This window comes from Bartonella sp. AP4SXKL, assembly GCF_042195845.1.
Lineage (GTDB): Bacteria > Pseudomonadota > Alphaproteobacteria > Rhizobiales > Rhizobiaceae > Bartonella.
In genome coordinates, this window is the sequence record NZ_JBHIPA010000001.1 from 173,015 (window position 1) to 230,685 (window position 57,671).

General features: G+C 37.2%; 37 protein-coding genes and 1 tRNA gene (1 of these 38 cut by a window edge). 21 read left to right on the forward strand and 17 right to left on the reverse strand.

Going from position 1 to position 57,671, the window contains the following annotated elements; genetic code table 11:
* The first annotated feature begins 196 nt into the window (after positions 1-196).
* The 3 genes from ACFIMI_RS00680 (at position 197) to ACFIMI_RS00690 (ending at position 7,496) form a co-directional block, all read left to right on the forward strand.
* Positions 197-2,161, forward strand: a complete 1,965-nt coding sequence (locus ACFIMI_RS00680) for an autotransporter assembly complex family protein (RefSeq protein WP_375612799.1) — start codon at positions 197-199, stop codon at positions 2,159-2,161.
* Positions 2,161-6,819, forward strand: coding sequence for a translocation/assembly module TamB domain-containing protein (locus ACFIMI_RS00685; protein WP_375692171.1), 4,659 nt, complete (start codon positions 2,161-2,163; stop codon positions 6,817-6,819). The genes ACFIMI_RS00680 and ACFIMI_RS00685 overlap by 1 nt, the downstream gene beginning before the upstream one ends.
* Before the next feature lie 554 nt (positions 6,820-7,373).
* Complete coding sequence (locus ACFIMI_RS00690) at positions 7,374-7,496, forward strand: hypothetical protein (protein WP_375611376.1); 123 nt, start codon at positions 7,374-7,376, stop codon at positions 7,494-7,496.
* 1,565 nt (positions 7,497-9,061) lie between these two features.
* On the opposite strand, the gene ACFIMI_RS00695 is transcribed toward ACFIMI_RS00690, so the two are convergent.
* Both ACFIMI_RS00695 and infC read right to left on the reverse strand, forming a co-directional pair.
* Positions 9,062-10,828, reverse strand: a complete 1,767-nt coding sequence (locus ACFIMI_RS00695; protein WP_375620868.1) for an ABC transporter ATP-binding protein — start codon at positions 10,826-10,828, stop codon at positions 9,062-9,064.
* A 594-nt stretch (positions 10,829-11,422) separates the two neighbouring features.
* Positions 11,423-11,941 (reverse strand): translation initiation factor IF-3, encoded by a 519-nt coding sequence (gene infC, locus ACFIMI_RS00700; protein ID WP_026500140.1) that lies wholly within the window; start codon positions 11,939-11,941, stop codon positions 11,423-11,425.
* 196 nt (positions 11,942-12,137) lie between these two features.
* Here infC and ACFIMI_RS00705 point away from each other — a divergent pair, with 196 nt between their 5' ends.
* From ACFIMI_RS00705 to dapE, 3 genes are all read left to right on the forward strand, one after another.
* A complete protein-coding gene (locus tag ACFIMI_RS00705; protein ID WP_375612802.1) occupies positions 12,138-12,917 on the forward strand; it encodes an alpha/beta hydrolase in 780 nt (259 codons plus the stop codon).
* Between the two features lie 31 nt (positions 12,918-12,948).
* Positions 12,949-13,695, forward strand: a complete 747-nt coding sequence (locus tag ACFIMI_RS00710; protein ID WP_375611379.1) for a M48 family metallopeptidase — start codon at positions 12,949-12,951, stop codon at positions 13,693-13,695.
* A gap of 221 nt (positions 13,696-13,916) precedes the next feature.
* Positions 13,917-15,089: a succinyl-diaminopimelate desuccinylase gene (gene dapE, locus ACFIMI_RS00715; RefSeq protein ID WP_375611380.1), complete on the forward strand. Its 1,173-nt coding sequence runs from the start codon at positions 13,917-13,919 to the stop codon at positions 15,087-15,089.
* 1,605 nt (positions 15,090-16,694) lie between these two features.
* Here the strand turns inward: dapE and hemW are convergent.
* Both hemW and rdgB read right to left on the reverse strand, forming a co-directional pair.
* Positions 16,695-17,894 carry a radical SAM family heme chaperone HemW gene (hemW, locus tag ACFIMI_RS00720; protein WP_375675464.1) on the reverse strand — a complete coding sequence of 400 codons (1,200 nt, stop codon included), beginning with the start codon at positions 17,892-17,894 and terminating at the stop codon, positions 16,695-16,697.
* The gene (gene rdgB, locus ACFIMI_RS00725) at positions 17,891-18,538 is read right to left on the reverse strand and encodes an RdgB/HAM1 family non-canonical purine NTP pyrophosphatase (protein ID WP_375675462.1); all 648 of its coding nucleotides are present in this window, start codon (positions 18,536-18,538) and stop codon (positions 17,891-17,893) included. The genes hemW and rdgB overlap by 4 nt, the downstream gene beginning before the upstream one ends.
* A gap of 512 nt (positions 18,539-19,050) precedes the next feature.
* On the opposite strand from rdgB, the gene hrcA reads away from it, so the two are divergent.
* Entirely contained in the window at positions 19,051-20,121 is a 1,071-nt protein-coding gene (gene hrcA / locus ACFIMI_RS00730; protein ID WP_273790224.1) for a heat-inducible transcriptional repressor HrcA, read from the forward strand.
* 124 nt (positions 20,122-20,245) lie between these two features.
* A complete protein-coding gene (grpE, locus tag ACFIMI_RS00735) occupies positions 20,246-20,908 on the forward strand; it encodes a nucleotide exchange factor GrpE (protein ID WP_375611384.1) in 663 nt (220 codons plus the stop codon).
* A 106-nt stretch (positions 20,909-21,014) separates the two neighbouring features.
* On the opposite strand, the gene thpR is transcribed toward grpE, so the two are convergent.
* The 6 genes from thpR to ACFIMI_RS00765 form a co-directional block, all read right to left on the reverse strand.
* Positions 21,015-21,554 (reverse strand): RNA 2',3'-cyclic phosphodiesterase, encoded by a 540-nt coding sequence (gene thpR, locus ACFIMI_RS00740; RefSeq protein WP_375611385.1) that lies wholly within the window; start codon positions 21,552-21,554, stop codon positions 21,015-21,017.
* Positions 21,555-22,179: 625 nt separating this feature from the next.
* A complete protein-coding gene (locus tag ACFIMI_RS00745; RefSeq protein WP_012754483.1) occupies positions 22,180-22,473 on the reverse strand; it encodes an HPr family phosphocarrier protein in 294 nt (97 codons plus the stop codon).
* 17 nt (positions 22,474-22,490) lie between these two features.
* The gene (locus tag ACFIMI_RS00750) at positions 22,491-22,889 is read right to left on the reverse strand and encodes a PTS sugar transporter subunit IIA (protein WP_375611386.1); all 399 of its coding nucleotides are present in this window, start codon (positions 22,887-22,889) and stop codon (positions 22,491-22,493) included.
* 136 nt (positions 22,890-23,025) lie between these two features.
* Positions 23,026-23,490: an HPr kinase/phosphatase C-terminal domain-containing protein gene (locus ACFIMI_RS00755; RefSeq protein WP_375612806.1), complete on the reverse strand. Its 465-nt coding sequence runs from the start codon at positions 23,488-23,490 to the stop codon at positions 23,026-23,028.
* Between the two features lie 23 nt (positions 23,491-23,513).
* Complete coding sequence (locus ACFIMI_RS00760) at positions 23,514-25,298, reverse strand: stimulus-sensing domain-containing protein (protein WP_375611388.1); 1,785 nt, start codon at positions 25,296-25,298, stop codon at positions 23,514-23,516.
* Positions 25,299-25,337: 39 nt separating this feature from the next.
* Entirely contained in the window at positions 25,338-26,060 is a 723-nt protein-coding gene (locus ACFIMI_RS00765; protein WP_005774392.1) for a response regulator transcription factor, read from the reverse strand.
* A 386-nt stretch (positions 26,061-26,446) separates the two neighbouring features.
* Here ACFIMI_RS00765 and lysM point away from each other — a divergent pair, with 386 nt between their 5' ends.
* On the forward strand, positions 26,447-26,902 hold the full coding sequence (gene lysM / locus ACFIMI_RS00770; RefSeq protein ID WP_375611389.1) for a peptidoglycan-binding protein LysM: 456 nt from the start codon (positions 26,447-26,449) through the stop codon (positions 26,900-26,902).
* Between the two features lie 110 nt (positions 26,903-27,012).
* Here lysM and ACFIMI_RS00775 read toward each other — a convergent pair whose 3' ends face one another.
* Complete coding sequence (locus ACFIMI_RS00775) at positions 27,013-27,567, reverse strand: copper chaperone PCu(A)C (protein ID WP_375611390.1); 555 nt, start codon at positions 27,565-27,567, stop codon at positions 27,013-27,015.
* 959 nt (positions 27,568-28,526) lie between these two features.
* Here ACFIMI_RS00775 and dnaK point away from each other — a divergent pair.
* From dnaK to lepA, 5 genes are all read left to right on the forward strand, one after another.
* Positions 28,527-30,419: a molecular chaperone DnaK gene (gene dnaK, locus ACFIMI_RS00780; protein ID WP_273790233.1), complete on the forward strand. Its 1,893-nt coding sequence runs from the start codon at positions 28,527-28,529 to the stop codon at positions 30,417-30,419.
* Between the two features lie 158 nt (positions 30,420-30,577).
* Positions 30,578-31,720: a molecular chaperone DnaJ gene (dnaJ, locus tag ACFIMI_RS00785; RefSeq protein WP_375611466.1), complete on the forward strand. Its 1,143-nt coding sequence runs from the start codon at positions 30,578-30,580 to the stop codon at positions 31,718-31,720.
* A 1,731-nt stretch (positions 31,721-33,451) separates the two neighbouring features.
* Positions 33,452-34,357, forward strand: coding sequence for an acetylglutamate kinase (argB, locus tag ACFIMI_RS00790; RefSeq protein WP_375612884.1), 906 nt, complete (start codon positions 33,452-33,454; stop codon positions 34,355-34,357).
* Between the two features lie 32 nt (positions 34,358-34,389).
* A complete protein-coding gene (locus ACFIMI_RS00795; protein WP_273790236.1) occupies positions 34,390-35,304 on the forward strand; it encodes a DMT family transporter in 915 nt (304 codons plus the stop codon).
* Positions 35,305-36,746: 1,442 nt separating this feature from the next.
* A complete protein-coding gene (gene lepA, locus ACFIMI_RS00800; RefSeq protein ID WP_375611467.1) occupies positions 36,747-38,552 on the forward strand; it encodes a translation elongation factor 4 in 1,806 nt (601 codons plus the stop codon).
* Between the two features lie 575 nt (positions 38,553-39,127).
* On the opposite strand, the gene dapD is transcribed toward lepA, so the two are convergent.
* Positions 39,128-39,976: a 2,3,4,5-tetrahydropyridine-2,6-dicarboxylate N-succinyltransferase gene (gene dapD / locus ACFIMI_RS00805; protein ID WP_375692172.1), complete on the reverse strand. Its 849-nt coding sequence runs from the start codon at positions 39,974-39,976 to the stop codon at positions 39,128-39,130.
* Between the two features lie 106 nt (positions 39,977-40,082).
* Here dapD and ACFIMI_RS00810 point away from each other — a divergent pair, with 106 nt between their 5' ends.
* Positions 40,083-40,946, forward strand: coding sequence for an LOG family protein (locus tag ACFIMI_RS00810; protein WP_375611394.1), 864 nt, complete (start codon positions 40,083-40,085; stop codon positions 40,944-40,946).
* Between the two features lie 32 nt (positions 40,947-40,978).
* On the opposite strand, the gene truA is transcribed toward ACFIMI_RS00810, so the two are convergent.
* From truA to def, 3 genes are read right to left on the reverse strand one after another with little or no spacing between them, the layout of a single operon-like run.
* A complete protein-coding gene (gene truA / locus ACFIMI_RS00815; RefSeq protein ID WP_375612809.1) occupies positions 40,979-41,722 on the reverse strand; it encodes a tRNA pseudouridine(38-40) synthase TruA in 744 nt (247 codons plus the stop codon).
* Position 41,723: 1 nt separating this feature from the next.
* Positions 41,724-42,653, reverse strand: coding sequence for a methionyl-tRNA formyltransferase (gene fmt, locus ACFIMI_RS00820; RefSeq protein ID WP_375692173.1), 930 nt, complete (start codon positions 42,651-42,653; stop codon positions 41,724-41,726).
* Entirely contained in the window at positions 42,653-43,189 is a 537-nt protein-coding gene (gene def, locus ACFIMI_RS00825) for a peptide deformylase (protein WP_375620854.1), read from the reverse strand. The genes fmt and def overlap by 1 nt, the downstream gene beginning before the upstream one ends.
* Positions 43,190-43,279: 90 nt before the next feature.
* On the opposite strand from def, the gene ACFIMI_RS00830 reads away from it, so the two are divergent.
* Positions 43,280-44,461: a DNA recombination protein RmuC gene (locus ACFIMI_RS00830; protein ID WP_375678824.1), complete on the forward strand. Its 1,182-nt coding sequence runs from the start codon at positions 43,280-43,282 to the stop codon at positions 44,459-44,461.
* Positions 44,462-44,572: 111 nt separating this feature from the next.
* On the forward strand, positions 44,573-45,160 hold the full coding sequence (locus ACFIMI_RS00835; protein WP_375612813.1) for a hypothetical protein: 588 nt from the start codon (positions 44,573-44,575) through the stop codon (positions 45,158-45,160).
* Between the two features lie 1,619 nt (positions 45,161-46,779).
* Here ACFIMI_RS00835 and ACFIMI_RS00840 read toward each other — a convergent pair.
* A tRNA-Ala gene (locus ACFIMI_RS00840) sits at positions 46,780-46,855 on the reverse strand.
* A gap of 117 nt (positions 46,856-46,972) precedes the next feature.
* The gene (locus ACFIMI_RS00845) at positions 46,973-47,353 is read right to left on the reverse strand and encodes a TIGR02300 family protein (RefSeq protein ID WP_375611400.1); all 381 of its coding nucleotides are present in this window, start codon (positions 47,351-47,353) and stop codon (positions 46,973-46,975) included.
* A 187-nt stretch (positions 47,354-47,540) separates the two neighbouring features.
* On the opposite strand from ACFIMI_RS00845, the gene aroA reads away from it, so the two are divergent.
* The 4 genes from aroA to ACFIMI_RS00865 form a co-directional block, all read left to right on the forward strand.
* Positions 47,541-48,869 carry a 3-phosphoshikimate 1-carboxyvinyltransferase gene (gene aroA, locus ACFIMI_RS00850; RefSeq protein ID WP_375685938.1) on the forward strand — a complete coding sequence of 443 codons (1,329 nt, stop codon included), beginning with the start codon at positions 47,541-47,543 and terminating at the stop codon, positions 48,867-48,869.
* A complete protein-coding gene (cmk, locus tag ACFIMI_RS00855; RefSeq protein ID WP_375611402.1) occupies positions 48,866-49,513 on the forward strand; it encodes a (d)CMP kinase in 648 nt (215 codons plus the stop codon). The genes aroA and cmk overlap by 4 nt, the downstream gene beginning before the upstream one ends.
* 131 nt (positions 49,514-49,644) lie before the next feature.
* Positions 49,645-51,345 (forward strand): 30S ribosomal protein S1, encoded by a 1,701-nt coding sequence (gene rpsA / locus ACFIMI_RS00860; protein ID WP_375638158.1) that lies wholly within the window; start codon positions 49,645-49,647, stop codon positions 51,343-51,345.
* 226 nt (positions 51,346-51,571) lie between these two features.
* Positions 51,572-57,671, forward strand: partial view of a GH36-type glycosyl hydrolase domain-containing protein gene (locus tag ACFIMI_RS00865; protein WP_375692174.1) — the 5' portion only. 2,471 nt of this gene lie beyond the right edge of the window; only the first 6,100 of its 8,571 coding nucleotides appear in the window; the start codon lies at positions 51,572-51,574; the stop codon falls past the right edge of the window.

Here is a 57,671-nt window from a genome sequence, read left to right on the forward strand (position 1 = left end):
AGAATGAGGCTGTTCGTGTTATACAACAGTGTAGAATTTTATGAAAATATAAGGGGAGGATAACGTTATGTATCGCAGAGTGTTATTTGATGTGATAAAACGTGTAAAATGTGCAAAGTAATTATATTTACCTTTCTTATTTTTATATTATTTAAAGCGTAGTAGATGCAAAGTGTATTATAAGGTATCTGATTTTATGGTATACCAGACAAGAATTTTGTTAAAATCAGGGACTGTGCGCTGTGTATTTATAGGCTTGTGTTTTACTTTTTCTTTTCCACAGCCACTTGCTGCATTTGATTTTTTCGGCATCCCTTTTTTTGGTCAAAAGAAAACAAATTCTTCTTCACATTATACCAAAAGTACAGAGAAATTTTATAAAGTTGATGTTGTTGCACCGCCAGGTGCACCATTAGAAGGTATAAAAATAGTTAAATCTGTTTCTTCTCTTGTTGCTGATAAAGAGAAAGCATCCGCCAGTTCTTCTGGTTTGCTCGCCAAGGCGCGTTCAGATTATCGAGCAATTCTTTCTGCTCTTTATGCTGATGGACGCTATGGTGGTGTTATTAGTATTAAAATTAATGGCTTAGAAGTCGCTGATTTAAGTCCGGTAACTCAACTTCCAGCACAATCGAATATCGTTATTACAATTAATGCTGGTCCACAATATGTTTTTAGTATTGCCAATATTGATAAAGTAGCTCCGTTTGAAAAACGTAAAGCGCATAAAATGCCCACAATTGAAGAATTGGGCTATAAAGTTGGGGCTATTGCTAAATCTGAAACCATTTTGAAAGCAGAAAAATGGGCGATAGAAGGATGGCGGCAACAAGGTTATGCTAAAGCTAAAATTATGAAGAGTGAAGTCGTGGCTGATCATGCTACATTGCGTGTTGAAGGACGGATTGTTGTTGGTCCTGGACAAAAGGCTCATTATGGTCCTTTAAGTGTGCGTAATATAAGTAAGAAACCACGTGTAGATTCAGCTTATATCGCGTGGATGACCGGATTGAAACCAGGGCAGATATACGATTCTGATGCGTTAGCTAAGGCAAATGAACGTCTTGCGCGCCTTGGTGTTTTTCGTGCTATCAATATACGTGAGGCTGATACTAGTAATCTAGATGGTAGTTTACCGCTTGCACTTGTTGTACAAGAACGTAAACCGCGTCGTTTTGGTGTAGGCGGTAGCTATTCAACTTTAGATGGTGCTGGTTTTGAGACTTATTGGATGCATAACAATCTTTTTGGTCATGCAGAGACTCTTAAAATTGAAACAAAAATAAGTGGTGTTGGTAGCAATAAAAAGCAATCATATAATTTTAAAAATTTTGATTATCTTTTCGGTGGTACATTTGTAAAGCCTGGTGTACTCACGCCAGATACAGATTTCAGATCAGAATTAAAAATACAACAAGATGTTTTAGAAAATTATACGACAAAAGCCATCAAAGGAAAATTAGGTATTACGCATATTTTTAATGGTAATCTATCGGGACAGGCTGCTGTAGAAGTTTCAAATGGTTATTCACGTGATATCTATTTTGGGAGCCGTAATTTTACAACAATCGGTTTCCCTAGCGGCTTGATTTACGATAGTCGTAATAATAAGTTTAATGCAACAAAAGGTTTATATGGTGAAGTTTTCATTGAGCCTTTTTATGAGATGCGTTTTAGCAACTTTGTTGCAAAAGTAACAGCAGAAGGTCGTTCTTATTGGGCGTTGGATGAAGGGGATCGTTTTGTTGTTGCTGCGCGGGCAAAGCTTGGTACAATTCTTGGGAATGATACAGCACAAGTACCCGCAAATACGCTTTTTTTTGCTGGTGGTGGGGGCTCTGTTCGTGGTTATGCTTACCGTAATATTGGTATCAAAACAGAAAATGATGGGGTTGTTGGTGGACGGGCGCTTATTGAGGGGTCAGCAGAATTGCGTGTTTCTTTAAATGATAAAATAGGGTTTGTCAGTTTTCTTGATGGAGGTTTAGTAGGGGAAAAAGCAAATTTTGATTTTTCTCAAAAAATTAAATGGGGAGCCGGTATAGGAGGTCGTTATATGACGGGTCTTGGTCCTTTACGCGTTGATTTAGCCTTTCCTTTAAAGAGAGAGAAGGGTGACCCTCGCATTGGTTTTTATGTGGGTATAGGGCAAGCATTTTAATGAAAAAAGGTGTATGTTTATCAGCTTTCTTCTTTGTATTTTTGTTTTTTGGGGTGGGTAGTTTTGTTTTTGCGCAAAGAGGAGACATTCTTCCCTCTAGCGAAATGAAAACAGATGATCGCTCATGGTTTGTTTCTTTAATTGAACGAAAGCTTTCAGCGCCTAATCGTCAAGTTCGTTTACACAATATGCAAGGGACACTGTCTTCTCAAACATCAATTGACACTATTACTGTCAGTGATAAAAAAGGGGTTTGGCTTAAAATTACCAATGCTAAAATGGATTGGAATCGTCTAGCGTTGCTGAGAGGGCGGATGGATATTAACCAGCTTTCGGCAGAACAGGTTACATTTTTACGCAAACCGCAAGGCAATTCTTCTTTTGTTTCTTCCCTTGAGACTGGTAAATTCTCTTTACCAAAATTACCGCTTGCTCTTTCTATCAATACGCTTACAGCTCAACATGTGACATTTGAACAGAATCTTTTTGGTTTTTCTGCTGATATGTCCTTAAAAGGCAATTTCACCTTGGCTGGTGGTAATTTTGATGTCGATATAGCGGCGCATCGTTTAGATGCACCGGGTTCTTTTTCTGTTCTCACCAAGATATCTGATAGTAATCGTACAGCTCAAATTGATATTTCTGCTAACGAACCACAAAATGGTATTTTGGCGAATATTTTTAACATTGAACAACGTCCAGCATTAAGTCTCGTCGTGAAAGGTGATGGTACTTTTGATGATTTGGTTATCAAACTTTCTTTAGAGTCCGATCATCATTCTATTTTAGATGGTAATGTTATTCTTGCAAGTGTTCCAGAAGGACAGAGTTTTTCTACGAAATTAGAGGGAACACTGAGCCCTTTAATACCTGTTCAATATCGTAGTCTCTTCGAATCTGATATAACATTAAAAGCAAAGGCAAGAAGAACAAAAGAAGGTGTGACACACCTTGATCAGATGGTTATTCAGAACAAAGCAATGAATGTTATAGCCAATGCTGAAATAACCGCCGATGGATTCTTGCGACGGCTTTTTGTTGATGGCAAAATGGCTCTTGATAACGAAAAGGAGTCTATTCATTTACCTATATCAGAAGTGCCAAAACCTGCGAATACTCTTGCTTTGAACATTGACTATGGTCGCGAAGGTCAACAATCTTGGAATGGGCGGTTGGTTGTAAATCATTTAAGCAATAAAAATATTTATATTCGCGATGCAATTTTTGATATGGGAGGAGTAAGCGAAAATCTTGATAATGCAGCTTCTCGTCATGTTGGTGTTCAGGTTAAAGGGACGCTTCAAGGGGTTAAAAAGATTAAGGGAGCGTTAGTAGAAAATTTAAGCCAAGCGGTTCATGTGCATTTAGATACGGATATTGTTTCGAACAAACCAATTTTGATTCATGATCTGAGTGTTACGGCTCAGGGTTTTTCTTCTTGGTTAAAAGGGACAATGGAGAATTTTGTTTTTAAAGGCGATCTCGGTTTAAAAGCTCAAACATTAACTCCTTTGGAAGTGTTCAGTAAACAATCACTTTCTGGTAGTGCAGATATTAAAGCCAAAGGAACGATCAGTTTATTGAGTGGTATTTTTGATCTACAATTATCAGGAATGGCTGACGATATGAAAATAGGCATGCAGTCTTTTGATCGTTTATTCAAAGGAAATACTACTCTTTCAGGTGGCGCTGCTCGAAATACAATGGGCTTCACTTTACGTCATTTTAATTTGAAAAATCAATATACAAACATAGAGGCTAAAGGTTATTTTTCAGATGAAAGCGCTAAAATGGATCTATCTGCTCAAATATCTGATTTGTCCAAATTAGATCCAAAGATAAGCGGTGCGCTTACAATTCAAAGTACGGCGAGAGGGCGCAATAGCCATATAAAACTAAATACACGTGCCCATATTGATGAAGCATTAATTGTAGGGAAGAAACTTCAAAACACAACACTTAATATAGATGCATTTGTAGATAATACAGCACCAGTTACTTCTTTAACGGGGGCGGTAAAAGGTGAAGGGGTTTTTGCTAAAAAAACTTTGCATTTATCGGCCTCTTTTGAAGATTCTCATAAAATTCGAAAACTTGAAAATATCGATATTAGAGGGGGAAGTGCAAAAATAACGGGTGATCTTTCTCAACAACTTGGCGGTTTTTTGAAAGGAGCGCTGCATATTGATGCCGATGATATTTCCGTACTTTCAGCGTTATTTTTGCAGGATGGTAGTGGAAAAGTAAAAGGAGATTTTATTTTTGATGAACAAAATGGCAGACAAAAAACCAATGTGAAGGCGCATGTTAACCATTTGAATTTTTCCAAGAATAAAATAAAAAAATTGGCAATAGATGCTGACATATTCGATCCTTTTGGCATGACTCAGTTTGAAGGAGTTATCAATGCAGAACATATTCAAACACCTTTGGTAATGGTCAATCGTTTAAATGCTCACGCTGATAGGAATAATGGACAAACGGTTTTTACTGTCCAGGCGATGTTGCATGATACTCTCAATGCAAGGCTTTCTGGCCGTTTAATGGTTGAGGAACTTCCAGAAAGTATAAAACGAGAAGTGCAAATTGAAGCTGTGGACTTAAAACAACATACTTTTCATGCAACATTGCCGAAGCCATCTATAATTTCTTTTGATAAAGATGGAATGACAATCAATGAATTAGGAATTGCAATAAATGGAGGCAACATCATTTTAGCAGGAAATATTCAAGATACCCTGAATTTACAACTTACAATGAATGCGCTTCCTGCTGCTTTAGTCAATCTGTGGAAATCCGATCTTGGAGCAGCAGGGAGTGTAACAGGGCAGGTTATGATTCGTGGTCATTTAAAAAAACCTGATATAACTTACGATATAAAAGGTGAGGGACTGACAACCGTTGCTTTTCAAGATAAAAAAATTATGCCTTTTTCTCTTTCTGCTACGGGAAATACTGTAGATCAAAATCTTACTTTGAATGCAAATTTAACAGGAGAAGGAGTACAAGCACAAGCTCAGGGGCGTGTATCTCTAGAGAAAAATGCGCTTGATCTTCATATTAATTTGCAAAATTTATCTGCACGTTTGGCGAATGGTTTTATTGCAGGACAAGCGCTTGATGGGACAGTGATAGGTAAAGTTGATATTGGTGGAACAATGAAGGATCCATCTGCTCATTTTGAGCTTTCTAGTCAAAATTTAACCGCTATGACGCATAAAGGACCGATGTCAATCAATATAAATGCTCGTGGTTCTTATAAAAAATCGACATTTCATATTGAAAATATGATAGCTACTGGAGATAAAGGATTAGATCTTTCCATCCATGGGCCTGTATCTCTTAATGGTTCAGAGGCAAAATTAAACGTTAAAGGGATAATGCCTCTTGATTTTGTTAATCTCTTATTAGCTAAGCGTGGTGCACATATAACGGGTACAGCAAGAATTGATACAGCTCTTAATGGGTCATTATCAAAGCCACAATTGATAGGAAATATTTCTATAGGCGACGGTAGCTTTTTTGATTCACAAACAAATGTAGGATTAAATAATATAACAATTGAAGGCAAATTGAAAGGTGATCATATCCTTATAGAAAAAGCTTCAGCTTCTTCGTTTGAGGGGGGAGGAATTTCTGCTTCAGGTCGTATCTCTAATGGTCTAGAGACAGATTTGATATTTCATCTTGATAATGCCAATTATAATGATGGTTCTATGATTCTGGCAACATTATCAGGTGAGATGACAATGACAGGTCATTTTTTAAATAGTCTTGTTCTTGGTGGTGATATCATCGTTGAAAAAGCTGAAGTTTTTGTTCCTGATCATTTTAAAAGTGCCAAGTTTCTTGATGTTAGAAATAAGAATTTAACTAAATCGATTCAAACAACACTTGAACGTGCTGATGTTAAGAACACGAACAAAAGCAAAAGCCGTATAGTTACACAAGAATCTTCATCTGTCGTGCTATCAAACATGCGTATTACAGCACGCAATCAATTTTTTGTACGCGGAAAAGGCTTAGATGCTGAACTGGGAGGACGCATTAATTTAGCAGGTCCATTGAATGATGTGCATCCAGTTGGTGAATTTAGAATGATTCGTGGACGTTTTGATATCCTGTCGCAACGTCTTAATTTTGATCAAGGACAAGCGAGTTTTAGTGGTAATCTTAATCCTACGGTTTATTTTGTAACCAACAATAACAGTGGTGATATTCGTGTCACTGTAACTGTAAGTGGGACGGTTGATAATCTTGATATTAATTTTTCATCACAACCAAATTTGCCTCAGGATGAGATTTTGGCGCGTTTGATTTTTAATCGCTCTCTTAATGAATTATCACCATTTCAGATTGCTCAACTTGCAGCAGCAGCGGCTGATCTTGCAGGTAGTTCTAATACATCTTTGTTGAATACTTTACGAACTAAAATTGGACTTGATGATCTTGATGTTATCGTTAATGAGAAGGGGAATACAGGCTTACGTATTGGACGCTACATACACAATAATATTTATTTGGGTTTTGAAGCAGGGTCTGATGGAACGACGAAAGGGACAATTAATTTAGATATTTCGCGTCATCTCAAAGCTAAAGGTGCCATAGGAAATGAACAAAATTCTAGTATAGGTCTCTTTTATGAAAGAGATTATTAAAGATTGAATTTAAAAAAAACAATTTCTTCGTTTTTTGTCTCTCATTTCTAAATCTGAGGAAGGAGGCATAGACTAGAAATCCTATAAAAGAAGAAGCTTTTTGTTGAGGCGTGAAGAGATATATCTGAAATATTTGATTTTTGTTATGCTATTCTCTAAAGGGACAAAATCTTCACGAAAGATAGTATGTTATTTTGCTGCTATATATTTATTTTAGAGAAATACCTTACCTTGTTTTCAAGCCCATATCGTGCTGTTGCCTAAAGAATGGAGTGTGTGCAATATATTGATTTATAAAGATAATTTATTGTTATTCAACTTGAATTAGAACTTTGAATATCGTACGAATCTCTTTCGTATTGAATCAATCAAAATCATTCGGCTTGTATGCTACAAGCGGAGAATCCTGTGTGGATAAAACTATTAAGAAATAACTAAAAATGCCTCTTATGAATCATTTCGAGAGCTAAGAGCTGTCGCAACATTAGGGACTGGCAGAATAGTGTGAGTGGTGCCGGCTTGTTACTCCATAAGCGTAAAGATAGAGGGGGTTAATGGATTTATCGTTATACAATTCACGAATGTTATTGCGAATGGGCTTAGGGAAGACTTTGAGAGAGGTCTCTTTAAAACAAGTACGTGAATTTGCAACACAATGGCATTCTGTTTTTACGTGAAGGACATGATTCCATTAAAGACCGTCAAAAACGTGAGGCAAGCAGAGAATTCATAAGATATCGATTTTATTGTCAAACGCATTTAAAGCAATATTTTTTAATAATAAAAATTACCTATTATTTTAGATTTTGTTTATTGTGTCTGGAATAAGATCACTTTTCTTATAACGAATAGCTCCCCAAACAGAATACTCCAAAATATAACATTATTGTGTTGCAAGTTTATGTACTTGTTTTAAAGGAACATTTCTCAGTGTGCGCTTGAGTCTATTTCATAAGATTGCTTGTGAAATGGTATAAAGTATCTCTTATGAATGGTATAAAATCTACACTACCGTTATTAATAAAGGTATAAGTATTTACTAAAGCTATAAGCCGGCATTATCATTCTATTTTCCAGCTTCTCATGTTGCTGACAATCTTTTCACTTGAAAGTGTAGAGGTATTTTTATTGCTTATCTTAAGAGTTTTTATGCATATACCAATATCTCTTATGACGTACAACAAGCGCTTTTGATTGATTCATCATAAATATAAAGAAAATTTGCAATAAGCAAATTACATCTTATCTTTTGTTTAAGATATAAAATAACAAATTATGATTATAAATCAAAATATTAAAATGTATATTAAAAGATATTTTTGTAAAAATATTTATCAGAATTATATGTCGTATTTTTCTATTTTAGCGGTTAAAAGAAAGAGGAATGTCATTTTGCTTTTCATCTGTTTTTTTGCATATTGAAATTATAGCCTTATATAGGCACTAACGTTGTGCATTTATAAACTCTTCAAGCAGTTAAGGTATTGGAGGAATATCATTTTAGTTTCTAAATGTAGAAAAAATAGCAAAGCTTGCTTTAAAGCAAGCTACAACAGTAAAAAAGTTTTATAATAAAACCTCTCTTATTTTTTCAATGTTTTTCTTTTAAACGGAGTGTATCTATAATTTGCAACACAATTTATAATTGTTAGCTTATTCTGTTGTACCATAAAAGACCGACATTTGAGGTGTGGTGATATAAGGTATGTAAGCCTTTTTGACACAGTATTCTGAAAGCACGTGGTGAATATTTAGGGTAAGCCTTGTATAAGTGAATCACATAAGTTGTTATCAAGGGGAATGAGCTCAATAAAAATCTAGATTGTTTACAGATCAGATTGGGTAGAGTCTTTGTCCTTTAAAATTTGTGTGGAGAAAAAAATTATCAGTGCAGGGATAAACACGGATAAAGGTTGTATTAATCCAGATTCATCATCATCCGCGATAATTTTTTCAAACTTTTATGCTTTCTCTTTCAGGATTCACAACACTTATGAATGTTTCAATACTTATTTGAGGAAGGGAAGGGGTTTTTGAAATTTCATGGTTAAAGTCAATTGCATTCAACAAAATAGCGAGTAAAGTTTTCATCTAAATCCAAGAAGTTTATTTTCAATAAACCATAAATTCTTTGCCAACTTTGATTAAAGTAATGCTTTTTCGTGGTAACAAGTCTTTTTTATAAATGGAGCATTACCTTCTATCCATTTTTTATTTCAAATTTTATTTAAGGATCTAGAAATTAGGAGGTATGTTTTTTGAACTGGATATTATGAAGTTTTTTATAAAACCCATGTTCTTTTGCTAGCAATTCTTTTTGAGTACCTTGTTCAATCAGTTGTCCATTTTGTATGACCACAATTTTATGAGCACGAGCAATCGTTGAAAGGCGATGAGCAATAATGATCGTTGTGCGTCCTTTAGTAAGGTGATGAATAGCTTCATTAATTTGTGCTTCGGTGTGTGAATCGAGCGCACTTGTTGCTTCATCAAGAATCAGAATTTCACTATCGTGAATCATTGCTCTAGCGATAGCGAGTCGTTGTTTTTGCCCCCCTGAAAGATTACAGCCATTATCACCTATCTGTGTATCATAACCATTTGGCAAACTCATAATAAAGTCATGAGCATTTGCTGCTTTTGCTGCTTCGATAATTTCGTCATCACTAGCCCCTTCTTTTCCAAGCCCGATATTATATTTAACAGTTCCTTGAAAGAGAAAAGTATCCTGTCCTACATAGGCCATCAGGTTTCTCAGAGAGCGAAATGTTGTGTAGCGAATGTCTTGATCATTAATCAATATGCGTCCTTTTGTGGGGTCATAGAGGCGCATAATAAGGTTGATAAGGGTTGATTTTCCCGAACCGGATGGTCCCACCAATGCTGTCATTTTTCCGGCTTCTATTTCTAGGTTGATGTCTTTCAATATCATTTTGTTATTAGTGTATGCAAAAGAAACATGTTCGAAACGAATAGTTCCTTGCGTTTTATTCAGATCTTTAGCTTCTTTATGTTCTACAACTGTAAGGGGACAATCGAGTATTTCAAACATCGTACGGATATTGACCAAGCCAGATTCAATTTTAACACGTACATTTGCTAGTCTTTTTGCGGGTTCATAAGCTAAAAGTAAAGCAACAATAAAGGACATAAATTCACCTTGAACACCTGCGCGTTGGGTTGCAAGATAACCGGAAAAACAAATAATACCTGCAATGGCAACACCCGTGAGTGTTTCCATAATTGGATTGGTAATAGCTTCGAGTGTTGCAATACTGTTTGTTTGTTTTTCAACATCACAAATGGCTTTGTCCATCCGTTTTTTCATGACTTCTTCTAGTGAAAAGGCCTTGATGATTCGAATTCCAACAGCCGTTTCCTGTACGATTTTGATAATTTCACCAAGTGAAAGGAGCTCTTTTTCCATCAAGCTGCGAACGCGTTTTAAAGCCATTCGAACGCCTAAAAAAGCTAGTGGTCCTACGATTAAAGTAATGGAGATTAACACAAAGTTTTGAATGAACATGACAAGCAACAGACCACTAACGGAAAGCAAATCACGTACAAAAGTTGTGATAATAGTATCAATTATATTACGTACGGCTGTCGCGTTATGAGTTACACGAACAAGAAGATCAGATGAAGTGTTATTATGATAAAAAGAGACTCCTTGTTCCATAAGTCGTGCAAAAATTTTACGCTGTTGTTCAGCAATGATACTATTGCCTGCTTTGTTTAGAAAGTAAGTTTGGAAAAAAGTTGCAACTCCTTTGAGAATAAAGATAAAAGCAATGAAGCTAGAAATCAAAACAATCATAGGAAAATTTTGTGCATCAATAATCTGATTAACAACATCCCGCATAATCCATGCACTGGTTGCTGTGGTACAAGAAATGATGATCATTGAGAAGATAGCCGCACTGTACCAACGCATATGTTTACGAAAATTTTCTCGCAAAAGGCGGATAATAAGATGTTTGTCAAAAGAGGAAATTTGTTTTTTAGCCATGAAGAGCTTCTATATTCTCTCATTATTTTATGCAAGATTGAAACACTCTTAATTAAAAAGCCCCTTAATCTTTTTTACAAAAATAGCTTTTTCTTTCAAGGTTCATCACATCAATTTCACGACGGTGAGAGTGAAGAATGTAGTGCAAAGTTTCTGTGAAAGGTATAACGAAAATTCGTTGTTCATCATTATTTTTAGTTTTCAATAAAAGGTACCGGCGAGTTTCTCTATTGTATTTACCAATTTCCATATTGTGATAGTCTTTGGCACTTGAAATGGTTCACAAAAAACATTTCTGCTTTTTTAATAATTTTATGTATCATCTCCATTTGTGATGTGTAAGCAAACAATTTTGCCGCATTGCATGATAAGAGAGATTGAAATAAGAAGACCTTACAATGTTTGAGCTTTCTCATTAATATGCAAAATAACGAATTCTTCTTATAAATTGATAAAGCATTATTAAACTCTTAAAAGGATTTATACACATTTATAAAACCTTAAAAGCACCACAAAAATTCTATGTGGTGCTTCTAAATAATACTATACACATCATTTTGATGCGTTGCATGCGAATATTATTCCAATGCAAAACTATTTAGGTGCTATCACCATCATCATTTGCCGGCCTTCAAGCTTTGGCTCCAATTCGATTTTGGCAATTTCACTTGTATCTTCTTTTACACGCTGAAGAAGCTTTAATCCAAGATCTTGGTGAGCCATCTCACGACCACGAAAACGCAAAGTAATCTTTACTTTATCACCATGATCAATAAAGCGATGAACAGCCTTGAGTTTAACTCCATAATCATGGACATCAACATTTGGGCGCATCTTAATCTCTTTGATTTCGATGACTTTTTGCTTCTTACGTGTTTCAGCAGCTTTTTTTTGGGTTTGATATTTTAATTTTCCCAAATCGATGATTTTACATACAGGTGGCTCCGCATTTGGTACAATTTCAACCAAATCAAGTCCCGCATCTGCAGCCATAGCAAGAGCTTCTTGTATCGCAACAACTCCCTGATGTTGTCCCTCATCATTGATAAGCTGAACATGAGGTACCCGAATATCCTGATTTGAACGTGGTCCGTCTTTTTGGGTAGGTGTCATTTTAAACGGTTTACGAATGGTTTATGCTCCTTAAATTTTGATTCAACTACAGTTAATTTAATATACAATTATGTACCTAAAAACAACTATAATTCGTGTTATTTTCATTATTTGATTTATTACTTTTTGGAATGATTTAGATTATAAAAGTTTTTCTCTTAATTTAAAGAAATTGTTTTATAGAGGATAAAAAATCATGGATCAAAATATTCCTTGTCAGTTTTTTTCATTTGAGAACACCGCACTTGCAGTACGCTATCGCAAGGGGCGCCAATCTCCAGGTTTGGTTTGGCTTCCTGGCTATCAATCCGATATGTTAGGAAGTAAGGCAACGTTAGTTGATCAGTTTGCTCAGAAGAATGATTTGTCTTGTTTACGTTTTGATTATTCTGGACATGGAGAATCTGAAGGTGATTTTTTTCAAGGAACAATTTCGCGTTGGGTTAAGGAAAGTTTAGCGACTTTTGAAACCTATTGTGAGGGTCCACAAATTTTGATTGGTTCCTCTATGGGGGGGTGGATTGCGCTAAGGCTTGCAATGATGCTAGCACAGAAAAATAAGAAGCTTGCTGGCATGATATTGATTGCTCCAGCACCTGATTTTACACAAACATTGGTGGAACCAAAATTAGGCCCAGAAGAATGGAAGATTTTGGAGGAGAAAGGCTATATTGAACGACCTGCAGTTGATGATACAGAGCCAATGCCCTTTACAAAAACATTGATTGAAGATGGGCGCGAAAATTGTGTTATGAAAGGATGCATTGATGTTGGATGTCCAGTCCATATTCTACAAGGGATGGAAGATGAAGATATCCCCTATCAGCATACATTGACTTTACTTGATCATTTACCTCTCCATGATGTAACATTGACACTTGTTCGTGATGCGGATCATCGCTTTTCTCGTCCACAAGATTTAGATTGCCTTGAAACAGTATTGAGATCTTTTATTAATCAGATTAATGCAAAGTAAGGGGTACATTTATTGATGAAGATAAAAATATATGAGCATTTCTAAACAGCATTTTATTTTTTCTGAGCGCTCTGTACCTGTACGGGTGCGGGAAAATAAGTATGCGCGCCGTCTTACCTTACGTATTGATGCCAGAAGTCAGGAGATTTGTGTAACAACACCACCAGCAATAAATCTCTATGCGGTTGAAAATTTTATTGAAAAGCATCGATCTTGGATTGAGGCACGTCTTGCTCATGTACAAATCTCTCATAAAAATGCTTATCTCAAAGAGGGGGCGACAATTCCCTTATTGGGTGTTTCTCATACCATAAAGCATAGAGAGGGACGTGGGGTAACAGAAATCATTACAGCAGATGCGGAGCAAGGGCCTGAAATTATTGTTTATGGTCAATTAGAATATCTCCCAAGACGCATTGCTGACGTTTTGAAAAAACAAGCGGCGCTTATTATAACGCCTTTGGTGGCACATTATGCTCATCAGGTAGAGCGTAAAGTCAAATCCATTTGTTATAAAGATACGAGAAGTCGTTGGGGCTCTTGTTCAATCGATAAGCGTCTTTCTTTTTCTTGGCGCCTTATTATGGCACCAAAAGAAGTTGTTGAGTATGTTGTTGCCCATGAAGTTGCTCATCTTGTTGAAATGAATCATGGGCCAAGATTTTGGGCTCTTTGTGAAGAGCTATGTCCTGATAGTAAAACATATCGTGCTTGGTTGAAAGAAAATGCTCCTAGACTGCATGCAATTAATTTTGATTCATATAATTTAGAGGCGTAAAAAACTTTCAAATGAAGGCAATATTTAACGGAACTTTTTGTTGAGTGTTTTGTTGAGTGTGTGCTTGCTCATGTATAATGAGGAAGCCATTGAAGCTCTCAGCACGATTGTTCTCCCCTGCTTGGTTTGCTGAGTGTCTTCAATGTTTTGCTTTATCTTTTTTGTAATTCAGCGTAATAACCCTAAGTTCCGATGACTTATAAAAAATGGGAAGGTTTTTTATGTCTGTTCTTACAGATCCACTTCAGCTATTACAGGCACTTATTCGTTGTCCTTCTGTTACACCTCATGAAGCAGGGGCTTTATCAACTTTGGAACAATTTTTGAAAAAAATGGGATTTCACGTCGATCGCCCTGTTTTTACGGATAAAAATACAGATAATGTTGAAAATCTTTATGCAAAAATGGGGAGTGAAGGACCCCATCTTATGTTTGCGGGTCATACGGATGTCGTACCGCCAGGTGCATTGGAAGATTGGACTTACCCACCTTTTGAAGCTGTTATAGATCAGGGGAAATTATATGGGCGGGGTGCTGTTGATATGAAGGGTGGTATCGCTTGTTTTATTGCGGCTCTAGCGCGAGTTCTTGAGAAACGACCCATTAAAGGAAGGGTAAGCCTTTTAATTACTGGTGACGAAGAGGGGCCTGCTGTTAATGGTACGGTAAAACTTCTCAAATGGGCAGAAAAAAAAGGCGAAAAATGGACTGCGGCTCTTGTGGGAGAACCAACAAGCGTAAAGACTGTTGGTGATATTATCAAAATTGGTCGCCGCGGATCGATTTCTGGTGTCATTACCGTGAAGGGTCGTCAAGGTCATGTTGCTTTTCCAGAGAGGGCTGCCAATCCCTTGCCTTTGGCAAGTAAGCTTATTCAAGCATTGACACAAATCGTCTTAGATAAAGGGACAGAAAATTTTCAACCCAGTAATTTAGAGCTAACAAGCATCGATACCGGTAATTTAGCGGTCAATGTTATCCCAGCGCAGACAACAGTTCATTTTAATATACGCTACAATGATCTTTGGACAAAAGAAACACTGATGAAGGAAATTGAAAAGCGTCTTGCTTTGGTGCAATCAAAAAACAATGGTGATCAATATCCCTCTTATCAGCTTGAATGGATTCCAAGTTTAGGAGATGTTTTTTTGACCAAAAATGATAAACTCATTCAAACTTTATCCAATGCTATTAAAAGTGTAACAGGGAATATACCAGAATGTTCCACTTCTGGTGGTACTTCAGATGCGCGATTTATTAAGGATTATTGCCCAGTGGTTGAATTTGGCTTACCAGGGCAAACGATGCATATGGTAGATGAGTGTGTAGCCCTTGATGCAATGGAAACACTTACTACTATTTATGAGCGTTTTATTATTGAATTTTTTGCATAAAGAAAAGGTTGCTGGTTCAAAAATATCTTTATCTTGTTGTGCCATAAGATATTGCCATTTATGGTGTGGTGATACGAGACTCGTAAAACTTAATATATTAAGTAGTCTTAGAGTAAGTAATGAATATTCTTAAGTTGGGATTCTTGCCTGTAGAGTCTTTAAGTTAAGTGAATTACATAATTGAAAAGCCAAAAGAGACCTGCTTGAAGAAGCAGAACTGTTTAGACCATATTGGATTGAAAATATTCGTTCTTTAAGGTGTAGAAAGGCGGTGCAATCATATATGGAAAACAATGAATATTATATCATCATTGTGTAGTGACAGGTTGAAGCCATGAAGACACACAAAAACATGCTGCTATTGTAAAAAGTTCGTACAACATAAATGCGCTCATTCACAGCTCATGTTTTAATATGGTTTCTGAGCTCTCACAAAAGGCACTTCTTGTTCCAATTAGACTCTCTTAGAATAAAGACTATAGGAAAAGCGCTTTAAGTTTATTTTATTTCATATATTTTGCTCTGCTTTTTTTGTCCCCAAGAACTTCCGTTGCAATATCATTACGAGATAGAAGGTGAGGTTATTTAATCAGCTTTAATATTGGTTATGATAAAGGTACACAGAAATTCTTTTGTAGCATCACATTGACTTCTTTAGCCAAGGATTGTCCTAGTATTATTCTCAATTTTTTAATTAAATAACTTTAAAGGACGCGTATAGACACTTATAAGCATATACGCATACAAGTAAGATCATATGAGATTAACATCGTTTCACTCGCTAACAAAGCAATACCGATTCATATTTAGTATATTTGTCATTTGAGTGCATTATTTGTTTAGTAAAACTCATGATGTTGCTGTTACCTATAAATTAATACCGATCATACGGCCGCGTATCTCAAATAAATATTGGTTCAGTATTTTTTGCGATAACAGCTTTTACATGCCAGAATAGGATAAAAGCATTGTGTATATCTATTTTTTATAATCTCTGAAACAGACATACAAACATAACCTCATTGAGGGAAAATATAAAAGGTATAAAGGTGAAAATCAGCGTGCTTTTTTTACTTTCTTTTTTATTCGGCTTTACGGTTTTCAAAAGTAACTAGAGTAATATCTTTTTAAATAATCAGAGACTGATGCATGGCTTCATGCTTATTTCTCTGGTTCTTTAAATGGTGCCACGATTTCATAAAGAACAATACATTATCGTATTATGCATTCACATACTTGTTTTAAAGAAATTTTCTCAATGTTTGTCACATTTGTGCTACTACGGTGCTTATGAATATTGTAATATAAAATCTATAATGCCTCCCCATCTTTATGTTTATGAAAAATAAAGTTAGAGCACCATACACTTTCTAGCTCAAAATATTGCAATAGCTTTTAGCACTTAAGAGTGTTCATAAGAGGCCTTTTTACTCCTTTTTTATAGTTTTTATCCACATGCTTCTCCCTTTTTAAGGTGTAAGCAAATGGCGGTAACTAGCTTGCTATAAATAGTTTTGAAATGAGAGAATCTCACGATATTCTAATCTCACCTTTGCTGTGAAAAATGATAATTATGATTAAAATAAGTATGTTGTTATAAAAACTTTAGTTTGCGAGTTGGCTGATGATGTGATCAAGAACAATACGTCCTTTGGTTGTTGCTTTTAAGCGTTGGTTATCCACCATTTCTATCAATTCTTGGTGTTGTAAATCGATCAGTTTTTCCATTGGAATGCGTTTAGGGCTTAAGGTTTCATAGCGTATAAGTTCTAAGCCTTCGCAAAGGCGTAATCCCATAAGGAGCATTTCATTTGCCTGTTGTTCAGTGGTTAAATGTTCCGTTTCAATACAGCCATGTCCTGTTGTTTCTACCAAATTAAGCCACTGTTCGGGATGCTTTTCATTTATTGTGACATAACGTTCGCGGTTTTCAAGGTGTGATGACAATGTTTTTGAACAGAAAGAGGAATGATTCGGTGTATGCTCAATGAAACGTCCATGTGCTCCTGGACCAAAGCCTGCATATTGGTGATAACGCCAATAAAGAAGATTGTGTGCTGATTCGGCACCGGGCATTGCATGGTTTGAGATTTCATAGGCAGGAAGTCCATGTAGTGCCGTTATTTCTTGAGTAAGATGATACAGATCTGCTGCTAGCTCTGATGGGGGAAGGATAAGTCTTCCTGCATCATGAAGCCGTTTAAAGGCGGTTCCTTCTTCGATCGTCAATTGATAAAGAGAAAGATGGTCCGCTGCTAAATCAATTGCTTGTACAAGTTCAGATTTCCATTGTTCAAGGGTTTGTTCGGGGCGGGCATAAATGAGATCAAAAGATAAACGTGGAAAAATTTGCCGTGCTAAAGTAATAGCGCAAAGAGCTTGTTCCACATTATGGAGTCGGCCAAGTTTGCGCAATACTTTATCATTGAGCGCTTGTATCCCTAGAGATAAGCGATTAACACCTGCCGCACGGTATCCACGAAAGCGCTCTGCTTCCACACTGGATGGATTAGCTTCTAATGTAATTTCAACTTTATCATCGACTACCCATTTTTTTGCAAGTGCTTGCAATAGGGCATCGACAGTTTGCGGCTCCATAAGGGAAGGGGTTCCTCCACCAATAAAAATACTTGTAATATGGCGTGGGCCTATTTTGTGGTATTGCGTTTCTATTTCGCGCTTAAAGGCGGTGACAAAACGTGGTTGATCAACACCATGGATGCGAACATGCGAATTAAAGTCACAATAAGGACATTTAGCTACACAAAAGGGCCAATGAATGTAAATGCCAAAAGGTTCATTCATGAGAATGCTAAAAGGTTTTCTGCCAAAAGTTTGAAAGCACGTGCGCGATGTGAAAGAGGGGGAAGATCATTACGTTTCCAGTTGTGTTTTTGCTCTGTTGACATTTCTCCAAAGGTATTTTCATATCCATCGGGTAAAAAAATAGGATCAAAACCAAAGCCTTTATCTCCCCGTGGAGGCCAAATGAACGTTCCTTCAACGCATCCACGGAAGTAATCTGCATGAGCATCAGGCCATGCAATGCAAATGACGGATATAAAACGGCATTTCCGTTGACTTTTTTCTCGTGCTCCGACTTTTTGGAGTTCATTTTCTATTTTTTTCATAGCTTTTGGAAAATTACGTGTACCATCGGCTTGAATTGCCCAATCAGCGGTATAAACGCCTGGCGCACCCTCCAATGCATCTATCTCTAAGCCTGAATCATCAGAGAGGGCAGGAAGTCCTGTTTTTTTTGCTGCTGAAAAAGCTTTAATATAAGCATTTTCTTCAAATGTTTTTCCCGTTTCTTTTGGTTCTGGCAAGCCCAGTTTTTTTGCCGATTGTATTATTAAACCGAAAGGCGTAATTAAAGTAGTGATTTCATGCAATTTTCCGGTGTTATGTGTAGCAATGACAAGTTTTTTATCTGCTATGCTTCTCATATAGATTTCTCCAAAAATGAAAGGGGAATTATTTTTGTGCTAAAAACGGTTTAAATGCTCATACACACACATTCTGCTTAATTTCACATAATATGATTATTTTACACGTTTTATGATATTTTATTCCAATAAAATTTTTTATCTTGCACGAAGATAACCTTGCAAAGATAGGAAAGACATGTCTTTTTTATGATAGCATTTTATGGTAAACTTCCAATTTTCTGCTTGCTCTAAAGGGTGAAATTTTCTATTTACAGCGGTTTTTAATCAATCTAGATTCTCTTGACAAGTCCCTACAGCAGACCACTTTACAGATCAATTCTTAATCTTAAATATTTCTCACACACTCTAACAAAAATATTTCCTGCGTAATTTATCAAGCATCACTCTGAAAGGTAGCATTTTACAGCTCAATAGGATAATATGTTTTTATACTACTTTAGACTATTTGACCAAACCTTGGCAAAACTTATATAAGAGATGAGGATTTTAAAAGTAGTGAAACAATTGTGATGAAGCACAAAACTATTGATAATGAACTAAAATATCTTGATGAACGTTCGCGTGATATTTTTCGCCATATTGTTGAAGCTTATCTTAATGATGGTGAACCTGTAGGATCACGGAATCTTTCGCGGCTTTTACAACAGACATTATCGCCTGCGACGATTCGCAATGTGATGAGTGATCTTGAACATCTCGGTTTGATTTATGCACCACATGTTTCTGCGGGTCGAATGCCGACACAATCAGGTTTACGCTTTTTTGTTGATGCATTTATGGAAGCGGGTGATTTGCCAAACGAAGAGCGAGAAAATATTGAAATGCAAGTCAAAGAGGCTGGTCATGCACAATCGGTTGAACATTTTCTTGTTCAAGCAAGCCGAGTTCTTTCAGATCTTTCACGTGGGGCAGGGCTTGTTTTAGCAACAAAACAAGAAGGAACATTGAAACATATTGAATTTGTGCGCCTTGATAGGGAGCACGCTCTTGCCGTTTTGGTGACTCAACAAGGTGAAGTTGAAAATCGTATTGTTCATTTACCAGAAGGGGTTACCCATGCACAATTGACGGAAGCAACGAATTTTCTCAATGCCCATATTCAAGGGCGTACATTGAGTGAAGCTAAAGGGGAAATTGCCCGCTTATGTGCAGAAACAAGGGCCGCACTTGATGATTTATCACATCATCTTGTTGAAACGGGATTAGCTCTTTGGGGAGGAGAAGATGCTGATCATAAAATACACCTCATTGTTCGCGGGCGTAGCAATTTACTTGAAGATGTGAAAGCAGAAGAAGATTTAGAACGGTTACGCCATTTGTTTGATGATCTTGAAACGCGCGAGAGTATGGCACAGCTTCTCGATTTAACGGATGAAGGTTCTGGGGTTAGAATTTTTATTGGTTCAGAAAATAAGTTATTTTCTCTTTCTGGTTCTTCTTTAGTTGTAGCACCTTATCGTGATTCACAACAAAGAGTCATTGGTGCTTTAGGTGTTATTGGTCCTACACGGCTTAATTATGCAAGGATCGTGCCCATGGTTGATTATACAGCTCAACTTGTGTCACAGTTATTGCGTTAAAACGATGCAAGTAAGTATTTGTACTATAAAAGCTCATTGTATTATATACATTGCTACCCCTTGATTTTTGTCTGTAGAATTTCGATATCGAGAATAACGAATCTTATGAAGGAATAAAATTTTTATGTCTGATGAAAAAAACAAATTTACTGACGCTTCATTTGAAAATTGTGATTTAAAAAATCCAGCTGATCGTAATACACTTAAACAGGCAGCCGATGAATTTTTAAAAACACATAAAACAGAGGAACACGAAGTCGTTGAAACAGAAAGCAATGAGGTTAGTGATCTTTTAGCGTCTTTGCAGGATGAAAATAAAGAACTGAAAGATCAGCTTTTACGTCTTGTTGCAGATATGGAAAATCTTCGACGCCGTACTATGCGAGATGTGGCGGATGCAAGAGCTTATTCCATTGCTAATTTTGCACGGGATATGTTATCGGTTTCTGACAATCTCAATCGTGCTTTGGAAGCTATTCCAGAAGGTGCACGGGAGAGTGATGCTGGTTTGAAATCATTGGCAGAAGGCGTTGAAATGACTGAACGTGCCATGATGGCAGCATTAGAACGTCATGGGGTGCAAAAAATTCATCCAGAGGGGCAAAAATTTGATCCTCACTTTCATCAAGCGATGTTTGAAATTCCCAATGCTGATGTTCCAGATAATACTGTTCAACAAGTGGTTCAGGCAGGTTATATTATCGGGGAAAGGGTACTACGTCCAGCTATAGTGGGTGTAGCTAAAGGAGGAGCAAAAGAAGCTTCTGTTGAAGCTGATTCGGCTTAAAACACATCAATAATAAATCTCCAACATAAAATGCAGTATTCCCTGCAATTACACATATATGAAGTCTTTTCTTAAAGGGTTTTTAAAGGGTGTTATAAACACCCTTTTATCTTTGAAGCGCCCAACTTCCTTTTACAATATAGGGAGCCTTATTTAAGGGAGAGGCCGATAACAATAAAACAAAATGATCAACTTCAAAAGGAGGGACAAAAAAATCATCTTGAAAAGATAGATAAGAAGAAAGATCTTTAAGATTAATATCAAATATTCGTGCAAGAGTGATATGCGGAATAAACAGTCTTTCATCAGGCTTTAACTCTAATTTATTCCGAATATATTGCATCTTTTCATGTAAAAGAGTAAGCTTTTCACAAGGTTCAATGCGAACCACAAGAGAATGAGGAGCATTTTCTGAACCAAAAACTTCAAAACCTTTTATCTGTAGCGTAAAAGAAGGAAGTTCTATAGTGTTAAAGGTATGCATAATTTCATCTGCTAAGGAGCTTTCAACTTCGCCAAAAAAAGATAAGGTGACATGAAAATTTTGCGGGTTGATCCATTGCGCTTTTGGTAAGCCATTTTGCAATGATACGAGGGCTTTTGTCGTTTGTTGAGGAATCTGAAGAGCACTAAATAGACGACCCATGATATTATCTCCTTATAATGAAAGATGCTATCCCAAGCGCAATATAGATAATAAGGGCGGGGCACGTACCACAGAAAACAAGGCAATAGTATAGAAAAAGAATGTCTAAAAAATGCTTACTATAATTATGGTCGTACAAAGCTTATTCGTTTTAAGAAAATGGTTATGATATTGATAAGAATTGCGTTTTCAGGATCTGTATCACAATGATGTGCAATGGAAGATTACTTGTGTATTATAAAGGCTACAAAGTTAGCAGAAAATAAGAAAAGTTGATAGATTTTTGATGTGCGAAATTATTTTGACATTTATCTTTAGCCTAAAATAAAGCATACTTTAATACAAGGTGAAGAGTTCTCTTTTCTGTAAAAATTTAATTATATGATTAAGTCGGGGAATAGCCATAATACCAAAACTATTCAAATTGGTCAAATAATGTTAGGAAAGGAAGAAAAAAATCGAGCATAACAAAATTACTATAAGCTTTTACATTTATGATAATTATGCCAATCTATAATGGATATGAATATTGGTATAAAAGCGGGAAGAGAAATTAAAATTCAAAATAATGATCGAAAGTTCCTATTTTCTAAGAATTATCATCTTTGTTTATGATGAAAAAGCACTAGTTTTCCTCTCCAAAGTTGTTATTGATGAGCTTTTCAAGAGCATTAAGAGCATCTGTTGCTTCTGGTCCTGAAACACGAATGGTGAGGTTGCAACCGGATGAAGCCGCTAGCATCATAAGTCCCATAATTGATGATCCGCCAACAATTTTCCCGTCCTTTTCAACTTCAACAGTAACATTAAAATTGTCAACAGTTTGTACAAATTTTGCAGAAGCACGTGCATGCAACCCACGTTTATTACAGATATTGAAATGACGACTTATACATGGGAGGGTATCTTTGGAAAACATTGGTATTTTATTATCCGCTATAAAATCATACTTGGTACATTAATATATTTACGCCCTGCTTCTTGTGCTATTCTTAACGCGTCTGATAATGAAATATCAGGACATTTGCGAATAGAAATTAGTTTAATAAGCATGGGCAAATTAACACCCGCAATCATTTCAACGCGTCCTTTTTCAATAGCAGGAATAGCTATATTTGATGGTGTTCCACCGAACACATCTGTTAATATGATGACGCCATGATCCGTATCTGTATCGGTTACTGCGGCTATAATATCACCTCGGCGCTGATCTATATCGTCATCGGGATAAACGCATATTGTTGCGAACTTTTCTTGTACTCCAACAACATGTTCCACGGCATGTAAAAATTCGACAGCCAGCTCACCGTGCGTTACAAGCACGAGTCCAATCATTTACGCAAACTCCTGTTAACTAATAAGACCCAACCATAGTTGGTGGGAAAGACATTGTACAAGGCTTTATCTTGCTGCCAAGAAAAATTTGCAAAAAAAAGGCAAAAATTGTGATTTTTTTATCTTTAGAAAAAAATTAGACAGATTTTTGCCATATTTTTCTAAACAAAAATGCTTCAATAGCTTGACAAATGGCTGTACAATCGGCTTCACGAAGAGAGGGAAGTTTTAAAAGAGGAATGTGCAAATTTTCAAATTGAAAAGTTTTATTTGTGGAAAAACGTTCATATTCCGGACCGAGAAAAATAACACAATCGATAGTTGTGTGCTTTTTGAATTCTATCATATAAAGACCAACGCCACGAATCTCGATGCCGCCCTCTAAATTATCGGGAGTGTATCCGTGAAGCTTTCCATTTTCCGCACGCAACATTGTATAATCATCACTGATAAGCTTCGCTTCACGTTTTGACCACTCAGCGCGGTCAAGCAAAGAAAGGGTGATGGTTGATTTTCCTGATCCCGATGGACCTATAATTAACAGCCCCTTGCCGCCCAGTTGAAGGCAATTTGCGTGGAGTATTTCACATTTTGTTTTCATGCCTTTTACTTTGGATAAAAGATTTATTTAGCAAGCGGAAGCATAATAGTAAAACGTGCACCAGTTTTACACTTCCCAAGTGTAGGATCGATAATATTTTCGGCTGTAATTGTCCCATTATGAGCCTCGATGATTTGCCGACTAATAGAAAGGCCAAGTCCAGAGTTTTGTCCAAAAGCATCTTCATTTGGTCGATCTGTATAAAAACGTTCAAAAATGCGTTCAATATTTTCTGAACGAATACCTGGGCCATTATCTTCAATGGTTAAAATAAGGGTTGAAGCATGACTTTTCATAGTAATGCAAATTTTGCCACGATTCCGAGGAATAAAAGAACGCGCATTTTCAAGAAGATTTGAAATCACTTGTCCTAAACGAAGTTCATGTCCCAATACAAGATAAGCTTTTCCATGAGGACGTGGGACAATATTAAGGCTTATATCAATAGTTTGCGTATTACGATACACTTCCTGAACAGCATGAACAAGACTTTCCAAAAGCGGTGTCATATCAACAATCTCTGCGGTTTCTCGTGCAAGCTCTGCATCGAGTCGCGATGCATCAGAAATATCTGTAATCAACCGATCAAGGCGGCGCACATCATGTTGAATAATTTCCAGCAATTTTTCTTGTGCTTCTTCATTTTTAGCCAGAGGGAGCGTTTCAACAGCACTGCGTAGAGAGGTGAGAGGATTTTTTAATTCGTGGCTTACATCAGCAGCAAAGCGTTCAATGGCTTCAATACGCATATAAAGGGCATTGGTCATATCACGAATAGAAGTTGAAAGGTGACCAATTTCATCTTCACGCATTGAAAAATCAGGAATTTCTACACGCTGATTATTACCATTACGCACTCGATTAGCCGAGGCAGATAATTTACTTAATGGATGGGCAATCGTATGGGCCAAAAAGAGAGAAAGAACCAAAAGTACGCTACCTACAACGGCAAAAACTTTAAAGATAACCAGTCTTTCGCCTTTTACAATGTTATCAATATCGGAACCAGTGGTTGAAAGAAGAAGAGCTCCAACCACTGCGCGATAGCGTTGAACAGGAACGGCAACAGAAACAATTAATTGCCCTTGTCTGTTGCGTCTTTTAGCCGTAGCAAGAGATCCGTTTAATGCGCGGTACACTTCTGGATAAGCAATACCACTGGTTTTTGTTTGTTCTCTGTCAAGAGCAATACCTTTGCCATAAAATGCGCTTGAATACCATGAAGTAAGGCGATCCCACATGTTTTGTTCTGTTTTAAGTGGGGGTAAATCATAACTAAAAACTTCTCCACTAGAATAAAGAACGCGCGAATCAAGAAGGAGAGTAGCATCACGATCATAGATACGTGCTCTTGTCGTTTTAGGTGTAATAAGACGCCGTAAAAGAGGGGCAACTTGCTCAGGGTTAATAGGAAAATCCCAAGAATCGGTTGATTGAGGAGCGGGTGTAACGCTTTCACCAGTCTGTAACTCTAAGAGTTTTTGAGGGTCAATGAGGATAGAATTTGTATCTACTGTTGCAGAAGCAGCAATAGCCCCAGCAATAATTTTTCCTTGGGTACATAAACTTTTGATTTTTGCTTCAATTAAACCATCGCGAAATTGGTTAAGGTATAAAATGCCTGTAACTAAAACGGCAAGAGCAGCAATGTTTAATATAACAATGCGACGTGTGAGGCTGGAAAAAAGCAATTGTCTAAAGAGACGTTGTGTTCGAAGATGCAAACGAGCGAACATAAGAAATGGCGTTGAGGATGTACCATTAACGGTTGTTTTTTGTAAAGTTTCCAGTTGAGAATTGTCTGTCATCGATTTGATTGCCATTCAAATTTTTGCGACAAAGTAGTTTTATACCTCGTGGAAACGATAACCTACACCATAAAGTGTTTCAATCATTGCAAAATCATCATCCACTTGTTTAAACTTTTTACGCAGACGTTTAATGTGACTATCAATGGTGCGATCATCTACGTAGACTTGATCACTATAAGCAGCATCCATTAAAGCATCACGACTTTTTACAACTCCTGGTCTTTGTGCTAAGGTTTGCAGAATCAAAAATTCCGTAACGGTTAAAATAACAGGTTTATCTTTCCATGTACAGGTGTGGCGTTCTTGATCCATCACAAGATCTCCGCGTTTGAGAGAAGAGGTGGAAGAAGTTCCTGTAGAAAGCGGTTGGTTACGTGCATTAGAACGGCGTAAAATAGCTTTCACGCGTTCAATAAGAAGACGTTGGGAGAAAGGTTTAGTAATAAAATCATCAGCTCCCATTTTGAGACCAAATAATTCATCAATTTCATCATCTTTAGAGGTAAGAAAAATAACTGGAAGATCAGATTTTTGACGCAAACGACGCAAAAGTTCCATCCCATCCATTCGGGGCATTTTAATATCAAAAATAGCTAAGTGTGGAGGGTGAAGTGTGAGACCCTTGAGTGCAGATGCTCCATCTGTATAGCTTTCAACCCGATATCCTTCTGTCTCAAGCGCAAAAGATAAAGATGTCAAAATATTGCGATCATCATCAACAAGTACAATCGTTTGCGTGATTGTTGGTGTATCTTTCATGGTTTCTTAGACCTTTCTATTGCTGTGGTAGCAAATTACCCACACTTATTTATATGGGAGTTCATATTTTTTTTGCAAAACAAATATGATACAAATTGTAGCAAAGTAAAAAACCTTTTGTCATTACTGTAAAATCTTGTTTTGCTTTCATAATTTATAATGTTTCTACGTCTATTAAGATCCCTTCATTTGAGAGAAAATTTTCATAAAGGCTTTTTTTATCAAGGTTTATTACAAAGTTTATTATTGTATTTGTCTCATAATTGAACAGATGTAGTTTTGATTGTTGAAGTTTAGAAAATCTGCCTATGTGTTTTAAGAGCAAAGAAAAGAATGTGGCAATATATGCACAAAAATTTGTTTCTGCTACACGAAAGGAGGTCGTAATGGGATTTTTTAATTTTATTAAAACCGTAGGGGAAAAGTTAGGTATTGGGGACCATGAACCAAAAGAAAAGGATTTTAAGAGAGCATTTGATCATTTTCAACTCGGTACAGAAAAAGTCAATATTCAAGTTGAAGACGGTAAAGCTATTTTAAGCGGTGAAGTTCCAGATAGGGAAACACTTGAAAAAGCACTGCTGGTTGTTGGCAATTCACAAGGTATCTCTTCTGTAGATGTTAATCAATTAAAGGTTATAGATACAACGCCTAGAAAAACTTCTCGCTTTTATGAGGTTAAATCTGGTGATAATCTTTGGAAAATTGCTGAAGAGGTTTATGGAAAAGGGCAAGGTAATAAAAACACATTTATTTTTGAAGCCAATAAGCCAATGCTAAAATCTCCCGATAAAATTTATCCTGGACAAGTTTTACGTATTCCTGAAATTGACCATAGTTAATTCATCAAAGGGGATAATTTTTTACTGATGGCATTAAACAAAAAATAAAGAAGCGTAAAAAATTTCACGCTTCTTCATTTTATAAAGTGTGTATTTATAATAAAAGGAGCTTAGTGAACAGGAGAGGATTTAGAAGGTGATGGTACTTTCATAGCGTTTACAGAGAAATCAACATCAATGGTTCCTGCTTTCTCAAATGTTAATTTTGCGCTAATTTTATCACCTAACTTAAATGGTTGTGAAAGCCCCATGAACATAATATGATCACCGCCAGGCTTAAGCGTGATTTCGCCATTTCCCGGAATTTCAATGCCATTGTGCATTTTTTCCATTTTCATAATATCATTAACGACAGCCATAGAGTGTATCTCTGTTGTTTTTACTCCGTTTGTGGAAATAGAAACCAAACGGTCTGGGGTATTACTGTGATTAATAATGTAGAGATAACCGCTACCAACTCTTATACCTCTAGGTGTTTCGCGTGTCCAAGGATTGAGAATTTCTATGTCGCCAAGTTTATATTGCTGAGCACCTGCTGGCAAGGTTATACCAGCAAAGAGAAGAGCACACACGATATTTATGATAACCTTTTTGTATGGATATTGTGTATGTATTATATTCTTAAAGATGAGATTTGTTATTTTTTTAATAATAGATGTCATCATTGATTTACCCTCCTTCATAAGATTCACACTTTGAATATTTTTATTTTAGCAGAGCTTTTATTTAAAATAAAAGAAAGAAATGCTAAAATGAAATTGATTTGAATATAAAAATCATAGAATTCTTGAAATTTAAAAGAAGACAGTAAGATTTACAATGACAACACACCTCTTAACGCTTCCGTGTTCATCTCATAAATAGTATTTGCAAATGGTATAAAATCTATGATGCACTACTATTTTACTTAATGAAGATATAATACAGAACAATCATCAACTACTTTACCAATTTTAATATTATGACAGCTCTTGGCATTTTAAAGCGTTTATACAGAGGTATTTTTATATATTTTCAAAGTTCAAAATTATACAGTTAAGAAAAAACGCTTTAGATGAATTTAAAGCACAGATTTCAAATAGCCGCAAACAATGAGACCGTTAGAAGGAGAATTTTTGAAAGGAGATCGATAGATAATACCTTTACTGATATGAGCATTAGATATGATGACTATTTTAGTCCAAGGAAAATTTATAATATTTGTGATATAAATTATTCGCCTTTTAAAAAGCTTTTACGTGAGTATGATTTTATCAATGATGAGAAGATCAAGAGCGAGAGTGCAATCATTCTTTTATTTTTTAATTTTTATAGAAAGATATATTTTTTGAGAATTGCAAGAAAAATATATTATGCTCTCAAGTCTCTCATAAATATGGTATTTATGGGTCATTAGAGTGCCTATTTTAAAATAAATTTTTTATTTTGGAGATGTTTCTCTCATTATTCTCTTGTAGCAATAAAAGCCTGTTCTTATATACGAGGCAGCAAGGCTTGTTGCGACTTGCAGTTTATTATTATTTATATTGCTTGAAGCAATATACGGGCTTTAGGTGTTATGAGGAGCTATCTTAAAAAGATGCTTTATGAAGGTTGAGGTAGCTTGCTGAATGGAGATTATAATATGGCAAAAGTAATTGGTATTGATTTGGGGACAACGAACTCTTGTGTGGCTGTTATGGATGGCAAAAACGCAAAAGTTATTGAAAACTCAGAAGGAGCGCGAACAACACCTTCCGTTGTTGCCTTTACTGATGGGGGGGAGCGGCTTGTTGGGCAGCCTGCTAAACGGCAGGCGGTGACAAATCCTGAAGGGACAGTTTTTGCAGTTAAACGTTTGATAGGGCGCCGTTTTGATGACCCTATGGTTGAAAAAGATAAAGCGCTTGTTCCTTATAAAATTGTTAAAGGTGACAATGGTGATGCATGGGTTGAAGAGGCGGGAAAGAAATATTCTCCGTCACAAATTTCAGCTATGATTTTGCAAAAGATGAAGGAAACAGCAGAATCTTATCTTGGTGAAAAAGTTGAACAAGCCGTTATTACGGTTCCTGCTTATTTTAATGATGCGCAACGTCAAGCCACGAAAGACGCAGGTAAAATTGCTGGACTTGAAGTTTTACGGATTATTAATGAGCCAACTGCTGCTGCTTTAGCTTATGGTTTGGACAAAAAGGACGGAAAAACAATTGCTGTTTACGACCTTGGTGGTGGTACATTTGATATTTCAGTCCTTGAAATTGGAGATGGCGTTTTTGAAGTTAAGTCAACCAATGGGGATACGTTTTTAGGGGGTGAAGACTTTGACATGCGCTTGGTCGGTTATTTTGCCGATGAATTCAAAAAAGAACAAGGAATTGATCTGAAAAATGATAAACTCGCTTTACAGCGCTTAAAAGAAGCGGCAGAAAAAGCAAAAATTGAGCTTTCTTCGTCACAGCAAACAGAAATCAATTTACCATTTATCACGGCAGATCAATCAGGTCCCAAGCACTTAACAATGAAATTGACTCGGGCAAAATTTGAATCTCTCGTTGACGATTTAGTGCAGCGTACCATTGAACCTTGTAAAGCTGCGTTGAAAGATGCTGGATTAAAGGCCGGTGAGATTGACGAAGTTGTTTTAGTGGGTGGAATGACACGTATGCCCAAGATTCAGCAAGTTGTGCAGAGCTTCTTTGGTAAGGATCCACACAAAGGCGTTAATCCTGATGAAGTGGTCGCAATGGGTGCTGCCATCCAAGGAGGTGTATTGCAAGGCGATGTCAAAGATGTGTTGTTGCTAGATGTAACACCTTTATCTTTGGGTATTGAAACCTTGGGTGGGGTTTTCACACGCCTTATTGAGCGCAATACCACTATCCCGACGAAAAAATCGCAAGTTTTTTCGACAGCTGATGATAACCAGAGTGCTGTGACGATTCGTGTTTTCCAAGGTGAACGGGAAATGGCAAGTGATAATAAGTTATTGGCTCAATTTGATCTTGTTGGTATTCCTCCAGCCCCACGTGGTATACCTCAAATTGAAGTTACTTTTGATATTGATGCGAATGGTATTGTTAATGTTTCGGCCAAAGATAAGGGAACAGGTAAAGAGCATCAAATTCGTATTCAGGCATCAGGTGGTTTAAGTGATGCTGATATTGAAAAAATGGTAAAGGATGCAGAAGAGCACGCGGCTGAGGATAAAAAACGCCGTGAAGGTGTTGAAGCTAGAAATCAAGCGGAGGCTCTTATTCATTCAACTGAAAAGTCGCTCAATGAATATGGCGATAAAGTATCAGCTGAAGAAAAGGGACAGATTGAAACAGCAATATCTGATTTGAAATCTGCGCTTGAAGGCAGTGATACGGAAGAAGTAACAACAAAGATGCAAAAATTAGCAGAAGTCAGTATGAAACTTGGACAGGCTATGTACGAAGCCTCACAAGCAGCGAGCGCTGACACTGAAACAGAGGCAAAGAATGATGATGTTGTTGATGCTGATTTTGAAGAAGTTAATGATAAGAAGAAATAGTGTCAGCATATGTGTTGATTAATTGATAAACCCGGCCTTTGAAATATAAGGCTGGGCTTTATTATTTGAGATAAGTTGCAACTTTGTTGCTAAAAATATAAATTAAAAGCAATATTATCCATAAAGATGGATGACAGAAAAATTATCAGGAATACATGATGAAGGTTGACTATTATGAAATTCTTGGCGTGACTCGCGAATGTGATGATAAAAAGTTGAAATCTGCTTTTCGTAAGTTGGCAATGCAATATCATCCTGATCGCAACGCGGGGGATAAAGAGGCAGAGCGAAAATTCAAAGAAATTGGCGAAGCCTATGAAGTTCTTAAAGATCCCCAGAAGCGTGCTGCTTATGATCGATTTGGCCATGCGGCCTTTGAAAATAGCGGTGGTCAAGGGGGAGCAAATCCCTTTGGTGGTTTTGCTGCTGGTGGTGGATTTGCGGATATTTTCGAAGACTTTTTTGGTGAGATTATGGGAGGGACACACCGTAAGCGTGGTGATAGTCGCGAACGTGGCGCAGATTTGAGTTATAATATGGAAGTGACTTTAGAAGAGGCATTTTCAGGAAAAACTGCAGAAATTAATATTCCCAGTTCCGTTACGTGTGATGTTTGTGAAGGATCAGGAGCGAGAAAAGGCTCTAAGCCGCAAGTTTGTGGAACATGTCATGGATCTGGTCGTGTGCGTGCTGCACAGGGTTTCTTTTCTATTGAGCGGACATGTCCTACATGTCATGGACGTGGTGAAACTATTACGGATCCATGCCCCAAATGTCAGGGGACACGGCGTATAGAGAAAAAACGTTCATTAAGCGTAAATGTTCCAGCTGGTATTGAAGATGGAACGCGTATTCGCCTTTCTGGTGAGGGTGATGCTGGTATTCGTGGTGGCCCCAATGGTGATCTTTATATTTTCCTTTCCATTAAACCGCATGAGTTTTTTCAGCGAGAAGGAGCAGATCTTCACTGTCGCGTTCCTATTTCAATGGTAACAGCTGCTTTAGGAGGAGAGTTTGAAGTTTCCGACCTTGATGGTGTTAAAGCACGCGTTAAGATTCCAGAAGGGACACAAAATGGACGTCAATTCCGCCTTAGAGGCAAAGGTATGCCCATGTTGCGCCGTCAGCAAGCAAGGGGTGATCTTTACATCCATATCACGATTGAGACACCGCAGAAATTAACGCAAGAACAACGTGAATTGTTGCAAAAATTTGAGAAACTCTCAAATCATGAAAATTCACCGCAATCACATGGTTTTTTTTCACGTATGAAAGAATTTTTTGAAAATATTTCTGGTTAAAATTATGTGAATGTTCTCAGAATAATTAGAGAGAACTGTGGGAAAGTTATTTTCATTAAGCTTTCTATTGTCTCATTATCTTTGAAAAGCATTTTTTCTTGAAAAGAAAAGAGAGAGACAGCTAATTTAGGATAAACTCCTGCTGCTGATAGTTTTTATATTTCATGAGTTTTATGGATAAGTCTTATTTTTGAGTGTCTATGACATTTTAAAAAGGGCTTATCCATATAAGAACGCAATTGAGTGATTGATAATAAATATTGCCAGTGTCATGATAACTGCCTTTATGCATTCAGTATTTTTGGTGTTTATTTTTCACTCAAAATTTCTTTTTAAAGGCTCTATAATAAAACTATAAAATAGGTAGCGGCTTGCCAAGAAACGCTAAATAAGCTGTTAGGCAATCCATCTTTTTCAAATAAAGTATCAACTTCTTATAACCGATTTTATTTTTGGCATTTTTCATAGTTTTAATCACTGCTTCCTTTAAAATAAGGGTTATTTTGTTCGGAATAGCTTTTACATGCCTCATCTTAGCTTTTAGCAGTAATCATGTCTTTTTAGATGCGGATTTAGTTTTGTATTTCTGATGTCATAAATAGTTCTTCCAGATAATAAAAACGCTATAATCAAGTTTATTTTGTTCCAAAGAAATTGTGGAATGAGATAATGTGTGTTGAATGCTAAAGAAGACATAACAAAACACTTTTTGAGGTATTCGATGTATCTCTCTTGTGGGGAAACAGATTCGATGGAATTCACTTAATTGAATTTATTGGCATAATAAAAAGTTGGTGGGAAGATAGAGGAAGTTACCTTTAAAAAGAAAAAACAAATACAATAAAAAAATAGCACAATATGCTTAGAAAACAGCACGACATATTATTGAAATTGTTAGTGATATGGAAAGAGAAGTATACGAAATGAATCTTTTTTCATAAAATAACATAATTAAAATAATACATTAAAAGAATTAACAATTCTAAAAAACATTGAATAATTCAAGCATGTATTGCTATGCAAAAAGAAAAACTTAATGACAGATCATGAAAATGAGAAATTTTATCAAATCTTACGAAGAGAGTAATCTAAACAATTAAATGCTTTTACGAAGATGCTTTTGAAGAGCTATCACAATATATGGATAATGTTGCAAAGCCTTTTTTCGATTTTACGATATAAAAAGATAAATTATTATTATAAATCAACTTATTATGATTCTCCATAAGGAGCGTTCAGTTGACATTTCCTCATGTTTTATGATTGAGAAAAAGTCAAATTTTTAAAACCAAAGTTATAGTTTATTGAGATAAGCTATAAAGCGGTTGAGTGATTTCTTAATCTTGGGAATATGTTAATTTTATTATTATAAGAAACTTTATTTTTATCTTATAAAATCAATGGTTGTATATATTCCCATTCATTGTTAAGTATCCGTAGGGATAAATTAATGAGTTGAATGTACGGCTTAGCTTCAAAATTTTGCTTTTCAATTTTATATATAAGATCATAAAATAATGACATTTTTTTACGTCTATTTTGTTTAATTTTTCGCTGTCAATTTTTAAAGGAAGTTTTTTGTATTTCATTTTGCTATTCCTTTTTCGTAATTTAGAGGAAAATTGACGGTTTTCAGGGGAGGGGGTGGATAGAGTAAAGTTTGGTTTTATTGTTTTCACTTTTCCTAAATTTCATTAAGAGATGGTAAAAAGTGATGAGGAGGCTCTATTGATGGATGATGCTAAAAACGGTGATGTAGATGTTTTGGAAAAACAAGCAGCATTTTTATCGTCTGCTTTACCTTATATGCAAAAATATGAAAATGAAACGGTCGTGGTAAAATATGGCGGCCATGCTATGGGTGATCCTGCTTTGGGGCGAGCATTTGCGCGTGATATTGCTCTATTAAAGCAATCGGGGATTAATCCTGTTGTTGTTCATGGTGGTGGTCCTCAAATTGCTGAAATTTTAATGAAAATGGGGATTGAATCACGATTTGAAAACGGACTACGGGTAACCGATGAGCGGATCGTTGAAGTGGTTGAAATGGTTTTAGCGGGTTCCATAAATAAAGAAATTGTTGCTCTCATCAATGCTGAGGGTGAATGGGCAATAGGATTATGCGGCAAGGATGGCAATATGGTTTTTGCCGAAAAGGCTTATAAAACTGTCATTGATCCTGATTCGCATATTGAACGTGTTTTAGATTTGGGGTTTGTTGGTGAGCCTGTTGAAGTTGACCGCACATTGCTAGATCTTTTAGCATCTTCTGAAATGATACCAGTTCTTGCTCCTGTAGCTCCAGGACGCGATGGTAAAACTTATAATATCAATGCTGATATTTTTGCTGGAGCTATTGCTGGTGCATTAGAGGCTAAACGCCTTTTATTTCTCACTGATGTTCCTGGTGTTTTGGATAAACAGGGTAAACTTTTAAAAGAATTGACAGTTGCTGAAGCTGAGAAATTTATTAAAAATGGGACAATTTCAGGAGGCATGATTCCAAAAGTAGAGACTTGTATAAAAGCCCTTCAAAATGGCGTGGAAGGTGTTGTCATTTTAAATGGTAAAACTCCTCATTCTGTTTTACTAGAGCTGTTTACCGAACAGGGAGTTGGAACGCTTATTGTTTCATAAATTGTGGGGAAAATTGGAAGAGAAAGTTTTTCATGGTGAATCTAAAACAGTTTAAATATCCTTTATTAAGTAAGCCAGAATTGGCAATATTTACTGCGACAATATTGTGGGGCGTTACATTTTTAGTCATTCACATTGCGGTACGCTATAGTGGTCCTCTGTTTTTTGTTGGATTTCGTTTTATTGTTGCATCTCTTATATGTGGGGTAATTTTTTGGCGCTCTATAAAAGGTATAACTGTTTATGAAGTTTTCGCTGGGATGGCGATAGGTTTAGCCATGTTTTTTGGTTATGCTTTTCAAGCAGCTGGACTTCAAACAATTATTAGTAGTCAGTCAGCTTTTATCACAGCGCTTTATGTACCGATGGTTCCAATCTTGCAATGGATTGTTTTTAAAAAACCTCCCCGTTTAGCTTGTTGGATTGGTATTATTTTCGCTTTTATTGGGCTTGTATTTATTTCAGGACAAAAGCCGGGAAATTTTGATTTTTCAAAAGGCGAAATTTTAACTTTGTTAGGCGCTTTAGCGATTGCTGGAGAAGTCATACTCATCGGAATTTTTGCGAACAAGGTTGATAGTCGGCGTGTAACCATTATTCAGTTATTTTTTAGTGGTTTTTTTTCATTTGCTTGTATGCCTTTGATGGGTGAAAGCATCCCTGAATTTTCGTGGGTGTGGTTTAATATTGGTATAGGATTGGCATTAATGAGTGCCATCATTCAATTAGCTATGAATTGGGCACAAAAGTCTATTTCCCCTACGCGTGCGACACTCATTTACGCAGGTGAACCGGTATGGGCTGGTATTGTTGGGCGTTTGGCTGGCGAACATTTATCTCCCTTAGCTTTATTGGGCGGTTTGCTTATTCTGATTGGGATAATTGTGGCTGAATTACAACCTTCACAATGGCGTAAAAAAAATAAAGCAATTAAAAAAATTGATTAGCTATACATTTTTTTATTATGATTTTATTACATGAGATTTTTGCTTGTAGAGTTTTCATTTTTGGAGCTTTTTTAATACTAAGATGATTAAGAAGTTCTATAAATTATTCCAGCTTTTGCATGCCAAAGTGGAGAAATAGTATGCTTCTATCTGTTTGTCAGATTTCTGAACCGGGCAGACAACCTTCATTGAGCCAAAGCATGAGGTGATATAAAGGTAAAAATTAACGCTCATCTTTAAATTCGGCTTTAACAACTTTCAAAAACATCTACGGTAATGTTTTTGAATAATGAAAATTACGCACTGTCGCACGTTATTTCTTTTGTCCTTTAATAGAGTTACGCTTCTCACGCAAAATAGAACGCCCAAAGTATCCCCATAACGTTGTACATTAAAGCGTTTTTTAAAAGATAATTTTCTCAATATACATCATATTCATTGACGGTTTGCATGAAGTATAGAAAAACCACAGAGCATCATCATTTTACTTAAAATAAAAGGCACGAGCATTTTCTTTATCTGTTCTCAATATTACGATAGCTTTTGGCATTTGAAAGAGAGAGGTATTTTTACTCATTTCTTAAACGTTTTTATCCATACACTAGCTCTGTTTTATAATGGGGAGCAAAAAATTTATTGATTCATTATGAGAAGATTTAAAATGAGAGAAGCTCGCGATATTCAGAGCTTTAATTTAAATTGCAAAACAATAAACGATCATTATAAATCAATGCGTTATCCAATGAATCGAAGAGGATTTGTGTGTTTTATATTTAATGAAGGAAGGGAGGAGTTGTATAAAAAGGACATAAAAACTTTGCTCAATAAAGCCTATTTCTAAAGTTTTAAAAATTAAGAAGAAACTCCCTCGATATTCATGTTATCTTATATAAGATTGCTAAAAAAGAAGATTATTGCGTACAAATAAAAAAGCATTTCTTGCGAATTTATTGCAAGCCTAAGTGATATACACGCCCATCATATAAATATGATAATACATTGATTTATAATTATAATATAGCATTATTCACAATTGAATTAGAACCCTGAATACCGTAAAATTTTCTCACGTCAAATCATTTTCATGTTAAATCAATCCAAATCACTTGCTTACACATCACAAGTGGGTGGGGGGCATGTGGGTAAAGACTGTACAAGAAAAGCATATCTCTTATAAAATTTTTCAAGTGTAAAGGATCGTCGTAATATTGGAGGCTGGCAAAGTGTGTGATGGTGCCGGCTTACTACAGATATGAGTTATCAAATAAGATGTGAAAGGATCATTTTATCACCCTTGGATTTAATTTAGCAAACAAAAGCCTCATTTTTTAGGCTATAAAAAGTTGTGTTTTGAGAAGATTTTTAGGTTTATATTCTTTTGATAGAAGCCGGAACATAATTGGTCTTTGCGTTTTGTATTATTCTTTGCTAAATCGCCTTATATGACAATAGATCGTAATTATATTCGTAATTTTTCCATCGTGGCGCATATTGATCACGGCAAATCAACTTTAGCTGATCGTTTGATTCAAATAACAGGTGGGCTTGATACACGTGAGATGAAAGAACAAGTACTCGATTCCATGGATATTGAGCGTGAACGTGGAATTACTATTAAAGCACAGACGGTACGTTTACACTATAAGGCAAAGAATGGTGAAACCTATATTTTAAATCTTATGGATACACCAGGTCATGTGGATTTTGCTTATGAGGTTTCGCGTTCACTGGCAGCTTGTGAAGGTTCTCTGTTGGTGGTGGATGCAAGCCAAGGCGTAGAGGCGCAGACGTTAGCAAATGTTTATCAAGCCATTGATAATTCCCATGAGTTGGTTGTTGTTCTCAATAAAGTTGATCTTCCAGCAGCAGAACCTGAGCGTGTTAAAGAACAAATTGAAGATGTGATAGGCATTGATACATCTCAAGCAGTAGAAATATCAGCAAAAACAGGTTTGGGTGTTCCTGATGTTCTGGAGGCAATTGTTGCACAATTACCACCTCCACATACAGGCGATGTTGCAAATCCCTTGAAAGCAATGTTGGTTGATAGCTGGTATGACGCATATCTTGGTGTCATTGTTTTGGTACGGGTGATAGATGGTATTTTAAAAAAAGGCCAAACCATTCGTATGATGGGTACAGGTGCAAAATATCCAGTTGAGCGCGTTGGGGTTTTTACACCTAAAATGGTACAGGTTGATGAATTAGGACCAGGCGAGATTGGTTTTATCACTGCTTCTATCAAAGAGGTAGCAGATACACGGGTTGGGGATACGATTACTGAAGAGCGTCGTCCTTGTGAAAATGCTTTGCCTGGTTTTAAGCCGGCGCAACCGGTTGTCTTTTGTGGACTTTTTCCAATTGATGCTGCTGATTTTGATGATTTGCGTGCAGCCATGGGCAAATTACGCTTAAATGATGCGAGTTTTTCTTTTGAAATGGAAACGTCTGCGGCTTTGGGATTTGGTTTTCGCTGTGGTTTTTTGGGACTTCTGCATCTTGAAATTATTCAAGAGCGATTAGAGCGTGAGTTTAATTTGGATTTAATTGCGACAGCACCTTCAGTTGTTTATCGCATGAATATGAATGATGGTTCTGTTAAAGAGTTGCACAATCCAGCGGATATGCCTGATGTGGTTAAAATTTCTTCCATAGAAGAACCATGGATTCGAGCGACAATCATGACTCCTGATAATTATCTTGGTTCAATTTTAGAGCTATGCCAAGAGCGGCGTGGGGTACAGGTTGGTTTGTCCTATGTTGGAACCCGTGCTATGGTAACGTATGATTTACCACTGAATGAAGTTGTTTTTGATTTTTATGATCGGCTAAAATCGATTTCAAAGGGTTATGCTTCTTTTGATTATCAAATGACAGATTATGCAGAAGGTGATTTAGTTAAAATGTCTATTTTGGTGAATGGAGAGCCTATTGATGCATTATCGATGCTTGTTCACCGCACGATTGCAGAAAAGCGCGGGCGTTCAATGTGTGAAAAACTGAAAGATCTTATTCCTCAGCATATGTTTCAGATTCCAGTTCAAGCGGCTATTGGTGGTAAAGTTATAGCGCGCGAAACGATTCGTGCTTTGCGTAAAGATGTAACAGCGAAATGTTACGGGGGTGATGTTACGCGTAAGCGCAAACTTTTGGAAAAGCAAAAAGAAGGCAAAAAGCGGATGCGCCAATTTGGAAAAGTAGAAATTCCACAATCGGCATTTATTCAAGCGCTCAAAATGAACAAATAATGAAAAAAGGGGTATTTTCTCTCATTGATTGCGCTTTTGCTTTTGTCGATTGGTTCAGGTGTTTAAAGAACACTTTTAAATAGAATTGCGTCGTGCTTCATGTTCTTGTGTATTGCATAATGGTATCACTTTCTCACGTAAAACAGAATGCTTTAAACAAAATACATTTATGTTGCATATTGGCGTGCTCGTTTTCGTAAATCATCACTCAATACATCAAACTCCATTTCACAACGGGGGCTATGAAAAATATAACGTAAAATACACTGTGAATGATATAAAATCCATTTGGCATTACCGCTTTTACGCGTCAGAAAGGTGCAAAGCGCACCTATCATACTCTTTTTCAGCTCAAAATATTATGACAGTCCTTATCACTTGAGAGAATTCATTAAAGGTATTTCACTCTTTTCTTGAAGTGTTTCTTACCCACATACCAACTGTGTTTGTAACGAGCAAGGAAATGATAGTGATTGATTCACTATGAAAGGATTTGAAATGAGAGAATCCTTGTATTCGAGGTTATTATTCAAGTTAAAAAACGAGGAAATATTATTATGCATTAATCTTGTTGTCTAAGAACGTAAAAGATCATTAATGGATGTTTTTTCTCGTGTTTTTTGATCAACGCGTTTTACAATAACAGCACAATAAAGGTTTGGGCCTGCTTCACCATTTGGTAAAGGTTTTCCAGGGAGAGAACCTGGTACAACCACTGAATAGGCTGGTACTTCACCAATAAAAATTTCACCTGTTGTACGATCAATAATCTTTGTTGATTTTCCAATAAAGACTCCCATTCCCAAAACAGCACCTTCACGGATAATACAGCCTTCAACAATTTCAGAGCGAGCACCGATAAAGCAATGATCTTCAATGATTGTTGGATTTGCTTGCAGTGGTTCCAAAACACCTCCAATACCAACACCGCCAGAAAGATGGACATGTTTACCAATTTGTGCACAAGAACCAACGGTGGTCCATGTATCAACCATTGTGCCCTCATCGATAAAAGCACCAAGATTGACAAAGGATGGCATCAATATAACATTGGGTGCAATGTAAGCAGAATGACGTACAATGGCTCCAGGAACGGAACGGAAATCAGCACTTTTAAAATCTGCCTCTTGCCAACCAGAGAATTTTGAAGGAACTTTATCCCACCAATGTGTCCCATTGATTCCACCAGTAATAATTTGCATAGAATTAAGCCGAAAAGAGAGTAAAACCGCTTTTTTCAACCATTGATGAACATGCCATTGTCCATTTTTTTGTCGTTCTGCAACACGGATTTCACCTTTATCAAGAAGGTTCAATGCATGTTCAACACTCTCACGTATTTCGCCTTTTGTGGTAGTATCGATAGAATCGCGATCGTCAAAAGCTTGTTCGATAATAATTTCAAGTTGTGTGATATGAGTCATGACGAGAGTTCCGTTAAACAAGTTGAAAGCTTCAAGATTTATTCTCTATGAACTACGCGAAGAAATGTGTTCAGTCAATAAAACGATGAGGAAGTAGGACAGGTGTATGAAAAAAAGCTGTAAAGAAAAAAGAAAAAGGGAGCAAGAAAACTGGACGCCACTTCTCCATACGAAGGATGCTCTACAACAGATCCATAAAGTCTCTAATTCAGCACAGGTGCGTTCGTCTACTTATCGTTTAGCCTATATCGATCAAGATTTTATGATGCGTCCAGAGCTGCGTTCACAACGTATTAGTCTTGAATTTTTAAAGCCGGAAATAACCCTTAAAGAATATGATATTCAATCAACAGTTGTTTTATTTGGTGGTGCGCGTATTCCTGAACCTGGGCAAGCAGCGTGGGCTGCAAAAAATGAAATACAAAAGAAAAATTTGCATGCTATGTCACATTATTACGATGAAGCAAGAGAGTTTGCGCGTTTGTGCTCACTCTATTCTGCTACGACACAATATCGTGAATTTGTGGTTGTTACGGGGGGCGGACCAGGAATCATGGAGGCGGGAAATCGTGGTGCTTGTGATGTTGGTGCCCCAACGATTGGCTTGAATATTATTTTACCACATGAGCAAGAGCCTAATTCGTATGTGTCGCCGCATTTATGTTTCAATTTTCATTATTTGGGGATGCGCAAAATGCATTTTTTAGTACGAGCGAAAGCCCTAGCCATTTTTCCAGGAGGATTTGGGACTCTGGATGAACTGTTTGAGACATTAACTTTAGTACAGACGGGGCGTATGAAACAGGTACCGATTTTATTGTTTGGCAAAGAATTTTGGAGCAATACTGTCAATTTTGAGTATCTGTCTGCACAAGGTACAATTTCTCCTACTGATATTAATTTTGTGAAATTTGTTAATACAGCAGCAGAAGCTTTTGAAGAAATTCGTTCTTTTTATAAATTGCCTTAACGACTTTTGAGATGCTCACTCTTGAAGGATCATTAATACTCTACTTTGGTTAAATAAAGTCCTGAGGGGGGGGCAACAACACCACAACGTTTACGATCTTTAGCATGAAGAGCTGTTTCGAGATCTTGAGCTGTCCAACGTCCAATACCCACTTCCATGAGGCTTCCTGCGAATGAACGGATTTGATGATGAAGAAAAGAACGAGCTTGTGCATAAAGGAAAATTTCTTCACCTTCTCTTTGAATATCGAGACGTTCAAGGGTGCGAATAGGGCTTTTGGCTTGGCAATGTGCTGAACGGAAAGTTGTAAAATCATGTTGTCCTACAAGCTTTTGCGCAGCTTCATGCATGGCTTCAGCATGAAGAGGTTTTGGTATCCACCACACGCGTTTGGCATTTAAAGCTGGTGGAGAGCGACGATTAAGTATTTTAAAAAGATAATGGCGTTTTACAGCGGAAAATCGTGCATCAAAGTCATCAGGGACATTTTCTACATTTAAGATTGAAATCGCCTCTCCCTGTTTACGTAAAAGAGCATTGAGCGCGTCACGCACAGTATGGGAGAGCCAGTTTTTTTCAAAATCAACATGCGCAACTTGTCCCGTAGCATGTACGCCCGCATCGGTTCTTCCTGCTGTTGTTATGGTCAATTGTTGTCCACTAAAGCAAAAAATTGCTTGTTCAAGAGCTCCTTGTATCGTGTGAAGTTTTGCTTGACGCTGCCAACCAGCATAATTTGAACCATCATATTCAAGAGTGAGTTTAAAACGTGGCATCTTAAAAAACAGCAGAAATATGAGCACCTCGCAAAAAGGTTGCGCACTCAAGAATTTTACCGCCAGATCTTTGGAGAGAGGTTATTTCTATCCGTCCTTGCCCACAATGGATAATCAAAGAATCTGGTTCTATCCGTCCAATTTCAAGAGAAGGACCTGTTGTTAAGCGACTATCAAGAATTTTTACACGTTCTTCTCGTCCACCGATATTCATGTTGCACCAGCAACTAGGAGAGGGAGAGAGCGCGCGAATATGCCTATGAATAAACTCTGCAGGTTTTGTCCAATCAATGCGGGTCTCTTCTTTTCTAATTTTGGCCGCATAGGTAATGCCTTCCTCTGGTTGTGGGGTCAGTTTAAGTTGTCCTTTTTCAAGAGTTGATAAAGTCTCTACCATAAGTTCTGCGCCAATATGTGAAAGTCTGTTTGAAAGCTCAGCAGTGGTGGTGTTATCAGTAATGGGGATGGAGCGAGAAAGAGCGATAGGCCCCGTATCAAGTCCTTCATCCATTTTCATGATCATGATACCTGTTTCTTTATCACCAGCCATAATTGCTCGTTGAATAGGCGCAGCACCACGCCAACGTGGTAAGAGTGAAGCGTGGGCATTAAAACAACCAAAACGCGGTGCTTCGAGAATAGCTTTAGGTAAAAGGAGTCCATAAGCCACCACAATAGCAGCATCAACAGAAAGTGCTGCAAATTGCTCCTGTTGTTCGATTGTTTTGAGTGTTTGAGGCGTAAAGATGGGAATAGATTTCTCTTTTGCTACGGTGTGAACAGCGGAGGGGATTAATTTCAGCCCTCGACGTCCTGCTGGACGAGGGGGTTGACTATAAACAGCAACAACATCATGACCTGCATCCAATAAAGCATGTAAAATAGGAACAGAAAAATCTGGTGTTCCCATAAAACTTAATCGTAAAGCCATTACAAAACTGCTTCCTGCATGTTTTTTTCTTTTGCACGTTTTTTAAATTTTCGTATCACCATATCGCGTTTGATCTTTGAAATGTAATCAATAAAAAGGCGCCCATCTAAATGATCAATTTCATGCTGCAAGCAAGTTGCTAAGAGATCGTCTGCTTCAATTTCTGTTTGTTTTCCTTCACGGTTCTGATAGCGAACACGAAGGCGTTTAGGACGTTCAACCTCTGCAAAATAATCAGGAATAGAAAGACAACCTTCTTTGTAAATATTACGCTCATCTGAAAGCCATAAAATTTCAGGGTTGATAATAACAAGTGGTTTTTTCTGCTCATCTTCAGAATTTCCAGAGACATCTATAACCAACATACGTAGCGGTATACCAATTTGAATAGCAGCAAGACCAACGCCTTTAGCATTATACATGGTTTCCAACATGTCATCCGCAAGTTTTTGGAGAGCTGAATCGACCTGCTCAACAGGTTTGGACACTTCCCGTAAAATCGGATCAGGTAAAGTAACTAAAGATCTCATTGGCATAAGTAGAGATTAATCAATGGTTTGTTATTGGTCAATATTGAATAACGGATTCTTGCGTTTTTTTACAATAAGAGCGTTATATTACAATTTATGTTTGATTCGTTTTTTTCCATACTTGCTGGTGATTTTTTTTCTAAACTAATGCTTTTGCTTTTATTTATACTTGTCTGTTTGGCATTTTTTATGTTGATACATTCTTATCGAAAAAAAGCATTTTTGGAAAATGAAATTGCTGAACGCGCACGTGAGGCACAAATGCAGATGGCTACCTTGCTGAAAACACAAGCTGAAATGCAAGGACGAATGCAAACGATGGCGGAAATTTTTGGTCAACGGCAGGCTGAATTGAATAAATCACTCAGTGAGCAACTCAATGGGATGACAACAAGCTTAGGCCAAACACTTCAGGTACAGACCAAATCCACTTATGAAAATTTGAATCGTTTGCAAGAGCGTTTAGCAGTGATTGATGCAGCACAAAATAATATTCAATCGCTTACGGGACAAGTTGTTCAGTTGCAGTCCATTTTAAGCAATAAGCAGACGCGTGGTACTTTCGGTCAAGGGCGGATGGAAGCAATTATTGCCGATGCCTTACCAACAAACGCTTATGCTTTTCAGGCTGTTCTTTCCAATGGAAAGCGCCCAGATTGTCTCATTCATATGCCCAATAAAGCTCCTTCTCTTGTTGTTGATGCTAAATTTCCTCTGGAAGCTTGGAATGCTATGCGTAAGGCAGAATCAGCGCAAGAGCGTCAAGAGGCAGAACGCCAATTTCGTACCGATATGGAAGTTCATATTCGTGATATTGCACAAAAATATTTGATTCCTGGAGAAACCCATGACACTGCTTTCCTTTTTGTGCCATCTGAATCGATTTTCGCAACAATTTATGAGGACTTTGAGGCATTGGTACAAAAATCCAATAGAGCCCATGTGATTATTGTTTCACCATCTTTGTTGATGCTCTCTGTCCAAGTGGTACAAACCATTATGAAAGATGCGCGTATGCGTGAACAAGCGCATTTAATTCAATCAGAAGTAGCAAAATTGATGGAAGATTTTGGACGAATGGATACGCGTGTTCGCGCACTACAGAAGCACTTTCATAAAGCAGGTGAAGATATAGAGGGAATTTTGATATCGTCCTCCAAAATCATGAAACGGGCAAATCGCATTGAAACTGTCGAATTAAAAGAAAATTACTCTGAACCAACAAAAATGACAACATTGGCTCAGTCGCAAACATTGCGTTTTGCTGATGAGGAATAAAGCAAAGCAAGCTTCTTAGATATTACAAGTTAGATCATGTTCTTTATTGATTGGTAATCATTTTTTAGTATCTCTATCTTGTTTTATTTCTTAAACGAGAGGAATAGGAATATGCGACACCTTTTGTTTTTAGGGGCACTGGTGTTTTTGCTAGAGGGATGCGCAACAACCACTCCCATCCACACAAATAATGCTTGTGCTATTTTAGCACAAAAAAATGGTTTTTTTGACAATTGGGGTAAGGTGTCTCAAAGAGCGGAAATGCGCTATGGAATTCCTATGCCTATTATTCTTGCAACCATTAAGATGGAATCGAGCTTTCGTCACAATGCACGTCCTCCACGCAAAAAACTACTTGGTTTTATTCCATGGAAGCGTCGGTCGACAGCTTATGGTTATGCTCAAGCGCTTGATAGTACATGGGCAATGTATCTTCGCTCTACAGGAAAGTCTTTTGCATGGCGTACGAATTTCGCAGATGCTGCTGATTTTGTTGCTTGGTATCATAGCCAAAGTGTTCAACGCAATGGGGTGAGGTTTGATGATGCATATAGCCTTTATTTAAATTATCATATGGGGCATGGTGCTTATGCACGTAGTGGTGGGCATGTCAGTGCTGCGCTTTCACAGACAGCACAGCGCATGGCAAGGATATCGAGGCTCTATGAACAGCAATTAAAAAGATGTGGATGGCATTAGGGAAGATTTTTGAAAATCTCAATCAGGGAATTGATGGGATAAAATTATTCGAAAGCAAAATTCCACATGATATGATAAAATAGTGTCGTTTTCTGATCGTTCAATGAAATAAATTGTTATTTTTTAGAATAAACTCAAGCGACAGAAAGCTTTTGCAATACACAATATATTTGAAGATACTCTCGACATTTTTACTTCCTTTGTTAAAAAAAATTATAATAGAAACCATTTTCTATTTAGTGTTGGCATTTCGCATTGGGCTAAGTACTAGAGGTTATTGAAGAAAAATTTTAAAATATAATATCATTTTTTATTTTCATTATGCGTATTACTGGCTGATTATTATATGAATATTTTCTTTGTTAAGCGTATAAAATAGCAATTAAAACAAATGCAATTCGGGCATCATAAAAAGGGTAAAATATTCAATATAAAAAAACGAGAAATGCATTAAACGAAAAAACGTTGTTTTGTATAAAGAGGGCGCTACAGTCTTCAAAAAAACTAAGTGTATTTAGTATTGTATGAAATAAAACATAGTCGTCCATCCAGTTCATCTTAATTGAAAGAAGTTATCTTATTGTATTGTAAAAACACTCCCGTTTATAGGATGATAAGGTATATGCAACTTTATACACAATGAATATTCAGGGTAGGGAATATTCAGAGAAAGATTTGTAACGCCTATGAAGTAACAAGTCAGTCTCCAATGTTGTGATAGCTTTTGCATTTGAGAATATTTATGAGAAGCATTTTTATTCTTTTTCTTAAATGGTTTAAGCATATTGATTTATAAAGATAATATATCGTTATTCATATTAAAGTAAGAATCTCGAATGGCGTAGGGTTTTATCGTTTCAGATCTCTTGAGGTTGAATCAATAAAACCATTGGCTTGCACATAACAAGCACAATGGGTATGTGGATAAAAACTGTGAAAGAAAAGACTAAAAATGTTTTTTTATGAACATACATTCTCAAATGTAAGAATTATCCGTAACATTGGGAATTAGCACATATAATGATAGCACCACTTTGCTCTTACACCTCGACCTTGTTTATGACGTGCAAGGAAAAAAATTAATTGATTCAATATATTATTTAAGTGTTAATATACCTTAGTATTGAGCAGGTATACGCTACTCAAGGTGGATAATTTTTAATTGGCAGAACATCTGATCAGGCTAAAAATACTCGAAAAAAGTTCTGATTCGCAATAATTGAGAAGTATATTTTAATATTTTATTCTCTACTCTTTGTTTAAGTACTTCATATCTTTTAAAAAGATACCGGTAACCAACATATTATGATATTTGTGGAAATATTGTGGTAAAGGAAATTCAAATTTTGTCCTTTAAGACAAGGCGCAGGTTAAACAGCTCATTTTCTATTTCTGTGCAAAGCATAAAAAATTATCTACTTTCACGGTTGCGACAGTAAATTTTATAATCCAACAAATGATTAAAAATGTATTATAATATCATTAAGATGCAAGGAACAGGCGCTATTGGAATGATAATTAAATAGCACATAAACCTTTTAAATTGATGCACACATCTTTTATTATATGCACACATCTTTTATTATAATTGATTCCCTTGATAGAACAGTTGGTCTTTTTGGTGGAGCTAAGCGGGATCGAACCGCTGACCTCTTGCATGCCATGCAAGCGCTCTCCCAGCTGAGCTATAGCCCCTATAAAAACAAATTGTCCCAAAAAGACAGTATACAATTCCAGCTTTTCTAGAACGATCAAAATTGAAGATCAAGAAGAATTTACATTCAATAGAAAAGATGTCCTCTTTTACTTCTTTTAAGCATCGTCATCATTAGAAACACCGCCTCCGAGAATATCAGTAACGTCATCATCTTCATCGTCACCATCATGAGACAAAAATGTATCATCATCATCACCAAGATCTACATCACTATCTTCTAAATCAGGAAGATCGTCATCTTTAGAATCCACATCATCATCTTCAAGAAGCATAAAAGCAGATTTTTCAAGTGCTGTATCAAGCTCTTCAGTATCAACTTCTTCTTCATTGTTTGCTTCAGCTGCTGCAACTTCAAAGTAAGAACGCGGATAAGAAATCCCTGTATAGGGCGACACAATAGGATCGCGATTTAGATCGTAAAATTTTTTTCCTGTTTCTGGATCAACACGTTTAGTTCCAAGTTCTTGTTTTGCCATAAACCGTGCCTCTTTGATTAACTATTATTCCATTAAAAGATAAATTTTATGGTGCTTAATCGAAAAATAATACCTTTGTCAAAGATAAATACACTGTTCCACAGTGATTTTTTCATGACGTCTTTTAAAGCATGTGCTAAAGGATGCACAATTTCATAAAAGTTAGATAGAATTAAATAGAATTTCCATGCAAAAAGCAATCCCTATAACCACCTATAAATCGAGTAGTCTCTCTGGAAAAATTCAAATACCAGGAGATAAATCAATCTCTCACCGCTCTCTTATATTGGGAGGATTAGCAAGTGGTGAGACATATATTCATGGATTACTTGAAAGCGCTGATGTACTCAATACAGCTGCTGCTATGCAAGCTATGGGTGCCTGTATTATTAAAAAAGATGACTTCTGGATCATACGAGGAACAGGGAATGGTTGCCTTTTAGCTGCACAAAAACCTTTAGACTTTGGAAACGCTGGAACAGGTGCTCGTTTGGTTATGGGAATGGTTGGTCCGTATCATATGAAAACAACCTTTATTGGTGATGCTTCTCTCTCTAAACGTCCAATGGGACGTATCCTTGCTCCACTGCGTCTCATGGGGGTTGAAATTGAGGCAACGCGCGACGATCACCTTCCTTTAACGCTTTATGGTCCGAAAATGGCTAATCCGATTCGTTACCGTGTTCCAATAGCTTCCTCCCAAATTAAATCAGCAATCCTGCTTGCTGGACTCAATACCGCTGGCATTACAACTGTTATTGAACCAGTTCTGACACGAGATCATACGGAAAAAATGTTAAAAGCATTTGGTGCGCAACTTGAAATAGAAAAAGATAACGAAGGTGCGCGTTTGATTCATCTTAATGGTCAACCCCATCTTACTGGACAAACGATTCATATTCCGGGGGATCCTTCTTCTGCTGCTTTTCCAATTATCGCAGCCCTTCTTGTAGAAGACTCTGATATCACCATTGAAAATGTTTTGATAAATAACTCTCGAATAGGACTTATCGAAACATTGTGGGAAATGGGTGCTCAAATTGAATTTTTGAACCGACGTCAAACAGGTGGAGAGGATGTTGCTGATCTACGGATAAAATCATCGGTCCTTAGAGGCGTTACGGTGCCCAAAGAACGTGCTCCATCGATGATAGATGAATATCCTGCTTTGGCAGTAGCAGCAGCCTTTGCAGAAGGCAAAACAGTTATGCTAGGAATTGAAGAATTGCGTGTAAAAGAATCAGATCGATTGTCTGCTGTTGCTCAAGGATTAAAAATTAATTGCGTAGACTGTGAAGAAGGTCAAGATTTTCTTATTGTTTATGGAAAAGGTTCTGCCAAAGGTTTGGGGGGTGGGTATGTTGCCACACATCTTGATCATCGAATTGCTATGTGTTTTCTCATTTTTGGGCTTGTATCAGAAAAACCTGTTACCATTGATGATAAACGAATGATCGCTACGAGCTTTCCAGAATTTATTCCTTTTATAAAACAACTTGGGGGAAAAATCGCTTGAAGCCTTTTGTTATCGCCATTGATGGACCTGCAGCCTCAGGCAAAGGAACCTTAGCACGCAAAATTGCTGCACATTATCGCCTTCGCCATCTCGATACTGGTCTTACTTATCGTAGTGTTGCTCATACGCTTTTACAACAAAATTTAGCTCTTAATGATGAAAAAAATGCTATTATTTATGCTAAAGAACTTGATTTTAATACCTTAAATCCTTCTCTTCTTTCTTCTCATGAACTTGGTGAAGCGGCTTCAAAAATAGCAATTAATCCTGCTGTACGCAAAATTCTTGTCGAAAAACAACGCAACTTTGCTAAAGTTTTGCCCGGCTGTGTGCTTGATGGGCGTGATATCGGAACTATTGTTTGTCCTGATGCCGATATCAAGTTTTATATTCTAGCCAATGTTCAAACACGCGCCAAACGCCGCTACCAAGAGATTTTAAAAAAAGGTGTTCAAGCAAATTATCATGAAATCCTAGCTCAACTTGAACAGCGCGACAGTCGCGATATAACGCGCAAACAAAGTCCACTAAAACCAGCAAAAAACGCCCACTTGCTTGATACGTCAGAATTGAGTATAGAAGCAACATTTGAAATTGCATGCAGTTTTGTTGATCCAATCATAAAAATGCATATAATTGGATAAATTCGTTAAGGTAACTTCCAGCCTAGCGCTAACTTTTTTCCTTTATTCAAGGAAAAGGCTAGGGAGTTACTTATGTTAACACTAACCTAGCGCTCATACCTTATAATACAAGGTATATATTAGGAGTTCTTATGTCACAATACAATCCCACAACAGCGGATTTTGAAGCCCTTTTAACAGAATCTTTTCAAACTAATGATCTTAATGAAGGATCTGTTGTTAAAGGTCGTGTTATTGCAATCGAAAAAGACATGGCCATTATTGATGCTGGTCTTAAAGTCGAAGGACGTATTCCTCTCAAAGAATTTGGAGCTAAAGCAAAAGATGGTTCTTTGCAAGTTGGCGATGAAGTTGAGGTTTACATTGAACGCATTGAAAATGCGATGGGTGAAGCTGTTTTATCGCGTGAAAAAGCACGGCGCGAAGAAAGTTGGGTCCGTTTGGAGGAAAAATTCAATGCTGGTGCACGCGTTGATGGAGTGATCTTTAGCCAAGTAAAAGGTGGTTTTACAGTCGATCTTGATGGTGCCGTTGCTTTCTTGCCTCGCAGCCAAGTTGATATTCGTCCCATTCGTGATGTTTCACCCCTCATGCATAATTCACAGTCCTTTGAAATTTTGAAGATGGATCGTCGTCGTGGCAATATTGTGGTTTCACGTCGCACTGTTTTAGAAGAAAGTCGCGCTGAGCAACGTTCAGAAATCGTACAAAATCTTGAAGAAAACCAAATCGTTGAAGGTGTGGTGAAAAATATTACAGATTATGGTGCCTTTGTTGATCTTGGTGGGATTGATGGTCTCTTGCACGTTACAGATATGGCATGGCGGCGTGTTAATCACCCATCTGAAGTGCTCACAATTGGCCAAACGATTAAAGTGCAGATTATTCGCATTAATCAAGATACGCACCGTATTTCTCTTGGAATGAAACAGCTTGAAAGTGATCCTTGGGAAAGCATCAGTGTCCGGTATCCGATTGGTAAAAAAATTACGGGTGCTGTTACCAACATTACTGATTACGGTGGTTTTGTTGAAATTGAACCAGGAATCGAAGGGCTGATCCATGTTTCTGAAATGAGCTGGACAAAGAAAAATGTTCATCCTGGAAAAATTCTGTCTACATCACAAGAAGTAGAAGTGGTTGTTCTTGAGATTGATCCTTCTAAACGGCGTATTTCTCTTGGCTTAAAACAAACATTTGAAAATCCATGGGAAGCTTTTGCCAATAAATTTCCTATCAATTCGCAAATTGAAGGAGAGGTTAAAAATAAAACAGAATTTGGTCTGTTTATTGGGCTTGAAGGCGATGTTGACGGTATGGTTCATTTGTCTGATCTTGATTGGAACCGTCCTGGTGAACAAGTTATTGATACTTATAATAAAGGCGATATCGTTAAGGCTGTGGTCCTTGATGTTGACATTGAAAAAGAGCGCATTTCTCTTGGAATTAAGCAGCTTTCCAGCGATAAAGTTGGAGAAGCAGCTGCTTCTGGCGAATTGCGAAAAGGTGCAGTTGTAACATGCGAAGTGATTGCTGTTAACGACAATGACATTGGTGTGAAATTGATTGACCACAACCTTGAGACAACCATTCGGCGTGCTGATCTTGCGCGTGATCGTGATGAGCAACGTCCTGAGCGTTTCGCAATTGGGCAAAAGGTTGATGCTCGCATCACAGCATTTGATAAAAAAACACGTAAAATTTCAGTATCGATTAAAGCTTTAGAAATTGCAGAGGAAAAAGAAGCTGTTGCACAATATGGTTCTACAGATTCAGGTGCTTCTCTTGGTGATATTCTGGGTGCAGCTTTGAAAAAACAAGAACAAGATTAATCATCAATCATTAAAGTTGGTTTTATTATTAAGGTCACTCATTAGGAGTGACCTTTTTATTTTATAAAAAAATTGTCTGCTTATTTTTAAATTATTGAAACAAAAATTATAAATGCTTGCAAATAAAAACAAAAAGTTTGTTTTTTGTCTAACAACGGTTCACTATTCAGATAAAATGCTTAAAATTTAAATAAAAAACAATGTAATTGAATAACAATGGGACACTATGACGTGCATAATACCTTTCATAAAGTGCTTTTTTTCTCAAAAAGAGAAAAAAGATCATTTTATTAATACGGATTTTCCTCTTCGTGCAATTTATAAGGTACAGGAAGATCTTTATAACTTAGGGCATGATATAGCTTCTGGTAAAGAAATTTTACTCCCTGAATATGAAGGAGTAGGAGATTTTCGCAAGAGATTGAATGAAAATGCTAAACTTATTCTTCATGCCTTTCATACCAGTGATTTTGCTGCCCGAAATGATGAAACCATCGCACCATCTGCTCAATGGCTCATTGATAATCATTACACCATTGATAAAACCATACAAAAGCTACGTCGTAATCTACCCAAGTCCTTCATAAAGCAACTTCCTCTTTCTACACACAAAGCCGGAATACCACGAATTTTTGCTTTAACTTGGCTTTATATTGCGCATACCGATAGCAGCTTTTCACAAGAAACACTCACTGCTATGACCAACGGATTTCAAGAAATTTGTGCGCTCACAATTGGTGAATTGTGGGCTCTTCCTTCAGTTATGCAAATGCTGCTCATTGAAAATGTCCGTCGTCTTTCAGTACGTATCGAAAAAGCGCGACATATGCGCCATCTTGCTAGTCAAGTAGCTGATAAAATTTCTCTTGTAGAAAATAAAACAAATCTACACTCTCTTTTTACGCAGTATAAACCATTTACTGTTGATCCAACTTTTTCAGCACATTTATTCTATCGCCTGCGCAGTGCATCTGTCGATTCAACCGTAGCATTAACTTGGCTTGAAAAGCAATTGAAAAGCCAAGGCAGTAGCTTAGAGATTGCAACAGCTGATGAACATACCCGACAAGCAGCAGATGGTGTGACCATGGGAAATATTATCTGTTCTCTTAAAGCTATAGATGATGTTGATTGGACAGCATGGTTTGAAACAGTGAGTTGTGTCGATTCTATTTTGCGTAAAAATAGTGATTTTTCTGAAATTGATGCTCACTCACGCAATATTTATCGACAAGTCATTGAAAAAGTTTCTCGCTTTTCGCCTCTTAGTGAACTGGAAGTTGCACATAAAGTTGTAGAAATGGCAAATTCCACTTCTAAAGATATGCCTCATCATTCTTGTGTGGGGTGGTACCTTGTTGATGATGGTCGTGGCATATTTGAAAAGGCTTGTGGGTATATTCCGCCCTTTCTCATAAAATGGACACGCGCTTCCTGTTGCTCAAAATTGAGAGTCATCGCCGTTCCTGTCTCTTTTCTGACGCTTGCTCTTTTGCTGGTAATTTACGCCCTTTTACAGCTATCTGGCATGACACAATGGATGTCTTTTTGCTTTACTGGATTGGCGCTTTTTCCTGCTATCGATGCTGCTTTTGCTTTATTTAACACTGTTGTTTCGTGGTTTGTCCCATCAAAACAACTCATTGGTTATGAATATAAAGAAGGTATTCCAAAACATGCACGGACAATGGTTGTTGTACCTACTTTGATGACATCACGCGCTGACATTGATGAACAAGTGCGCAATCTTGAAGTGCACTATCTTTCCAATCCTAAAGGTGCCATTCATTTTGCACTCATTACAGATTGGGTGGATGCTCCATTGAGAGAAACGCAAGATGATCTTGATTTATTGCACTATGCGCAAAAGAGTATTGATAAACTCAATAGTCGTTATCATCGTGATGAACTTCCGCTTTTCTTCCTTTTACATCGCCGACGCCTTTATAATACAAGCGAAAAATGTTGGATGGGATGGGAACGAAAGCGAGGAAAACTTCATGAACTTAATCGGCTCTTAAGAGGCGATAAAAATACAAGCTTTTATCCTCCCAATCCACATCTTCCCATGGATTGCCGTTTTGTTATGACGCTGGATTGTGATACACGTCTTACTCCAGAGAGCGTCGCGAAACTTGTTGGAAAGCTTAACCATCCACTCAATTATCCCGTTTTTGATCCACAAAGTGGAAAGGTTGTAAAGGGCTATAGCATTTTACAACCACGCATTATTCCTTCTCTTACAACAGGAAAAAAAACATCAATTCTCCAACGGGTTTTTTCTATAAACCGTGGCATTGATCCTTATGTTTTTGCTGTTTCTGATACTTATCAAGATCTTTTAGGAGAAGGCACCTTTATCGGTAAAGGTCTTTATAATATTGATGCATTTGAACAAGCGCTTGATGGCAAAATTAAAGAAAATACTATTCTTAGCCATGATCTCTTAGAGGGAGGTTATGCTCGTACTGCTCTGGTAAGTAGCATAGAAGTCATTGAAGACTATCCAACCGCTTACAATATTGATGTTATGCGTTATCATCGTTGGGTCCGCGGTGATTGGCAGCTTTTGCCTTATCTTTTTCCCCACCGTCAAATAAGTTCCGTGACGCGTTGGAAAATGCAGGATAATTTACGTCGTTCTCTCACTCCACTTATGTGGTTAATCGCAGCATTTGCAGGATGGGCTTTTTTGTCTTTAAAGAGTGCAATCGTCTGGCAACTATTCTTGTTGTTTAGCTCCTTCATTTCACCCATTCTATGTGTATTAAAAACGCTTGTCTCATCCAATATAGATCATTCTTTGCGTGGACATTTTCAATTAATTTGGAACAAAATTGCTCTTACAAGCGCTGATATATTTCTTAAAACGACGTTCCTTGCTTATTCGGCGTATTTTATGACCGATGCGATTATTCGTACACTCTATCGTATGACGATTTCAAAACAGCATCTTCTTGAATGGAAAACTTCTGCCGCAACAAAATCAATACCCAATAGTTTGCGTTTCTATGTTTTTACAATGGCACCAGCATCGCTTATTGGTATTCTTACTATAGCACTCCCTCTTTTTTCTGATAGTTTTGCAAGCTTGGTTGCTTTGCCTTTTGGGATAGCATGGTTTTTTTCACCCTTCATTGCTTGGATTGTGAGTCAACCTTCAACCTTTCAAGATAGCCTTTATCTTTCTTCAAAAGATGAAAAAAAACTCCGTTCTATTGCACGGCGGACATGGCTTTATTATGCAACCTTTGTCAATGCACAAAACAACTATTTGCCTCCCGATAATTTTCAAGAAGATCCTGAACCTCTTGTTGCTCAACGTACATCGCCTACGAATATTGGGGTTTATCTCCTTTCTATTATTGCTGCACGTGATTTTGGTTGGATTGGTTTTGAAGAGACCATTACCCGTATTGAATGTACATTACGCTCTCTTGCAAAAATGGAAAAGTTCCGCGGTCATCTCTATAATTGGTATGAAACGGATACACTCAGGCCTCTTTTGCCTACTTATGTATCAACCGTTGATTCAGGAAATCTTGCCGGTCATTTGGTAACACTCTCTTCTGCCTTAAGTGAATGGGCTGAAAAACCTCATGTTTTTTTTCAAAGTGATCGAGAAGGCTTATCGGATGTTCTTGCTATTCTTGAAGAAACTGTCAGAGAAATTCCAGATCATCAACCCAGTTTACGCTCTTTACGCCAAAAAATCGAAGAAAACATCACTCGTTTTCATGATTCTATCTTCACTTTTATAGAACAAGAAAATACGATTCCTTCTCACATCATAGATCTTTCACTTGCAGCCCATGATATTGTGCACTTAGTCGGTGAACTTGACCACAAAATTCAAACGATAGAATCTGCTCGTGCGCTTTCTTGGGCTAAATGCCTTATCGACACCTGTAACGCTCATCATAATGATGCGACTGCTCATTGTGATACTGAAAAATTACGTAAAAAACTAAACAGGCTGGCTATAATGGCAAGGCAAATAGCCTTTGATATGAAATTTGACTTTTTAGAACAGCCTAAACGGCATCTCTTATCCATTGGATATCGTGTTCAAGAAAACAAACTCGATGAAAATTGTTATGACCTGCTTGCTTCAGAAGCACGTCTTGCAAGCTTTTTTGCCATCGCAAAAGGAGATATAAAACTTAAACATTGGTTTCGTCTTGGTCGACTTCTCGTACCCATAGGTGGGAAAGGTGCACTCCTATCATGGTCTGGATCAATGTTCGAATATCTTATGCCATCTCTCGTAATGCATGAACCTTTAGGATCTCTCCTAGATCAAACAAATCGATTGATTATTCGTTGTCAAATACAATATGCCCATAAACGGGAATTGCCATGGGGTATTTCAGAAGCCGCATTTAATGCTCGCGATCATTTAATGAATTACCAATACGCTCATTTTGGTATTCCAAACCTCGGACTCCAACGTGGTCTTTCACGCAATGCTGTCATTGCTCCCTATGCCAGCCTTCTAGCGGCACAATATGCTCCTGCTTGCGCTGTCGCTAATTTAAAACGACTCCGTGATCTTGGAGCTTTAGGAACATATGGTTATTATGACTCTGTTGATTTTACTCCAACACGCGTGAAAACAGGGGAAAAATACGCCATTATACGTAATTATTATGCGCACCATCATGGCATGTCTATCCTTGCTCTTAACAATGTTATTTTTCAAGGGCGAATGCGTGATCGTTTTCACCGTGATCCCGTTATTGAAGCAACACAATTGCTCTTACAAGAAAGAGCGCCTCATCTCATTCCTATTATTCATACCAAAGCTGTTAATCGTATGCGCAATAAGTCTCAAGCATTTGACGCAGCCCCTTTGCGCATTATTACAAACCCGTTACTCAAACCACGAGCAACTTTACTTTTGTCTAATGGCTTTTATTCTACCATGTTAACAGCGAACGGTTCTGGTTACAGCCGTTGGCACGATTATGCGATTACGCGCTTTATTCCTGATGCAACAGAAGATCAACAAGGTACTTTATTCTTCTTACGTGATACGCATAGTGGACGGTGGTGGTCTGTTACTGGTGAGCCAACACGTGTTATTGAAGAAGAAGCTGTCAGCATTTTTACAGATGAAAAGGCTGAATATACAAAAATGGTTGATGGTATTAAATCAACACTTGAATGTCTTATTACATCTGAAGGATGTGGCGAAGGGAGACGTATTCAACTGATGAATACGACAAATAAAGACCGACTCATTGAAGTGACTTCTTATGGTGAATTAGCGCTTGCCACGATGGATACAGACCAAGTTCATCCTGTTTTTTCCCGTATGTTTATAGAGACAGAAATTACTGAAGAAGGTAAAACAATTTTTGCCAAAAGGCGCAAACGCTCGCCTAGTGATCCTGAAATCTATGTTACCCATTTTGTTTCTAGTACAACAGATATTCTCCAAGAGACAGAAGCTGAAACAGATCGCTCTCTGTTTATTGGTCGGGGGCGATCCATTCATCGACCCGCTGCATTTGACCAAAATGCTCGTTTCAGTAACAGTCAAGGTTGTGTTCTTGACCCTGTTATGTCATTGCGATGCCGTATAAAAATTTCAGCCCATGAAAAAGCAGAACTTATTTTTTGGACTTTTGCTGCTCATACAAAAGAAGCGCTAAATAATCATATTAAACATTATCGACAACCTGATATGTTTCAAAAAGAACTTTCAATGGCATGGACGCGCTCACAAGTCGCACTGTATCAGAGCGGAACCCAGCTTAAAGAAGCTATTGTCTATCAAAAATATGCAACACCGCTTATTTATCCAGAAAGAACGTGGCGTCTTCCTTCTGAAATATTAGCAAAAACGCTAGGAAAACAGTCTAATCTTTGGCCCATGTCTATCTCAGGAGACAATCCACTCTGTCTTCTTAGATTAAATAACGAGGGAAATATAACTGTACTGCGCGAGCTCCTTAAAGCACATGAATATTGGCGTATGCGTGGACTCATTGTTGATTTGGTCATTCTTAATGAACAAACATTTTCTTATATACAAAGTACACAACGCGCTCTTGAGTGGGTCTGTGAATCTTATTATCACCACACGCAAAAAGCAGATGAACGCCAACATATTTTCATGCTTCGACGCGATCAAATGAGTGAACAGAGTTTTAAAACGCTTCTTGCATCAGCGCGTATCGTTCTTGATGCCCAAAATGGCTCTTTATCTGAACAACTTAAACGACTTGATGAGAATGATTTTAATCTCACAGTTCGTAAAAATTATCAAGAACCTTATGATCAATTAGACTTGCCAAGATATAACGAAGGACAGCAATTTA

Bases quoted from the DNA above. Each gene is read 5' to 3' on its own strand.
- ACFIMI_RS00680 (WP_375612799.1), top strand. From the start codon at position 197: ATGGTATACCAGACAAGAATTTTGTTAAAATCAGGGACTGTGCGCTGT.
- ACFIMI_RS00685 (WP_375692171.1), top strand. From the start codon at position 2,161: ATGAAAAAAGGTGTATGTTTATCAGCTTTCTTCTTTGTATTTTTGTTT.
- ACFIMI_RS00690 (WP_375611376.1), top strand. From the start codon at position 7,374: ATGGATTTATCGTTATACAATTCACGAATGTTATTGCGAATGGGCTTA.
- ACFIMI_RS00695 (WP_375620868.1), bottom strand. From the start codon at position 10,828: ATGGCTAAAAAACAAATTTCCTCTTTTGACAAACATCTTATTATCCGC.
- infC (WP_026500140.1), bottom strand. From the start codon at position 11,941: ATGACACCTACCCAAAAAGACGGACCACGTTCAAATCAGGATATTCGG.
- ACFIMI_RS00705 (WP_375612802.1), top strand. From the start codon at position 12,138: ATGGATCAAAATATTCCTTGTCAGTTTTTTTCATTTGAGAACACCGCA.
- ACFIMI_RS00710 (WP_375611379.1), top strand. From the start codon at position 12,949: ATGAGCATTTCTAAACAGCATTTTATTTTTTCTGAGCGCTCTGTACCT.
- dapE (WP_375611380.1), top strand. From the start codon at position 13,917: ATGTCTGTTCTTACAGATCCACTTCAGCTATTACAGGCACTTATTCGT.
- hemW (WP_375675464.1), bottom strand. From the start codon at position 17,894: ATGAATGAACCTTTTGGCATTTACATTCATTGGCCCTTTTGTGTAGCT.
- rdgB (WP_375675462.1), bottom strand. From the start codon at position 18,538: ATGAGAAGCATAGCAGATAAAAAACTTGTCATTGCTACACATAACACC.
- hrcA (WP_273790224.1), top strand. From the start codon at position 19,051: ATGAAGCACAAAACTATTGATAATGAACTAAAATATCTTGATGAACGT.
- grpE (WP_375611384.1), top strand. From the start codon at position 20,246: ATGTCTGATGAAAAAAACAAATTTACTGACGCTTCATTTGAAAATTGT.
- thpR (WP_375611385.1), bottom strand. From the start codon at position 21,554: ATGGGTCGTCTATTTAGTGCTCTTCAGATTCCTCAACAAACGACAAAA.
- ACFIMI_RS00745 (WP_012754483.1), bottom strand. From the start codon at position 22,473: ATGTTTTCCAAAGATACCCTCCCATGTATAAGTCGTCATTTCAATATC.
- ACFIMI_RS00750 (WP_375611386.1), bottom strand. From the start codon at position 22,889: ATGATTGGACTCGTGCTTGTAACGCACGGTGAGCTGGCTGTCGAATTT.
- ACFIMI_RS00755 (WP_375612806.1), bottom strand. From the start codon at position 23,490: ATGAAAACAAAATGTGAAATACTCCACGCAAATTGCCTTCAACTGGGC.
- ACFIMI_RS00760 (WP_375611388.1), bottom strand. From the start codon at position 25,298: ATGACAGACAATTCTCAACTGGAAACTTTACAAAAAACAACCGTTAAT.
- ACFIMI_RS00765 (WP_005774392.1), bottom strand. From the start codon at position 26,060: ATGAAAGATACACCAACAATCACGCAAACGATTGTACTTGTTGATGAT.
- lysM (WP_375611389.1), top strand. From the start codon at position 26,447: ATGGGATTTTTTAATTTTATTAAAACCGTAGGGGAAAAGTTAGGTATT.
- ACFIMI_RS00775 (WP_375611390.1), bottom strand. From the start codon at position 27,567: ATGATGACATCTATTATTAAAAAAATAACAAATCTCATCTTTAAGAAT.
- dnaK (WP_273790233.1), top strand. From the start codon at position 28,527: ATGGCAAAAGTAATTGGTATTGATTTGGGGACAACGAACTCTTGTGTG.
- dnaJ (WP_375611466.1), top strand. From the start codon at position 30,578: ATGAAGGTTGACTATTATGAAATTCTTGGCGTGACTCGCGAATGTGAT.
- argB (WP_375612884.1), top strand. From the start codon at position 33,452: ATGGATGATGCTAAAAACGGTGATGTAGATGTTTTGGAAAAACAAGCA.
- ACFIMI_RS00795 (WP_273790236.1), top strand. From the start codon at position 34,390: ATGGTGAATCTAAAACAGTTTAAATATCCTTTATTAAGTAAGCCAGAA.
- lepA (WP_375611467.1), top strand. From the start codon at position 36,747: ATGACAATAGATCGTAATTATATTCGTAATTTTTCCATCGTGGCGCAT.
- dapD (WP_375692172.1), bottom strand. From the start codon at position 39,976: ATGACTCATATCACACAACTTGAAATTATTATCGAACAAGCTTTTGAC.
- ACFIMI_RS00810 (WP_375611394.1), top strand. From the start codon at position 40,083: ATGAAAAAAAGCTGTAAAGAAAAAAGAAAAAGGGAGCAAGAAAACTGG.
- truA (WP_375612809.1), bottom strand. From the start codon at position 41,722: ATGCCACGTTTTAAACTCACTCTTGAATATGATGGTTCAAATTATGCT.
- fmt (WP_375692173.1), bottom strand. From the start codon at position 42,653: ATGGCTTTACGATTAAGTTTTATGGGAACACCAGATTTTTCTGTTCCT.
- def (WP_375620854.1), bottom strand. From the start codon at position 43,189: ATGCCAATGAGATCTTTAGTTACTTTACCTGATCCGATTTTACGGGAA.
- ACFIMI_RS00830 (WP_375678824.1), top strand. From the start codon at position 43,280: ATGTTTGATTCGTTTTTTTCCATACTTGCTGGTGATTTTTTTTCTAAA.
- ACFIMI_RS00835 (WP_375612813.1), top strand. From the start codon at position 44,573: ATGCGACACCTTTTGTTTTTAGGGGCACTGGTGTTTTTGCTAGAGGGA.
- ACFIMI_RS00845 (WP_375611400.1), bottom strand. From the start codon at position 47,353: ATGGCAAAACAAGAACTTGGAACTAAACGTGTTGATCCAGAAACAGGA.
- aroA (WP_375685938.1), top strand. From the start codon at position 47,541: ATGCAAAAAGCAATCCCTATAACCACCTATAAATCGAGTAGTCTCTCT.
- rpsA (WP_375638158.1), top strand. From the start codon at position 49,645: ATGTCACAATACAATCCCACAACAGCGGATTTTGAAGCCCTTTTAACA.